A 54,644-nucleotide genomic window follows, 5' to 3' on the forward strand; every position below is an offset into this window, starting at 1 on the left:
ACCGACGAGTACGCCGATCTCTGGGCGAAGAAAGCCAACCTTGACCAGAATGTCTCACGCCATTGGTTGCGTCAGGCCCACATGACCGTCGGCCCGGTGGATGCGCAGGCTGCCAAGGATCTGCAAAGCACCGCGGACTTCCTGTTCAAGGTAAAAGCGCTGCCGGCTGCGTTGGCGACTGCGCCGATTATCGACAGCTCGTTTCAACAGGCGTTTGCCCAGTAACCCACGATGCCGGGGAGCACTGGAACCAAACACTGTGTACCCTTATCCAACCTCGGCCCGCAGCGACCTGCGGGCCGACGAAGGATAAATGGGCGAAGGATTTTTGCCCTTTGACGTGGTGACCGTAACGGTCTGGCCCAAGGCAAAACATGAAACGGCTGTTCAAGGTTCTCTCTGCACTCATCATCGCCACAGGGCTGGTTGGGTGCATCGCTTCTCCCATCGAAATGACGCCGCAGACCGAGCAGCGTCTGAGCGCGCAACCACCGATCCGTTTTCTGCTGACCTTCGACGACGGTCCCAGCGCATCGAGTTTCTGGAATCCGACGATGACGGTGCTCGACAGTCTGGCGAGGAACCCGGTGCAGCCGAACCTCAAGGCGGTGTTCTTTGTGCAGACGGGCGCGCCACGTGCCGGCGACAGCGATATCGGTCGCGAGGTCATGCGCCGCGAACACGCAGAAGGGCAGATTCTGGGTTTCCACACGGCCACCCATTCGCATACCAACCACCGCTCCCTGAGCCCGGAAGAACTGGACCAGGCGCTGAACAAAGGCAGCGCCGACATCGCCGCGATCACCGGCGCGCCACCGACGCTGGTGCGCCCGCCATTCTGGAGCTACGACAAACGCACTTTCGCGGCCTATCAGCAACACGGCATGCACATGCTGTTGACCGACCTGAGCGCCAATGACGGCAAGATCTGGGGCTTCAACGCCAGCCCCCGGCGGCGAGCCCACTTCTTGCGCACAATGTCCGAAGTACGCGAGCGCATCGCCCTTGGCGAGTTACCGGTGGTGGACGGGGTGATTCCGGTGGTGGTGACCTTCCACGACCTCAATCGCTACACCGCCCGGCATACTCGCGAATACCTGCAAATCCTTCTCGACAGCGCACAGGCGACCGGTGTGAAAATCGCCGAAAAGCCGTTTTACGACGACACGGCAGCGCTGCAACGGGCCGCCATGGCGCGTACCGTTCGCGACAGTTCACAGCCGGTTAAATTACCGGGGCTCTGGAACTGGATCTGGGGCACGGATTCTCACTGAAAGGGCTCCAAAGTGAGAAACAGCTAACATTTTTTTCAGCATTGGCGGGCGCAGGATGGGGAAAGCGCATCTATGCTGAGAAAGTTGGATCCGATTAATGGCCACGGAGGCGCCCGTCATGGTTTCAGTTCCTGAGCTTTGCCGCATTGTTGAATCCGGTTTTCAACCGCTTTCCTGTGCCTGCACGGTGAATCCCGACGGAACGTTACGGATCAAGGTCTACGACCCCGCCACCGGGCGAATGGATCTGTTGATTACCGGTGTATCACCCGAACGGCTGACCAGCGTTCGCGATATCTCCAATCTGATTGGCGAGTTGCGCATCGAGATGCGCGCCGGTCGTCGGGCGTTTGCCGGCTGAAGCGGATCTATGTAGCAGCTGGCATGCGGGTCAGGCCCGCGGTTGCAGTTCATCAATCATCTGCAAGCAATGATTCAATCCCGGCGATACGTCGCCCACGCGCCTGCTGAGAATGATCGGCGAGGTCGCGTTGTCTTCCAGCAATGGCGTGAAACCAATGTCGTCACGGTGCAGCAATTGCACCGAGGCCGGCACCAGGGTGACGCCGATTCCCGCTCCCACCAGACCAATGGCTGTTTGCAGCTCATTGGTCCATTGCGCCACATGAATGCTCACGCCATAGGATTCGAATAACGCGATCACATGGTCGGCGTAGCTCGGGCGCGGGTTGCCGGGGTACAGCACGAAGGGTTCTTTCGCCAATTCGCGAAGGCTGATCGGCCCGGCCAGTAAGGGGTGACCGGCGGGCAGGGCGGCGACCAACCGGTCTTCGGTCAACACCGTCTGGATGATCGCCGGGTCGTCGATGCGGATTCGGCCGAAACCGATATCGATACGCCCGGCCTTGAGCGCCTGTACTTGCTGCAATGTGGTCATTTCCGAGAGCCCCAGTTCAAGCTCCAGGGGCTCGCCGCTGCGCAAACGGCGAATCAGTTCCGGTAGCACGCCATAGAGCGTCGATGGGGCGAAACCGATGCCCAGCCAGGTCTTTTCGCCCAGACCGATCCGTCGGGTGTTGTCGCACACCTTGCCCAGTTGCTCGAGCAGGGCGGTGGAGTGTTCATGGAAAAACCGCCCGGCGTCGGTCAGCTTCAGCGGCCGCCCGCGTTCCAGCAGCAACACCCCGAGCTCATCCTCCAGTTGCTGCATCTGCCGGCTCAGGGGCGGTTGGGCGATGTGCAGCAGTTCGGCGGCCCGGGTGAAATTGAGGGTTTGAGCCAATACCTGAAAATACCGCAGGTGACGCAGTTCCATGAGGCCTCCAGACGTAAGTCGGTTGCATACCTTAAAGGTATCAAGTCAGACCAATTCTATATTGGCTTCCCGAAAAAAGCCGTACCAGAATCGGTTCCAGAACTTTAAGAACCTGACGGGTATCGACATGCTTGCAACAGCCATTGAATCGATCGAGACGATCATCGTCGATCTGCCGACCATCCGCCCGCACAAGCTGGCGATGCACACCATGCAGAACCAGACCCTGGTGATCATTCGCGTGCGCTGCGCCGACGGCATTGAAGGTATTGGCGAATCCACCACCATCGGTGGCCTGGCCTACGGCAACGAAAGCCCTGACAGCATCAAGACCAACATCGACAAACACTTCGCGCCGCTGCTGCTGGGCCAGGACAGCGCCAACGTGAACGCCGCGATGTTGCGCCTGGAGCGCAGCATCCGTGGCAACACCTTCGCTAAATCAGGTATCGAAACCGCCTTGCTCGACGCTCAGGGCAAACGCCTTGGGCTGCCGGTCAGCGAGTTGTTGGGCGGCCGCGTTCGCGATGCCCTGCCAGTGGCGTGGACCCTGGCCAGTGGCGACACCGGCCAGGACATCGGCGAAGCGGAAAAAATGCTCGACCTGCGCCGCCACCGGATTTTCAAACTGAAAATCGGTGCCGGTGAGGTCAACCGCGACCTGGCCCACGTCATTGCGATCAAGAAAGCCCTGGGCGACCGCGCCAGCGTGCGGGTCGATGTCAATCAGGCCTGGGATGAAGCGGTCGCACTGCGCGCCTGCCGGATTCTGGGAACCAACGGTATCGACCTGATCGAACAGCCGATCTCGCGCAATAACCGCGCCGGCATGGCGCGCCTGAACACCATGAGCCCGGCGCCGATCATGGCCGACGAATCCATCGAGTGCGTGGAAGATGCGTTCAACCTGGCCCGTGAAGGCGCGGCCTCGGTGTTCGCCCTGAAAATCGCCAAGAACGGCGGTCCGCGCGCCGTGCTGCGAACCGCTGCGATTGCCGAAGCGGCCGGTATCGGCCTGTATGGCGGCACCATGCTCGAAGGTGGCATCGGCACCCTGGCTTCGGCTCATGCTTTTGTCACGCTGAACAAACTGGCATGGGATACCGAGCTGTTTGGCCCGTTGCTGCTGACCGAAGACATTCTCAGCGAACCGCTGGTTTATCGCGATTTCGAGTTGCACGTGCCGAAAACACCGGGCCTGGGCCTGAGCCTCGATGAAGAACGTCTGGCGTTCTTCCGTCGTGACAAAACGTCTACTGCCATTCATCACGCCTGAGGAGAGCATTATGCTGTTCCACGTAAAAATGACCGTGAACCTGCCGGTCGACATGAATCCACAAGCCGCCGCCACATTGAAGGCTGACGAAAAAGCCCTGGCCCAGCGCCTGCAAGAGCAGGGCAAGTGGCGTCACCTGTGGCGCATCGCCGGTCACTATGCCAATTACAGCGTTTTTGACGTCGACAGCGTTCAGGAACTGCACGACCTGCTCATGCAATTGCCGTTGTTTCCGTACATGGCGATCGAGGTCGACGCGATGTGCCGGCATCCTTCTTCCATTCGCGAGGATGACCGCTGAACCCAGCCTGTTCAGTTCGCTACGCTAATAATTACAAGATGAGGAACCCACCAAAATGAACGTCAAGATTTCCCACACTGCCAGTGTCCAGAAGTTTCTCGAAGAGGCCAGCGGCCTGCACAACGACGCCGGCGACCCGCGGGTCAAGGCCCTGGTCTACCGCATCCTGCGTGATTCGGTGAACATCATCGAAGACCTGGCCGTGACCCCGGAAGAGTTCTGGAAAGCCGTCAACTACCTCAACGTGCTGGGTGCGCGTCAAGAGGCCGGGTTGGTGGTGGCCGGGCTCGGTCTGGAGCATTACCTCGACCTGCTGATGGACGCCGAAGACGAACAGGCCGGCAAGTCCGGCGGCACACCGCGGACCATCGAAGGCCCACTGTATGTGGCGGGTGCGCCGCTGTCGGAAGGCGAAGCGCGACTGGATGACGGCGTCGATCTGGGTGTGGTGCTGTTCATGCAGGGCCAGGTCAAGAACACCGCCGGCGAACCGTTGGCCGGTGCGGTGGTGGATGTCTGGCACGCCAACACCGGCGGCACTTACTCCTACTTCGATACCACTCAATCGGAGTTCAACCTGCGCCGTCGTATCGTCACCGATGCCGAGGGTCGTTATCGCTTCCGCAGCATCGTGCCGTCGGGCTATGGCTGCCCGCCGGACGGTCCGACCCAGCAACTGCTCGATCAACTGGGCCGTCATGGTCAACGGCCGGCGCACATTCACTTCTTCATCTCCGCGCCGGATCATCGTCACCTGACCACCCAGATCAACCTCGATGGCGATCAGTATTTGCACGACGATTTCGCCTATGCCACCCGTGACGAGCTGATTGCCAAAATCACTTTCAGCGACGATCCACAACGCGCAGCGGCCCATGGTGTGAGCGGTCGTTTTGCCGAAATCGACTTCGATTTCACCTTGCAAACCTCCGCGCAACCCGACGAGCAGCAACGCCACGAACGGGTCCGCGCACTCGAGGACTGATCGCACAACCCTGTAGGAGCGAGCAGGCTCGCTCCTACAGGTTTCATTGAGAAAGGCCCACAGGTCAGTCCACTGACACACCGCTGCAAGCACTGCCTTAGAATGGCCCGACGTTACCTATAACAACAACGAGAGTGACCCGATGATGCAAGCGCAACTGTTGAGTCAGCGCAGCACCGTATTCGACCACGCCGACCCTTACGCGGTGTCGGGGTACGTCAATCAGCATGTCGGTAACCATTGCATCCTGATGCCCCGGGCCGGGCGACCGCTGGCCAGTCTCAATCATCGCAAGTTTGCCAGCCTCGACCTGTGCCGCATCAGCTATGGCGGCAGCGTACGGGTTACCTCCGGCGCGCTGGAAAGCATCTATCACCTGCAAGTGTTGCTGCGCGGCAACTGCCTGTGGCGTGGCCACGGCCAGGAACACTACTTCGCGCCCGGCGAGTTGCTGCTGATCAATCCCGACGATCCGGTGGACCTGACGTATTCCGACGATTGCGAAAAATTCATCCTCAAAGTCCCCACCCCGTTGCTGGAATCCGTGTGCGATGAGCAGCGCTGGCGGTATCCGGGGCAGGGCGTGCGGTTTCTGGAGAACCGTTATCAGCTCAACGAACTGGAAGGCTTTGTCGGTCTGCTGGCGATGATTTGCCAGGAAGCCGAGGCCACCGAGCAGATTCCCAAGGTGCAGGAGCACTATGCACAGATCATCGTCAGCAAGATGCTCAGCCTGATGAAGACCAATGTCAGCCGGGTCAGTCTCGGTTCACAGACGGCCACGTTCGAGGTGATTGCCGACTACATCGCGGGCCACCTCAAACAAGACATCGACAGTGAAGAACTGGCACGCCAGGCGCGGATGAGTCTGCGCTCGTTGTACGGATTGTTTGAACGCAACGCCGGCACCACGCCGAAAAACTACATCCGGCAAAAACGCCTTGAGCGCATCAACGCCTGCCTGAGCGACCCGACCTGCAACGTGCGCAACGTCACGGAAGTGGCCATGGATTACGGCTTCCTGCACCTGGGACGATTCTCCGACAGCTACCGCAAACAGTTTGGCGAACTGCCGTCGGACACCCTCAAGCGCCGGCACTGACCACACAGTTAGACCGAACGATGAGCAACCTGTGGCGAGGGAGCTTGCTCCCGCTGGGCTGCGAAGCGGCCCCCTGCATTTTGCCTGGCGCACCGCATTGGCAGGATTTGCGACTGCTGCGCAGCCGAGCGGGAGCAAGCTCCCTCGCCACAGGTTCAGCGTCGTTCAAGCACCCATCGCGTTCTGCACAAAACGGATACAGGTCTGCACCCAGCGGATAGTCCGCCCCATCCCCCCCGTCCTAGCATGGCCCTGCCTGATAAAAACAATGGAGGCGGCGGCCATGTCCCTGCGACCCGAATACCTTCACTCCCTGCTCGAAGATGACAAAGAACAGGGCATCTATCGCTGCAAGCGCGAGATGTTCACCGACCCGCGGCTGTTCGATCTCGAGATGCAGCACATCTTCGAAGGGAACTGGCTGTACCTGGCCCACGAAAGCCAGATCCCCAACAAAAACGACTTCTACACCACCACCATGGGGCGCCAGTCGATCTTCATCGCACGCAACAAGGACGGTGAGCTCAATGCGTTCCTCAACGCCTGCAGTCATCGCGGCGCAACGCTGTGCCGACACAAGTCCGGCAACAAGAGTTCGTACACCTGCCCATTCCATGGCTGGACTTTCAACAACTCCGGCAAGTTGCTCAAGGTCAAGGATCCGGCCGAAGCGGGTTACCCGGCGAGCTTCAACTGCGAAGGCTCCCACGACCTGACCAAAGTCGCGCGTTTCGAGTCCTATCGCGGCTTCCTGTTTGGCAGCCTCAAGGCTGATGTCGTGCCGCTGGTTGAACACCTGGGCGAGTCAGCAAAGATCATCGACATGATCGTCGACCAGTCCGCCGATGGCCTGGAAGTGCTGCGCGGTTCCTCCAGCTACATCTACGAAGGCAACTGGAAACTCACCGCCGAAAACGGTGCCGACGGTTATCACGTCAGCTCCGTGCACTGGAACTACGCCGCCACCCAGAACCAGCGCAAACAGCGCGAAGCCGGTGACGAAAACCCGACCATGAGTGCCGGTAGCTGGGCCAAGCAGGGCGGTGGTTTCTATTCCTTCGACAAGGGCCACATGCTGCTCTGGACCCGTTGGGCCAACCCCGAAGACCGTCCGCTGTACGAGCGCCGCGATGAGCTGGCCCAGGACTTCGGCCAGGCCCGCGCCGACTGGATGATCGAGAACTCGCGCAACCTGTGCCTGTACCCGAACGTGTACCTGATGGACCAGTTCAGTTCGCAGATCCGCATCGCCCGGCCGATCTCGGTCGACCGCACGGAAATCACCATTTATTGCATCGCCCCCAAAGGTGAAAGCGACCACGCCCGTTCGAGCCGGATTCGTCAGTACGAGGATTTCTTCAACGTCAGCGGCATGGCCACCCCGGATGATCTGGAGGAGTTTCGTTCCTGCCAGACCAGTTATCAGGGCAGCGTGACCGCCTGGAACGACATGTCCCGTGGCGCCGAACACTGGGTCGAAGGCGCCGATGAGGCGGCCAAGGAAATCGACCTGCATCCGCTGCTCAGCGGTGTGCGCACCGAAGACGAAGGTCTGTTCGTGCTGCAACACAAGTATTGGCAGCAGACCATGCTCAAGGCCTTGGCCGCCGAGCAGTCCGACCTGATTCCTGTGGAGGCCGTGCAATGACCATCACCTATGACGCCGTACGCGATTTTCTCTTCCGCGAAGCGCGCTACCTCGATGACCGGCAATGGGACGAATGGCTGGAGTTGTACGCCCCGGACGCGACGTTCTGGATGCCGGCCTGGGACGACAACGACGAGCTGACCGAAGACCCGCAACGGGAAATCTCGCTGATCTGGTACGGCAACCGCACGGGCCTGGAAGACCGCGTTTTCCGCATCAAGACCGAACGCTCCAGCGCCACCATGCCGGACACCCGCACCTCGCACAACATCAGCAACATCGAGCTGCTCGAACAGGCCGACGGGTTCTGCAAAGTGCGCTTCAACTGGCACACCCTGAGCTTTCGCTACAAGACCGTCGACAGCTATTTCGGCAGCAGTTTCTACACCCTCGATGTGCGCGGTGAAAACCCGCTGATCAAGGCCAAGAAAGTGATCCTGAAGAACGATTACGTTCGCCAGGTCATCGATGTTTACCACCTGTGAGGCAGCCGTCATGACTCATTCCATCGCATTCAATTTTGAAGACGGCGTCACCCGGTTCATCGACGCCAATGTCGGCGAAACCGTGGCCGATGCCGCGTATCGCCAGGGCATCAATATTCCACTGGACTGCCGCGACGGTGCCTGCGGTACCTGCAAATGCTTCGCCGAGGCCGGCCGTTATGATTTGGGCGAGGAGTACATCGAAGATGCCCTCAGCGCGGAAGAGGCCGAGCAAGGTTTTGTGCTGACCTGCCAGATGCGCGCCCAGAGCGATTGCGTGGTGCGCGTGCCGACCTCATCCGAGGTGTGCCGCACCCGTCAGGCCAGTTATGACGCGACCATCAGCGCCGTGCGCCAGTTGTCCGACAGCACCATCGCGCTGTCGATCAAGGGCGAGGCGCTGAGCAAACTGGCGTTCCTGCCGGGGCAATACGTGAACCTGGGGATTCCCGGCAGCGAGCAGACCCGGGCCTATTCGTTCAGCTCGTTGCAGCGCGACGGCGAGGTCAGTTTCCTGATCCGCAACGTGCCCGGCGGCTTGATGAGCAGCTTCCTCACCGGCATGGCCAAGGCCGGCGACAGCATGAGCCTGGCCGGGCCTTTGGGCAGTTTCTACCTGCGCGACATTCGCCGTCCGTTGTTGCTGCTGGCCGGCGGTACGGGGCTGGCGCCGTTCACGGCGATGCTGGAAAAAATCGCCGAGCAGGGCAGTGAGCATCCGCTGCATTTGATCTACGGCGTGACCAACGATTTCGATCTGGTGGAAATGGATCGACTCGAAGCGTTTGCCGCGCGAATCCCCAACTTCAGCTTCAGTGCTTGCGTGGCCAACCCGGACAGCCAGCACCCGCTCAAGGGCTACGTGACCCAGCACATCGAGCCGCAGCATTTGAACGAAGGCGACGTCGATGTCTACCTGTGTGGCCCGCCGCCGATGGTCGAGGCCGTCAGCCAGTTCATCCGTGAAAAAGGCATCGCGCCGACAAACTTTTACTACGAGAAATTTGCCGCCAGCGCGGCGTAAGCAATTTCTTCGACGACGCACTTTTGTAGCCGCTGGCGAAGCCTGCGTTCGGCTGCGCAGCAGTCGTAGAACCTGACGGCACGGTGTTCCTGAAGCACCGCATTGTTTGATCTCACGACTGCTGCGCAGCCGAACGCAGCCTCGCAGGCTCGGCAGCTGCTACAGATAGCGGTTCTCCGCGAAATTGATTTTCGCATCGAGGTATTTATGAACAGATTCACAGATAAAGTCGCGCTGATCACCGGCGCTGCCCAAGGCATCGGTCGGCGCGTTGCCGAGCGCATGGCGGCGGAAGGGGCGCGGTTGATTCTGGTCGATCGCTCCGAGCGGGTGTTCGAGGTCCAGCAGCAATTGGGGCAGGGCAGCCAGGTGCTGGCGCTGACCGCCGATCTTGAGCAATACAGCGAATGCAGCCGCGTCATGCAAACCGCCGTCGAGCGTTTCGGGCGTCTGGATGTGCTGGTCAATAATGTGGGCGGGACGATCTGGACCAAGCCTTTTGAGCATTACGAAGCGTCGCAGATCGAGGCCGAAGTGCGCCGTTCGCTGTTCCCGACGCTGTGGTGCTGTCATGCCGCGCTGCCGTTCATGCTTGAGCAGGGGAGTGGCGCCATCGTCAACGTTTCGTCCATCGCCACGCGCAGTGTCAATCGCGTGCCGTACGGTGCGGCGAAGGGTGGGGTCAACGCGCTGACCGCTTGCCTGGCCTTCGAAACTGCCGGTCGCGGGATTCGGGTCAATGCCACCGCGCCCGGTGGCACCGAAGCGCCGCCGCGGGTGATTCCGCGCAACAGCGCCGATCAGAGCGAGCAAGAGAAGGTCTGGTATCAGCAGATTGTCGACCAGACACTCGACAGCAGTTTGATGAAGCGCTATGGCACGCTGGATGAACAGGCAAGCGCTATTCTGTTTCTGGCCAGCGACGAAGCGTCCTATATCACCGGCATGATCATGCCGGTCGGTGGCGGCGACCAGGGCTGACGCGACTCGCCAACAACCCATCCTCAATCGGAGTCATCGTGATGAGCGACAAACCCACGATCGTGTTGGTCCATGGTTTTTGGGGCGGTGCTGCCCACTGGAACAAGGTCATCGCCGAGTTGATTCACAAGGGCATTACCAACATCCGCGCGGTGGAGATGCCGCTGACTTCATTGGCCGACGATGCAGAGCGTACGCGCAAGATGGTCGCCCAAGTGTTGGGGCCTGTGTTGTTGGTGGGGCATTCCTATGGCGGTGCGGTGATTACCGAGGCCGGTGATCAACCGAACGTGGTGGGGCTGGTGTACATCGCTGCCTTCGCGCCAGACGCCGGTGAAAGTCCCGGCGGCATCACGCAACGGCATCCACCTGCCGCGGCGGCCAACCTGGCTCCCGACAGCGACGGGTATCTGTGGGTCAAACCTGAGCTCTATCACAAAAGCTTCTGCCAAGACCTGCCCGCGACCGAAGGGTTGGTGATGGGCATCACCCAGAAAGCGCCACTGGCCAGCACCTTCGGCGACACCATTACCACGGTGGCGTGGAAGAAGAAGCCGTCGTGGTATCAGGTTTCTACGGACGACAGGATGATCGCACCGCAAAATCAGCAATGGATGGCGGGGCGGCTGAATGCCAGGGAGATCCTGACCCTGAACGCCAGTCATGCGTCCCTGGCGTCGATGCCGGTCGAGATTGCTGCGTTCATCGATAGGGCCGCGACGGCGTTGGCCGCAGGATAGAGACTCTTACAGGCGACGCTGAAACGCTTTGATGATTCTGAGCGTGGCGTCGCTGGTGTTCAGGTTCTGGACTGCGTCCAGCGGATACCAGATGCAATCGAAAATTTCGTTTTGCGGGCGTGCCTCATCCGCGTTCGCCACTGAGGCCTCGTACACATGGTGTCGGGTGCTGCCCGTTTGCAACTCCATCAGGTACAGCATCCCGTCGACCCCAAGCCCGGTCTCTTCCTGAAGTTCTCGCGTGGCGGCGTCGGCAATGGCTTCACCACGCTCAACCTTTCCGCCGGGCAGCATCCAGCGACTCCTTGGCTTGCGCACCAGGAGAATGTGCCGGTCCTGCTCGCAAATGACGGTCGCGCGTACTTTCATGTGTTACCTGATTGCCGTTTGTCATAAATCATTCATAAAAATGCAATATTCGAGCCGGGGCGTCTGTCTCAATGGTTGGAGTGATGGACGAGGTTGAAAGTGCAACCGGATGTCGGAATCCTGGCGCGACGTCTGGTTGGCACTTCAGGGAAGGTCAGGTGTAAGGTATTCAAGTGAGTCCAGGATCATCACTGCCGAGATGGAGGTGACTATGAGCGTTCCGATGCTGACCAAAATGCACATGAACGGTTATGACGTACTTAGCGTGAACAACGGCCCATGGCGGGTGTGCACCAAAGGTGACCGGCTTGGAGCCTTTGGCAGCAGAGAGGAAGCACTGGCCTTTGCGGCCGCTCTTCCCGGCTACAAGGCCAAAGCAAGTCGGCCTGCACGAAGCCAGAAATCAGATAAATAGAGCGCTTGCAGCCCCGGTTCGCCGGGGCTTTTCTTTGCTGGGCGCTGATCCCGGGCTAATAACCGCCACCACCACCACTGCTGCGGGAGGGCTCGCGGGCTTTTTGCTGCGCGTTGCTCCATTCTGCGCAAGTCATGAAGCTTTTATGGTCGACCTTGCCTCTGCCATCGAAACTGACGTTGTACGTTTGCTGATGGCCGGCCTGCTTCAGCTTGTAGTCAAAGCAAGTGCCAGGCTCAACGGTGCGATCCGTGATGGATAAAGGCTGGCCGCCAATCTGCTGGACTTGATCCTTGCTCATGCCGGTCTCGACCTTTGCGACCAGCGGCTGATCCCGATAGACACGCGATTCGGAGCTGCAGCCACCCAACGCGGCCAATACAACGACCAGCGCGCATAGAGGCTTGTGCATGGCAGTACTCCTGCTATTGAGCTTTCGTTCGAGTGATGATCTTGGCTTTCACTTCCTCGGCATAACCCTTCAGTCGTTCTTCATCTCCCTGAAACAATTCGCACAGCTTCAGGGTTGCTTGCGCATCCACATCATTGCCGGCCAGGCGTAGCTGCTCTGCGATGCGCAAAAGCTCTACCGCTGACCACCTCAAGTCCGACGCAAGGCCTTGCAGGTCACGCCGAAGTTCGTTTTCAGATTCGTTAAGCCACATGATGACCTCCTGCCAATCCCCGCTACGAAATTTTAGTCCCATTTCCCGGGTCAGGTCGTTTTGTTCGTCTGGGCCGTGGGTGCAGCCTTTTGTCGGGAAAATGAACGCGAACCCGCAGATCTGATGTCGTAGTGAGGAACTGAATTTTTGCTAGGGCGAGGCAACTTCAAATGACGGCGACTGATGACTTTAGATTTCATGCCCATGAGCTGATGGTTGATCTGGACGCGGCCACCACGGAAATGATGAAACTGATTTCTGCACATGAGCTGAGCGGCCCGGAATGGGAGCGGGTCACTCAATGGCAGCATGAAGCGTATGAACGATGGATGAGTTATCTGAACGAGAGGTCGTATCCGGATCACAGCGCCCCTTGCTGAGTTCAGTGCCACGGATGGCTGTCTGGACTGTAAGGTTTAGTCGGTGATATCGGTCACCTGGATGATCGGCTCGTCGCTTGCCTGAGTGCTCGCACTGATTTTCTTTTCCCGACGATCGTTCATCCAGTTGTCCACCTGGGCATTGAATTGCTCCGGCGCTTTTCGCCCGACCTTCCTGGCGAGATCGAGAATGGTCTGCTGGGCGAGGGCGTCTTCCATGCGTTTCTGCGCGGTCATCATGGCGGCATGCACCGAGCACTGACCCGCCAGCGCCCACGCCGGCGCGGAACCTTCGAACAAGGCGCAACGCCCCCGAATCTCCCGGCAATCGAAGATGAGCTTTTGGCCGTCGATGGCATTGACGATATCCAGAATGCTGATTTCGTCAGAAGGCCGGGCCAGCTTGAACCCTCCGCGCACGCCTTCAGTGGCGACCACCAGTTTTGCCTTGGCCAGTTTGGTGAAAATTTTTGCCAGATAGTCCTGAGGTACGCCTTGCAGCTCGGCAAGGTCGCGCACGCTCGCCTCACGGGTGTCGCCGTAATTGCCCACCAGAAAAATCAGGCAATGAATGCCGTACTCAACACCTGCGCTGTAAAGCGACATATCAATCTCCGACCAAAGTTGTCGTAAATGTTAACAGTGGAAAGCGAGCCGAGCAACGCATCCGGTCGCGTAATCACTGCTCGTTATGCGTCAAGGTTGGCTGTTCATAGCCTTTTCTGGACAAATCAAAGTTTTCGATGCTAACCATCAGTAATTTCGTTTTGTGCCAAGTAACTTGGATCAATATAGTCGCCGTTGTCAGGTCAGCAGTGGTCAGCAGTCGCTACCGAAGAGCGTGACCTTTAACGAACTCATCACTTGGTCTTCTCCCCCGGAGTTAAAAAATGAAACAGCACATCCTGGTTATCGGCGCAGGTTTCGGTGGCATGTGGACGGCTTTGAGCGCCACGCGTCTGTTCGACATTCATGGTCACAACGACGTTGAAGTGACCGTTCTGGCCCCTCAGGCCGAGCTGCGAGTCCGTCCGCGATTCTACGAACCGAACGCTCACCAACTGGCCGCACCGATCGGCGAGCTGTTCGATGCGGTCGGCGTCAACTTCATCAAGGGCTCTGCCGAAACCATCGACGTTGAGCAAAAACGTGTCGGCTACCTCGATGCATCCGGCAACCAGCAGGTGTGCAGCTACGACAAACTCGTTCTGGCGACCGGCAGCCGTCTGGCACTGCCGAACACGCCAGGTGTGGCGGAACACGCCTTCGACGTGGACCAGATCGAACAGGCCGTACGCCTGGAAAATCATCTCAAGTCCCTGGTGAGCCTGCCAGAAAGCAAAGCCCGCAACACCGTAGTGGTGGCCGGCGGTGGCTTCACCGGGATTGAAACCGCGACTGAAATGCCTGCGCGGCTGCGTGCCATCCTGGGTGATCGTGCTGACATCGAAGTGATTATCGTTGATCGTGGCGAGAAAGTTGGCGGGTCCATGGGGGCCGAGATCGCCAAGTCGATCGCTGAAGCCAGTATTGAAACGGGGGTGGAATGGCGCTTGAAATCGTCGGTCGTCGCCGTCGATGAAAATGGCGTGACCCTGGCCGATGGTCAGCGCATCGATGCCAAAACCGTGGTCTGGACCACCGGTGTGCGCGCCAGCTCGTTGACCGAGCAGATCCCGGCCGAGCGCGATCACCTGGGCCGTCTGCACGTCGACGCGCACTTGAAAGTCATTGGCCAGGAAGACATCTTCGCCACCGGCGACGTCGCATACGCTGCCAGCGATGACATCGGCAACTTCGCACTGATGACCTGCCAGCACGCGATCTCGCTGGGTCGTCATGCCGGTAACAACGTGGCCGCGCAGATCCTGGGCGTGGACCCGACTCCGTACCGCCAACCTAAATACGTGACCTGCCTGGATCTGGGCGCCTGGGGCGCGGTCTACACCGAGGGTTGGGACCGCCAGGTGAAGTTGATCAAGGAGAAAGGCAAGGCGTTGAAGACCCAGATCAACACGATGTGGATCTACCCGCCTGCGGCTGATCGTGTCACTGCGCTGGCTTCAGCGGATCCGATGATTCCTGTCGCCTGAAACGTCGGCAGCGTTGCGTCGATAACGCTGTCTGTTTAGAAAAAATCCCGCCCGGGTTCTCTTGGGCGGGATTTTTTTTGCGCCTTGAACGGTTGCGGTCGTGAAATTTAACGTGTACTTTTTCATGAAAATATAAGTATAAAAATTCACGAGGCCTGCATGTTTCAGCAATCTACCCAGCACGTCGCCAGCTATTACGCCCACACCTGTGCCGATCGTCTGTTCGATCGAGCCGCGTTGGAGGGCGAGCAGGACACCGAAGTGTTGATCATCGGGGCTGGCTTCAGTGGATTGCATACGGCGTTGCGCCTGGCCCTGGCCGGCAAGCGCGTGACGTTGCTGGAAGCCAGTCGGGTGGCCTGGGCCGCCTCGGGGCGCAATGGCGGTCAGGCCATTCTGGGTTGGTCGTGTGACATGCCGCCGCTGGAGGCGGCGCTGGGTTATGAGCGCGCGCGCCGGTTATGGGACAGCATGCGTTGGGCTACCCGGGAGTTGCGAGACTTGCCCGCGTGCCATGGTTTTGATTGTGACTATCGGCCCGGCCACCTCTGGACGTCGGTGATGCCGCGTCGGGTGAGTCTGCTGACAGAATGGCAACACGAGGCCAGTCACAAGTGGGGCCACGATGGTTTGCAGTTCATTTCGCGCGAAGCGTTGCCTGATTGGGTCGCCAGTGAGCGTTACCAGGCAGGGCTATTCGATCCCGAAGGCGGGCATTTGAATCCGCTGAAACTGGCGCTCGGCCTGGCCGCTGCGATTGAACAGGCCGGTGGACGCATTCATGAACAGAGCAAGGCGTTGAGTTATCGCGAAGAGGGCGGTCAGTACGTAGTCACCACTGAGCGCGGTCGCATTCGCGCCGACGTGCTGGTGCTGGCGTGCAATGCCTACCTTGATCGGCTTGATCCGCAATTGGCGAGTTGCGTGTTACCGGTTGGCACTTATCAGGTAGCCACCGCGCCACTTTCAGTGCAACAGGCGACCGCGTTGCTACCCAGCAATGTGTGCGTCACGGACAACCAGTTTGTCCTCGATTATTTCCGCCGTACGCCGGACAACCGCCTGCTGTTCGGCGGTGGTTGCACTTACCTGGGTGGCATGCCAAAGGACATCGCTGCTGCGACACGGCCCTATCTGGAACGCGTGTTTCCTCAGCTCAAGGGTGTCGAACTGGACTTTGCCTGGGGAGGACACATCGATCTGACCCTCAAGCGCACGCCTGACATCGGTCGACGTGGCGATCTCTACTGGCTACAGGGTTACTCCGGGCATGGCGTGCTACCGACTTTGGCCGGGGCGCGTGCCGTGTCCGACGCGATACTTGGCCAGCCGGATGAGCTGGCGTTGTACCAGGGTTTGTTCAACGGCAGCTTTCCCGGTGGAAAGTATTTGGCAGCACCGCTGGAAGCCATCGGCAAGGCCTGGTATCGGCTGCGCGACAGCCTTTGAAGCATCAATTTCGGGAAGCCTTTAGATGGACATGCAAGAAGAAATCTCGGCGCTGGCGATCCTGATCCAGGACCTGCGCAAACACAAAAAATACACGCTGAAAGACCTGGCGGACAAAATCGGTCGTTCGGTCGGCTTTCTCTCGCAAGTCGAGCGGGGGTTGTCACGTCCCACGGTGGCGGACTTGACCGCCATCAGCGAAACCCTCGGCGTGCCGACTACCTATTTCTATAGCTTGCCCAAGCCCATGGCATTGCCTTGGGTGACCCGTCCGGATGAGCGACGCACGCTGTATTACGCCGACGGAATTACCGACATCCTCGTCTCTCCGAAGATGAGGGCGTCCTTTTCAATGCTTGAAAGCCAACTGGAGCCCGGCGCCAGCAGTGGTGATCGGCACATGAACGACAGCTCAGAGCAAGGTGGCTATGTCCTCGAAGGTGAGCTGACGCTGTGGCTGGATGACGATCAACCGGTGACATTACGTGCCGGCGACAGTTTTCAGCTGGCCAGTCACACGCACTGTCGCTACGGCAACCTTACGGATCAGCTCACCCGAGTGCTTTGGGTTTACACCTGATAAAAACAACAAGGAACACTAACGATGGATGCTGTCTGCTCTGATCTGGTTGCTGAGGTTCGCGCGTTTCGTCAGCGCTTCCCGCAGGTGCGTTACGTTGATCTGATTTCCCTGGACATTCCCGGGCATTTTTACGGTAAACGCTACCCGATAGAAATGCTCGAGAAGGTCGCTGCCGGCAGCGCGCTCAAGCTGCCGCAAAACTGTGTGTTGCTGGGTACGCAGGGCGGTCTGTTCAAAATCGGCGACTACTGTTTCAACGACGGCGACCCGGATGCGCCACGCCGCCTGGTACCCGGCACGCTCAAGCCCGTGAGCTGGGAAAAACAACTGCTGGGGCAAATGCTGATTACCTCAAGCGGTACTGAAAAGCCAATTGTCTTCGAGCCGCGCGAAGTGTTGGCGCAGGTGCTCGAGCGCCTTGGCCGAAAAGGGATTTTCCCTGTGGTCGCGTTCGAACTGGAGTTCTATCTGTTCGATCGCCAACTACGTGACGGCTTGCCACAGTTCCCTCGCGATCAGTTGACGGACGATGCCGATGATCAGCCGAATATGCACATCGAACGGCTGTCGAGATTTTCCCCGGTACTCGATGACATGGTCGAGACGGCGCGAGCGCAAGGCATCGATGCCACGGTGATCACCGCAGAGCTGGGCCCGGGCCAGTTCGAGATCAATTTCGGTCACCTTGACGACGGCTTGCGTGCGGCCGACTGGGCGGCGCTGTTCTGCCGCAGCACACGCGGGGTGGCCCTCAAGCACAACCACCGCGCCAGCTTCATGGCCAAACCTTACTTGCAGCACCCCGGTAGCGGCATGCATGTGCATGTGAGCCTTTACGACGAGGCGGGAACCAACCTGTTGGCGGCTGATGGTCAGCAGGCGCTGCGCCATGCAGTGGCCGGTTGCCTTGAAGTGTTGCCGCATTGCATGCCGATCTTTGCACCGAATCACAACGCAATGCGTCGCTTGAGCGGCACGGTGAATGTCGCGACGCGCGCCAGTTGGGGTTTTGAAGATCGTGACGCCTGCCTGCGGGTGCCTGAGTCGGACGCCAGGAATCTGCGCATCGAACATCGCCTGGCGGGCGCGGATGCCAATCCTTATCTGGTGTTGGCGGCGATTCTGGTCGGGCTGGAGCAAGGGCTGGAAGCGGGCCGCGAACCGATTGCACCCCTTAACGAAGATCGTGGCAGCGGAATCGACTTCCCGCTGGAGATGCTGGAGGCCGTGCGTTCGATGCAAAACAACGCGCAGCTACGCGAGGGTTTGGGGGCAGAGTTTGTAGATGTCTACTGTGAAAACAAGCGCCAGGACCATTTGGCATTCTTGCAGGACATCAGTGCGCGGGAGTATCGCTGGTACCTCTAAATCAGTCCTTGCCGCTGCTCGCCCATAAAAAATGTGTGGATATTTAATGAGTTAGACGATTTAGTAACTGGATGGTGAATCAAAATATATTGTTACAGGCAGAAATATTAAGTAATATTCGCCCCGCGTTCACCACCACGGTTTATGCATTTTGAGTCCCAGGCGTCCATCAGCTGCCTGGGATTTTTTTTGCCTGAAATTCGGCACTTGCTCAATTTCAGTGGGCCGCCGAGGATCTCGGAACAGGCATGCGCTCATACCCGGAAACCTCTTTGATCCAGAAACGCCGATACGTTGTTTTATCCGGAGCCAACGGCTTTTGGCTGGACCATACATGCTCGGCTTTCAAGCTGGCGCGATACGCCTCCCACTCCTTCTCCTCGGCGACTTCCTTAGCCCTGCGCTCATCATCGAAATAGCCCAGTACATACACTTCGCCCTGATCGATGCCGTGCGCGATCAGTAGATAGATATCTTTCATCAGCTTTAGCCCGCTGCTACACATACCTGGATCCCCAGACGATGGGGCATTGTCCTGACTATCGGCAAGCATTTTCGATAGTTGAGTTTTACCGATGAACGGCAAGGCACAGCACCGGCCTTGACCGGCGCTATGCCGTTGAATGCTCTACGGCAGCGCTTCGCCGGCCATCGGCGCACGCTTGGCGAGTTTCATCAGCCAGTAATAACTCAGGGCGGGCACCAGCAACCCGACAATCCAGGCCAGGTCTACGCCGTCCAGGGCGTTGGCCACCGGACCGACATACAACGTGGTGTTCATGAAGGGGATTTCCAGGGCGATTGCCAGCAGGAAGCTGCCGCAGGCAATCCAGTTGATACGCCCGTAGATCCCGTCCTTGTCGAAGATGTCATCGATCCGGTACTGCCCTTTGCGCAGGCAGTAGTAATCCACCAGATTGATCGCCGTCCAAGGGATCAGGAAATAGCTCATGAAGAAGATGAAGTTGAGGAAAAAGTTGATGAAGTCGTCCTGACTGATGGTGCACAAGGCGGTGGCCACCAGGCTGATCACCAGCATGAACAGGCCACGTACACGAGGTGTCACCTTGAGCCGGGCAAAGGGTTCGATCACGGTAATGGTCGACATGAAGGCGCCGTACAGGTTGAACACATTGATCGACACCTGGCCATAGACGATGAAGGCAAACAGCAGCAACGCGCCGCTTCCAAACAGCCCGGCGACATGGCTGCCGACGTTGCTGGAAAAGTCGCTGATGCCGACGCTGAGGATCGCCCCGAGAATCATCATCCAGGCACCGCCGCTGACTGTGCCGGCGTAGCTGTACCAGAACACTTTTGCGGTCGGCGTGCTGCTCGGCAGGTAACGCGAGTAGTCGGCCACATACGGCGCATAGGACAGTTGCCAGGTCACGGCAATGCTCACCGCCACCAGAAACTTCGACAGTGAGAAGCCCGTCGGCAACCATTGCTCCACCGGAATCGGCAACTGCAAGGCGAGCACCGTAGCGGCGATGAACACCAACAGCGAAAGCAGCGACAGCACTTTCTGCAGGCGATGGATCAGGCGATAACCATAGAGCGCGACGACAAAACACAGCGTCCCGATCAGGTAGATATTGCCGGTGGCCGGCAACGGGCTGACGGACTCCAATGCCTGGGCGGCGAGCAAGGTATTGCTGACGAAGAATCCCAGGTAGATCAGCATCACGAACAGCAGCGGCAACACCGCTCCCAGCACGCCGAACTGGGCCCGGCTCTGGATCATTTGCGGGATGCCGAGTTTCGGCCCCTGGGCAGAATGGGAGGCCATGAAAATCGCCCCCAGCAGCGAACCGATGATGATCGCCAATGCGCTCCAGAACAGATTCAGCCCCATCACCACCGGTAACACGCCGGACGCGATGGTCGTGATGTTCATGTTGGCGCCGAACCAAATGAAGAACAGCGAGCCGGGTTGGCCATGACGTTCGGTTTCAGGGATGAAATCGATGCTTCTTTTTTCGACTTGCATGGCGGTCACTCCTGAGTCCGGGCGAGGTGGGTTTGCAAACGGGCGATGGTGCTTTCCAGCTCATGCGGCTGGTGGGCGAACAGGTCCGGGTGCTCGGGAATCAGGCTTAGATACTCGCGGTTCTCCAGGGCTCGCAGGCATTCGGCGCAGGTCAGGATCTCCAGGGCGTAGACCCAGTTGGCCATGATCAGCAGCGCCGAGTAGTGTCCCGCCAGCGTGGTCGTGGTGCAGGCATCGCTGACCAGCCGAATGCGATAACCCAGGGCGAACGCATCAAACACCGTGCTGAGCACGCAGACATCGGTCAGCACGCCGCAGATGCTCAGGGTATCGACCCCGAGCGCCTTGAGTCGGGCATCCAGGTTGGTGCGGTGGAAGGCGCTGTAACGGCCCTTGTCGATAATGAGTTCATCAGGCTGCGGCGCCAGACGTTCGATGATTTCCACTTGCCGGGTGCCGGCACGGTAACTGCTGGGACCGCCGTCGGCCGCTCGCGGTTCGCCGCGTGGCAAATCACTGCCGTCGGCCTGATTGATGTGGCGGGTATAGATGACAGGCACCCGTTGATGGCGGGCGGTCTCGAGCAAAGCAGCGGTGTGGGTCACCACCGTGTCGAGGTTTTCCAGGACGAAACCGTCCTCCTGCTGCATGTCGATGATCAACAGCGCGTTTTTATTGTTCATTGAGCAAACCTGATCATGGGCCGAAGCACAAAGCACCGGGCACGCCTCAGCGATGACGAGACGTGGGTGCGTGAATTCCAGTTCGGGTGGGCTCAGTGAACGAGTTGCCAGAAGCCGTTCTGCTTGGCAGTAACGCTGGCGCGCAGGCGCTTGAAATGCAGATGCGAAGCGGTCCATTCGCCGCGCAGGTAAACCTGCTCGGCGCCGGAGGGAGGGGCGAGTGATGGGCGGCGATCATTGATCATTGGAATCGACCCTACACGTCATTCAGCCCCCCGGCTTCGCGTCCGAGGGGCAGGGCAGTGGACTCAGCGAAACGCTGGCACCACGTGTTTGATAAACAGCTCCAGGGATTTTTTCTTCTCCGCGTGGGGCAGGCTGTTATCGCACCAGAAGCTGAACTCGTCGACCCCCAGTTCCTGGTAATACTTGATGCGCGGGATGATTTCTTCCGGGGTGCCGATCATGGCGGTCTTGTGCAGGCTCTCCAGTTTGAACTCCGGACGCTCGGCGAACTTCTCTTCCGGGCTCGGCGCCAGGAAGCCGTTGACCGGCACTTCCTTATTGCCGAACCAGGCATCGAAGGTGCGATAGAACTTCGAGATCGCCTTGGCCCCGACTTTCCAGCCTTCGGGATCATCCGTCGCGTGGACGTGGGTGTGACGCAGCACCATCAGTTGCGGACGGGGTACGTCCGGGTTGTTGTCCAGGGCCGCCTGGAATTTGTTCTTCAGGTCGAGGACTTCTTCGTCGCCTTTCATCAGCGGCGTGACCATGACGTTGCAGCCGTTGGCCACGGCGAAGTTGTGCGAGTCCGGGTCGCGGGCGGCGATCCACATCGGCGGATTGGGCTTCTGGATCGGCTTCGGCACGCTGGTGGATGTCGGGAATTTCCAGATATCGCCATCGTGGGCGTAATCGCCTTGCCACAGGGCGCGCACCACCGGAACCATCTCGCGCAGCGCTTGACCGCCGGAGGAGGCGGGCATGCCGCCGGCCATACGGTCGAATTCAACTTGATACGCGCCACGGGCCAGACCGACTTCCATCCGACCATTGCTGATCACGTCCAGCAGCGCACATTCACCGGCGACCCGCAACGGGTGCCAGAACGGCGCAATGATGGTGCCGGCGCCGAGGTGAATCGTGGTGGTTTTGGCGGCCAGGTAGGCCAGCAGCGGCATCGGGCTCGGCGAGATGGTGTATTCCATGGCGTGGTGTTCGCCGATCCAGACGGTGCTGAAACCGCCGGCTTCGGCCATCAGGGTCAGTTCGGTCAAATCTTCGAACAGCTGACGGTGGCTGACGCTTTCGTCCCAACGTTCCATGTGCACGAACAGGGAAAACTTCATGACGCTTACCTCTAATCTTTGTTATTGGCTGTCGGTTCAGGCGAGGACGGGCAGGGCGCCCATCTTGCCGTGGCAGTACACCAGCGGACCGGCGGTGTGCTGCGGCACTATCAGGTTCTTCACGGCGCCGACCATGATCGCGTGGTCGCCGCCTTCATATTCGCGCCACAACTCGCATTCGATGACGGCCGTGGCGTTGGCCAGGATCGGGTTGCCCAGTTCGCTCAATGTCCATTCGATCCCTTGCGCCTTGTCCTTGCCTTTACGGGCGAAAGCATAGGCTTCGCTTTGCTGGCCGCCGGACAGGACGTGGATGGCAAAGCGTTTGTTCTTGATCAATACAGGATAGGAGTCGGAACTGTAGTTGGGGCAGAACAGCACCAGGGCCGGGTCCATGGACAGCGAGCTGAACGCGCTGGCGGTCAGGCCGACGATTTGGCCATCGTCATCCAGCGTAGTGATCACAGTCACCCCGGAAGGAAACGAACCCATCACTTGTTTGTAGATGGCGGCATCGATCATGGGACGGTCCTCTGGCGGTGTGGTGCGGGTTTTTATGTGTTTGTAGGTCTGATGGTATACCGTAATACATAGTTTGCAAGGGCTTTTTTTTTGACCCGATAAACGTACGTCTTCGGCCTTTTAGTCAACGTTTACGGGGCTTTAAGCCCGTCTTTGCCAGCGCTGAGACGCCAGGATTACGGGTCAGATGGGCGCTAAAAGACCGGATCAGTCTTGTTAAAAAGTTGGAATACCATAATATGGCCGGCATCTGAGGGGCAGCCAAAGAGCTCCCCCGGTTTGGCTTCGTACAACTATAAGATCAGACAAACTAGAGTTCATGCACATGTCCCAGATGTCCCGGCAAGACCCCCTGATCGAGAATCACACGGTCGATTACGTCCCCCTCGCGGAACGCCACGGGAAGGCCCGCGACCTTTTCACCTTGTGGTTCAGCACCAACATTGCGCCGCTGCCGATCGTGACCGGCGCCATGGTGGTTCAAGTGTTCCACCTTGACCTGTTCTGGGGGCTGTTGGCGATTGCGCTCGGGCATATGGTCGGCGGTCTGGTGATTGCCCTCGCGTCGGCTCAAGGCCCGCGCATGGGGATTCCGCAGATGGTGCAGAGCCGCGGCCAGTTCGGTCGTTATGGTGCGCTGCTGATCGTGTTCTTTGCCGCGCTGATCTACATCGGTTTCTTCATTTCCAACATCGTGCTGGCCGGCAAGTCGATCGTCGGTATCGCGCCCTCGGTTCCGGTGCCGGCGAGCATCCTGATCGGTGCCCTCAGCGCCACCGCGATCGGGGTGATTGGTTACCGCTTCATTCACACCCTCAATCGCATCGGCACCTGGGTCATGGGCAGCGCCTTGCTCGCCGGTTTCCTTTACATCTTCGCCCATGACCTGCCGGTGGACTTCTTCACACGCGGCGGTTTCAACCTGTCGGGCTGGCTGGCCACGGTGTCGTTGGGGATTATCTGGCAGATCAGTTTCTCGCCTTATGTGTCGGACTACTCGCGTTACCTGCCAGCAGATATCGGCATCGCCAAACCGTTCTGGGCTACTTATCTGGGCGCGACCCTGGGCACCATTCTGTCGTTCACTTTCGGCGCGGTGGCGGTGCTGGCGACCCCGGAAGGTACTGAAGCGATGGCCGCGGTGAAGCAATCCACCGGCTGGCTGGGACCGATTTTGATGGTGCTGTTTTTGCTCAATATCATCAGCCACAACGCCTTGAATCTGTATGGCGCGGTGCTGTCGATCATCACCTCGATCCAGACCTTCGCCAGCCAGTGGACGCCGAGCATCAAGGTGCGCGTGGTGTTGTCGAGTGTCGTACTGGCGGGCTGCTGTGTCGTCGCGTTGGGCGCTTCGGCGGACTTCATCTCGCAGTTCATCGGGTTGATCCTGGCGCTGTTGCTGGTACTGGTGCCGTGGGCGTCGATCAACCTGATCGACTTCTATGTGATCAAGCGTGGTCACTACGACATCGCGTCGATCTTCCGGGCTGACGGCGGGATTTATGGACGCTTCAATCTGCATGCGATCGTTGCGTACTTCATCGGGATTATCGTGCAGCTGCCGTTTGCCAATACGTCGTTGTATGTCGGGCCGTACGCCAATCTGGTCGAGGGCGCGGATCTTTCGTGGCTGGTGGGGTTGGTGGTGACGTGTCCGTTGTATTACTGCCTGGCTACACGCGGGCAAACCCGGCAGATCAGGGCCGCGCGGTTTGGCTATACCGACTGACCATGCCGTGCCTGTAGGAGCAGCCTGCGGCGGCTCCTACAGGGATCGCATTCGATCCTCCTTGCGGGTCATGATCAGGCTCAACAGCACCGACGTCAGAATGATCCCGCCGACAACGGCCAGCGACCATTCAACCGGCAGGTGAAGCCATGGCATCAGCGTCATCTTGGCGCCGATGAACACCAACACCGTCGCCAAACCGTATTTGAGCAGGTGAAAGCGCTCAGCCATGTCGGCCAGCAGGAAATACAACGCCCGCAAACCCATGATCGCGAAGATGTTCGACGTGAATACAATGAACGGATCGGTGGTGATGGCGAAGATCGCCGGGATGCTGTCGATCGCAAACACCAGGTCGCTGGCCTCGATCAGCACCAGCACCAGAAACATCGGCGTCGCCCAGCGCCGACCGTCTCGCAGCACAAAAAAATGCTCGCCATGAAGCCCGTTGGTGATGCGCAGATGGCCGCGTATCCAGTGCAATAAGGGGTTTTTATCGAGGTCAGGCCGCTGACCGGCGAACACCAGCATCTTGATCCCGGTGATGATCAGGAACACACCGAACACATACAGCAACCACGCGAACTGCGACACCAGCCAGACGCCGGCGAAAATCATCGCCGCACGCATCACTATGGCCCCGAGCACACCGTACAGCAGCACTCGGCGCTGCAACTCCGGCGGCACGGCGAAATAGCCGAAAATCATGACGAAGACGAACATGTTGTCGATCGACAGCGACTGCTCGATCAGATAGCCCGTGAGGAATTCCAGCATTTTGCGCTGGGCGATCTCGGGCCCGAATTCGCCATTCAAGTACCACCGGAGCAATCCCGCGAAGGCCAGCGCCAGCGCGCACCAGGCAACTACCCAGCACGTCGCCTCGCGCACCGATACCCGATGTGCCTTGCGTCCGCCGAAGACAAACAGATCCAACGCCAGCATGGCGACGACGAAGACGATGAAGGCGACCCACATCCAGGGTTCGCCGATGTTCATGGGCTGCATGTCGTTCTCCCTGTCTGGACGTGTTCCGCAACCGACAGGGTCATGCTAGCGGGGGGATGGGCGTGAAGAAAAATCGAATATTCTTTACCCATCATTCGTTATTGACGAAGTGTCGCTGGGGTTCTCGGTGAACTTCGTTTGACCACAAAGGCTTGGCAAAAAAAATGGCCACCACAGCCCGACGCTGTGGTGACCCGAGGGTGACACGCGAAAATCAGGCCCACCGCGGTGGGCCTTTGCATCAGTGAGCGCCAGCAGCCTTGTTCAGATCGCTTTCCGCCCACTCGGTATACACGCAAGCATCCGCAGTGGCCCAGCGCACGCGTACCGGGTCGCCGGTTTTGAGCGGCATGCCAGCGGCGGAGAGCGCCTTGACGGTCATCGAAGTGCCGCCCAAGGTTTTCACCGTGCACGTCTGGCTTTCACCGAGGAACAGCACTTCACCCACTGTCGCCGAGACTTCATTCCAGCCTGCCGCCAAGGGTTCTTGAGCGGATTGCTCGACACTCAAGGCAAGCGCTTTTTCCGGACGCACCATCAGCAGCACATCCTGATTGGTTTGCAAGCCTGCGGTCAGTCGAATCGACAACGATTGCCCTTCAAACGTAGCGACCGCATTGCCCTGAGCCTTGAGCTTGAGGAAGTTCGAGTTACCAAGGAACGAGGCGACAAACGCATTCGGCGGATTCTGGTACAGGTCGAAGCCGCTGCCCAACCCGACAATCTTGCCGTGGCTGAAAATCGCGATGCGTTGGGACAGACGCATGGCTTCTTCCTGGTCGTGGGTCACGTAAACAATGGTGATGCCCAGACGCCGATGCAGCTGACGCAGTTCGTCCTGCAAGTCTTCGCGCAGCTTTTTGTCCAGCGCACCGAGCGGTTCATCCATCAGCAGGATGCGTGGTTCATAAACCAGCGCCCGAGCAATCGCCACACGTTGTTGCTGGCCGCCGGACAGTTGCGAAGGGCGGCGATGGGCGAATTGCTCCAGTTGCACCAGTTTGAGCATGGCATCGACCCGGCGCTCGCGTTCGGCGCTGGCCAGTTTGCGGATGGCCAGCGGGAACGCGATGTTGTCGCGTACCGACAGGTGCGGGAACAGCGAATAACGCTGGAACACCATGCCGATGTCGCGCTTGTGCGGCGGCACGTTGACCAGCGATTGGCCATTGACCAGGATCTCGCCGCTGCTTGGGGTTTCGAAGCCGGCGAGCATCGACAGCGTTGTACTTTTACCAGAGCCGCTGGAGCCGAGGAACGTAAGGAATTCACCGTCCTTGATGTCCAGCGAGATGTCGTCCACGGCGGCAAAATCGCCGTAGTATTTGTTCAGGTTGCGCAGGCTTACCAGGGGTTGGTCACTGTGTTGCGCGGAATCTTTGATCACTGCACTCATGTCGTACTCCTGGGCGCTCAGGCGCTGATTTCATTGCGCCGGCGAACGGCGGCGGCGATCACCATGACCAGTACCGAGAGGCCGATCAGCAGCGTCGAGGCGACGGCGATCACGGGCGTCAGGTCCTGGCGCAGGGTGGTCCACATTTTCACGGGAAGGGTTTGCAGGGTCGGGCTGGCCATCATCACGCTCAGCACCACTTCATCCCAGGACACCAGGAACGCAAACAGGGCGCCGGCCACCATGCCCGGACGAATCGCCGGAAAGGTCACCTTGAACACCGCTTGCAGGCGTGAGGCGCCGCAGATCACCGCGGCATCCTCAATCGACTGATCGAACAGCTTCAGCGAGTTGATGATCGAGATGATGGTGAACGGCAACGCAACAATCACGTGGCTGACCACGAAAGCGAACATCGTCCCGGTGTAACCCAGTTTCAGGAACAGTGCGTACACCGCCACCGCAATGATCACCAACGGCACGATCATCGGCAGGGTGAACAGGCCGTAGAGCATTTCACGGCCCGGAAAGCGCCCGCGCACCAGTGCAAAAGCGGTCGGCAGGCCCAGCGCCACGGCGAAGAACGTGGTCAGTACCGCGACTTTGAGGCTGGCGACGGCCGCGTTCATCCAGTCGGCGTTGGAGAAGAACTGGCTGTACCATTTCAGCGTCCAGCCCGGTGGCGGGAACACCAGCCACTGGGAGGAACCGAAGGACAGCAGCACGATGAACACGATCGGCAACAGCAGGAACAGTGCGATCAATCCGGTCGTGAAGTACAGGCCGAAGCGCATGCGCCGGCTCATGGCATTGGGGGTCAGGAGCATGACGGCTTACCTCGCGTTGCTGGCGCCAACCGGAGATTCCGGCTGAAGCTTCAGGTAGAAGTAGAACAACACCAGCGTAATGACGATCAGCAACGCGGCGCCGGCGCTGGCCAGGCCCCAGTTGAGGAACGACTGCACCTGCTGAATGATGAACTCGGGCAGCATCATGTTCTGCGCACCGCCCAGCAGTGCCGGGGTGACGTAGTAACCGAGCGACATCACGAACACCATCAGGCCACCGGAGAACAACCCCGGCCGGCAGAGCGGCAGGAACACCCGGAAGAAGTTGGTCCAGGGGCCCGCGCCGCAGATCGAGCCGGCCTGCAGGATCATTGGGTCGATGGCCTGCATGGTCGCCTGCAACGGCAGCACGATGAACGGGATCATGATGTAGCTCATGCCGATCACCACGCCGGTGAGGTTATGCACCATCTCCAGCGGCTGATCGATGATGCCCATCGCCATCAGCGCCTTGTTGATCACCCCGGAGGCTTGCAGCAACACCAGCCAGGAATAGGTGCGGGCGAGGAGGCTGGTCCACATCGACAGCAACACGATGTTGAGGATCCAGCGACCCCAGCCTTTTGGCACCAGGGTGATGGCCCAGGCCAGTGGAAAGCCGAGCAGCAGGCTGAACAATGTCACCAGTCCGGCCACCGAGAAGGTGTTGAGCAAGACCCGTGCATACGCCGAGTTGGCGAACAGTTGCTCGTAGTTGCCCAGCCCCGGTACCGGCTCCAGCACGCCACGCAGCAGCAGCCCGATCAGCGGCGCCAGAAAGAACAGGCCGAGGAACAGCAGGGCGGGGATCAGGTTGCTTGAACCGCGCCAGCGCTGTGCCAGGGAAGGGGATTGGTTCATCGCAGCCGCCTTGCCGAGTGCCGAGCCGGCAGCGCCAGTGGCGCTCCCGACTTGGGTGGGTTGGCGGGACGCGGTTGCCGTCATTTTCATTTGACCAGCCATTCGTTCCACCGTGTCGCGATGGCCGGACCGTTTTTGGCCCAGTACGCGAAATCAAGAGTGATCTGATCCTTAGCGTAGGCAGTCGGCAGGTTAGGGGCCAGCACCGAATCCAGACGCGCCACGCTGTCGACGTTGACCGGCGCATAGGCGGTCAGGTTGGAGAAGTCAGCTTGTCCTTTGGCGCTGCTGGCGTTGGCCAGGAATTTCATGGCCGCGGCCTTGTTTTTTGTCCCTTTGGGCACGACCAGAATGTCGGCCATGACCAGGTTCTGTTTCCAGCTCACGCCCACCGGTGCGCCGTCTTCTTGCAGGGCGTGGATCCGGCCGTTCCAGAACTGGCCCATGCTGGCTTCGCCAGAGGCCAGCAACTGTTGCGACTGGGCGCCGCCGCCCCACCAGACGATGTCTTTCTTGATGGTGTCGAGTTTCTTGAAGGCGCGATCCAGGTCCAGCGGGTAGAGCTTGTCGGCGGTTACGCCATCGGCCAGCAGCGCCAGTTCAAGCACGCCCGGGCTTGGCCATTTGTAGAGGGCGCGTTTACCGGGGTAGGTCTTGGTGTCGAACAGCGCGGACCAGTCTTGAGGTTTGCTGGCGCCGAGCTTGCCTTCGTTGTAGCCGAGGACGAAGGAGAAGAAGAACGAGCCGACGCCGTGATCGGAGACAAATCGAGGGTCGATTTTGTCGCGCTGAATGACGGTGAAATCGAGGGGTTCGAGCAAGCCTTCGGCGGCGGCGCGCAGGGCGAAGTCGGCTTCGACGTCGACCACGTCCCACTGCACGTTGCCGCTTTCGACCATGGCTTTGAGTTTGCCGTAGTCGGTAGGGCCATCCTGGACCACGGTGATGCCGCTGGCTTTGCTGAACGGATCGGCCCAGGCCTGCTTCTGCGCATCCTGGGTGCTACCGCCCCAGCTGACGAAGTTGACGCTTTCGGCCGCCAGCAATGCCTGGCTGGTCACGCTCAGCAGTCCCGCAAAAAGTATTGCGGTTGCACGTTTGTTCAACACCATTTTCACGCCCTCATTGTTGTGTTTATGAGCGGGGCTTTTAGTGCCCGCCTATCGGGAGCAGTAGGTCCGTCGGGCCAGTGATGGTCGTCCGGTCTATGGAATATCATATTATGGTATTCCAAACTTTGTGCAAGCACTTTGCCTTACCGGCTATCAGCCAAAAGTGCTTTTTTACTGTCTGGCTGAACGCCTGTCTGTGGCGAGGGAGCTTGCTCCCGCTGGACTGCGCAGCTGTCCCCTTCTTTTCAGGTCGGGAGAGGGGCCGCTTCGCAACCCGGCGGGAGCAAGCTCCCTCGCCACAGGGAATGCCTCGGGATCACTGAGTGAAAGGGATGCTTTCCACCACTTCCAGGTCGTAACCGGTCAAACCCGCGTACTTCAGCGGAGGACCAAGATGACGCAGCTTGCCCACGCCAAGGTCCTGCAGAATCTGCGCCCCGGTACCGACTTCAGAATAGATGCGCGACTGCGAACGGCTGAACTGCCGTGGCGGCTGGGTCAGCTGCGGCACACGCTCTAGCAGCGCCTGTGATGACTCATGATTGGCCAGCACCACCACCACGCCACGACCTTCCTCGGCGACTCGCTGCAACGCCGCCCACAACGTCCAGTTGGACGGACCGCTGTATTCGGCGCCCACCAGGTCGCGCAGCGGATCGATCACATGCACGCGCACCAGCGTCGGTTCGTCCCGGTGCAACTTGCCCATGACCATTGCCATGTGGACGCCGCCTTCGATGCGGTCCTCAAAAGTGATCAGCCGGAACGTGCCATGCACGGTGGGCAGTTCACGTTCACCGATACGCACGACTGTGCTCTCGGTGCTGAGGCGATAGTGAATCAGGTCGGCGATGGTGCCGATCTTGATCCCGTGCTTGCGCGCGAACACTTCCAGGTCCGGGCGGCGGGCCATGGTGCCGTCATCGTTCATCACTTCGACGATCACCGAGGCCGGGGTGAAGCCGGCCAGGCGTGCCAGGTCGCAACCGGCCTCGGTATGACCGGCGCGAGTCAGTACGCCGCCTTCCTTGGCGCGCAGTGGGAAAATATGACCGGGTTGCACGAGGTCGGCGGCCCCGGCATTAACGGCGACGGCGGCTGCCACGGTACGCGCCCGGTCGGCGGCGGAGATGCCGGTGGTCACGCCGACTGCGGCCTCGATCGAGACGGTGAATGCGGTGCTGAACACGCTGCCATTGCTCGGCACCATCTGTTCCAGCCCGAGGCGTTGGCAGTGGTCGTCGGTCAAGGTCAGGCAGATCAGGCCGCGAGCTTCCCGAGCCATGAAGCTGATGGCCTCGGCCGTGCAGCAGTCGGCGGCCAGCAGCAGGTCACCTTCGTTTTCCCGATCCTCGTCATCGACCAGGAGCACCATTTTGCCTTGTCGATAGTCTTCGATAATTTCTTCGATGCTGTTGAAGGCCATGCTGGGATTCTCAGTGTTTGATGGAAATACTTTGTGGTATACCATAATACAAAATAAACCGAGAGGTCACTATGAAGGCGTACTGGATTGCTCATGTCGATGTCACCGACCCCGATCAATACAGCCAATACACCCAGCGGGCGCCGGCGGCCTTCGCGTTGTATGGCGGACGGATGTTGGCCCGTGGCGGGCGCAGCGAAGCGCTGGAAGGCGGGCCCACGCCGCAGCGCAACGTGGTGATTGAATTCGACTCGTACGAACAGGCGCTGGCCTGCTACCAGTCGGAGGAATATCAGGAAGCGAAACGGCACCGCGAGGGCGTGGCCCGGGCTCAGATCATTATTGTCGAGGGCGTGGCGCCCTGAGCCCCGCTTGTAGAAACAGGCTCAGCGAATGAAATGGATCTTGCCGCTATCGTCGTTGCCGATGTAGATGCCATAGACCCCGGCCTGGCGTTCCTCGATATAGCGTTCGAGGATCTGCCGGATCGCCGGGTAGTAGATGCTGTCCCAGGGAATGTCCTCGGGTGCGAAGAATTTGTAGTCGAGGGTTTCCGGCCCGTACTGGCCGGTGATCTCCAGCGCAATGGCGCGGAAGATGATGTACACCTCGCTGATCTTCGGCACGCTGAAGATCGAGTACGGCGAGAGAATTTCCGCGCGCACGCCGCTCTCTTCCCAGACTTCGCGCAGCGCTGCTTGTTCGGTGGTCTCGCCGCCTTCCATGAAGCCGGCCGGTAGCGTCCAGGTGCCAGGACGCGGCGGGATGGCGCGCTGACACAGCAAATACTTGCCGTCCTGCTCGATGATGCAGCCGGCAATGATTTTCGGATTGACGTAATGGATGTAGCCACAGCCGCGGCACATCAGGCGCTCGTGCGTATCGCCCGGTGGCAGCTGAGACCTGAGGTCATTGCCGCCGCACTTTGGACAAAAGCTCGGGCTGAACATCTTTAGCGACCTATGCGCGGTTCTTTAAGCGCGATCGGCAGGGTGATCTCAGGCATTTTCCCGGTCTCTTCCTGTTTGCGCTTGAGGTAATCGAGGGCGACGGTTGCGGCGGCGCGCACGTGGTCAACGCAAGCCTGGTGGGCGGCGAGGGGATCGCCACTCTTGATCGCCTCGACCATGCGTTCCATTTCCTGATTGCTCGCCCCGCGACGGTTTTCCTGGGACACCGACGTCGCCCGCAGGTAGCTGATCCGTGCCTGCAACTGACGCAGCTGAGTGGCCGCGACATGGTTGCCGGAACCTTCGAGCAGCACATCGTAGAAGCCCTGAACCGAATCGATCACCTGTTGCAGCTCGCCGTCCTTGAGGGCCTTGCGGTTTTCCTCGAGGGCTTTTTCCAGGGCCTTGATGTCCTTGGCCTTGGCGCGCAGGGTGAACAGCTGAACGATCAGGCCTTCGAGCACGCAACGCAGCTCGTAGATATCACCGGCATCGGAGAGGGTAATGATGGCGACCCGTGGGCCCTTGGCGTCGGCGAATTCCACCAGGCCTTCGGATTCCAGGTGACGCAAGGCTTCGCGCACGGACGTGCGGCTGACGCCCAGGCGATCGCACAGATCGCGCTCGACCAGACGGTCTCCCGGCAGGAGCTGGAAGTTCATGATGGCGCTTCGCAGTTTATCCAGCACGATTTCGCGCAGGGTAACGGGGTTGCGATTGACCTTGAAGCTGTCGTCGAGTGGCAGGCGTTTCATGGGGTCCGCTCTGAGTGTGGCTGTCCATGCAAAAAGAGCACTTCGATCGCAAGAATCTCCGTGCTCGGTCAGATCAAACAGCCAAGGGTTAACTGGAGGCCTCGGCATCGGCTTCGGCGAACGCTTCACGGGCGAGCCGGAAACTGTCTACGGCAGCGGGGACGCCGCAATAAATACCGACCTGAAGCAGAATTTCGCGTATTTGTTCACGAGTCAGTCCGTTACGCAAGGCGCCGCGTACATGCAGCTTGAGTTCGTGAGGCCGATTGAGGGCCGAAATCATGGCCAAGTTTATCATGCTGCGCTCTTTAAGCGACAAACCCTCACGGCCCCAGACGTGGCCCCAGCAGTACTCGGTGACCATTTCCTGCAGTGGCCGGGTGAAGTCGTCGGCGTTCTCGATGGAGCGTTTCACGTAGGCTTCGCCCAGCACCTGGGTGCGGATTTTCAGCCCCTGTTTATATTTCTCGTTGCTCATCATTGTTCTCCAGCGCAATCCCTGTGGGAGCGAGTAAACCCGTCAGGCCAGGGCGGGCAAAGGGCCCAGCTTGCCTTTGTGGTAGATCATCGGCGTCACCGGTTGCTCGGGCAGAATCAGGTTCTTCACCGCGCCGACGATGATCGCGTGGTCACCGCCGTCGTATTCGCGCCACAGTTCGCACTCGATGATCGCCGTGGCGTTGCCCAGCAGCGGATTGCCCAGCGCGCTCAAGTGCCAGTCGATGCCATTGGCCTTGTCTTTGCCTTTACCGGCAAATGCATAGGCTTCGGCGGTCTGGTCGGCGGACAGCAAATGGATCGCGAACTGCTTGCTGTCGCGCAGGATCGGGTACGTGTCGGAGGCATAGTTGGGGCAGAACAGCACCAGTGCCGGATCGATCGACAGCGCACTGAAAGCGCTGGCGGTAATGCCGACGATGCCGCCGTCCGGGTCCAGGGTGGTGACCACCGTGACCCCGGAGGGGAACGAGCTCATGACGTCTTTGTAAATGCCGGGTTCGATCATTTCGTCAATCTCCTAGCGCATCACGAAGGGGTCAGGCATTGGCGCCTGGGAGAGGTTGATCCACACCGTTTTCAGCTCGGTGTAGGCCAGTACCGAATCGATACCGCTCTCGCGTCCATAGCCGCTGTTCTTGAAACCGCCGATCGGCGCCATGGCCGACACGGCGCGGTAGGTGTTGACCCAGATGATCCCGGATCGCACATCCCGGGCCAGGCGATGAGCCCTGCCCAGATCGCGAGTCCAGATGCCGGCGGCGAGGCCGAACTGCGAGTCGTTGGCAATCGCCAACGCTTCGGCTTCATCCTTGAAACGGATGACCGAGGCCACCGGACCAAAGACTTCTTCCTGCATGATCTTCATCGAGTTGCGGTCGCATTCGAACAAGGTCGGCTCGTAGAACCAGCCATCGCCCAGATTCTGCGGACGCTTGCCGCCCAGGCGCAGGCGCGCACCTTCGGCGATGGCATCGGCGACCAGGCCTTCGACCACGGCCAGTTGCTGCGCGGTGGCCATGGGGCCCATTTCGCTGCTGTCTTCCTGCGGGTTGCCGATGCGGATGCGTTTGGCGCGTTCGACCAAACGATCGACGAACTCATCGTAGATTTCGTCCTGCACCAGCAACCGCGAACCGGAGACGCAACTCTGACCGGAGGCCGCGTAGATCCCGGCAATCGCGCCGTTGATCGCGCTGTCGAGGTCGGCGTCGGCGAAGATAATGTTCGGCGATTTGCCGCCCAGTTCCAGCGACAACTTGGCGAAGTTCTCGGCGCTGCTGCGCACCACATGCCGTGCCGTCGCGGCGCCGCCGGTGAAGGCGATTTTGCGGATCAGCGGATGGCGGGTCAGGGCTGCGCCAGTGCTTGGGCCATAACCGGTGACGACGTTGACCACACCCGGCGGGATGCCGGCCTCCAGCGCCAGACGCGCCAGTTCAAGAATGGTTGCGGAGGCGTGTTCCGACGGTTTGATCACGATGGTGTTGCCCGCCGCCAGGGCCGGGGCGAGTTTTATCGCAGTCAGGTACAGCGGACTGTTCCAGGGAATGATCGCGGCGACCACGCCCATGGCTTCGTGCACGGTGTAGGCAAACAGGTCGGGCTTGTCGAGGGGCAGGGTGCCGCCTTCAAGTTTGTCGGCCAGGCCTGCTGTGTAGTGGAAGAACTCCGGCAAGTAGCTGACCTGACCACGGGTTTCGCGGATCAGCTTGCCGTTGTCACGGCTTTCCAGCTGCGCCAGGTGTTCCTTGTTTTCAGCGATCAGATCGCCCAGGCGCCGCAGCAGTTTGCCGCGGGCGGTGGCGGTCAGGCCGCGCCAGGCCGGGCTGTCGAAAGCCGTCTGCGCAGCCTGAACGGCGCGCTCGACATCGGCTTCGTCGGCATCGGGCAGTTCGGCCCAGGCTTGGGCCAGGGCCGGGTTCAGGCTTTCAAAGGTCTTGCCGGACAGGGCATCGACCCATTCACCGCCGATGCACATCTGGAAGCGTGCGAGTGTCATGCAACGATCCCCTTTATTTGGTTTTGTCGGGAGTGCGCTGTGTCGAGAAATTCCAGCAGCAGCTGGTTGACCAGGCGCGGTGATTCTACGGGCATCATATGCCGCTGCTCGGCGAGCACGGCAACTGTCGCGCCGGGAATGCGTGCGGCCAATTGCTCGGCCATTTCCGGCGTGGAACCCGGATCCAGTTCACCGGTGGCGATCAGTGTCGGCACCTGAATGCTGCCCAAATCGTCGGCGCGGTACATGTCCTGGGTCGCGAACAGCTCATAGGTGGTCAGGTAACCCTGCGGGTCATTGTCCGCCAAGGTTTGGCGCAAGGCCGCAATCTGCGCCGGGTTGGCCGCCTGATACTCGCGGCTGAACCAGCGCGACAGGGCGGCTTCGGCGTTGGCATCCGGTCCGTGTTCGGCCGCTTGAGCGGTGCGGGCGATAACGCCGGCACGCTGTTCGGAGCTGCGATTGAACACGCTGTTGAGCACCACCAGGCCTTGCAGGCGTTGCGGGTAATGCAAGGCAAATGCCCGCGCGACCAGCCCGCCCATGGAAAAGCCGATCACCGTCGCCTGAGGCAATTGCAGGTGATCGAGCAGCTCCAGCAACTGGTCGGCATAGCCGAGCAGGGGGGTGCCGCTTTCCGGGCGCGGGCTGGCGCCGTGGCCGAGCATGTCGTAGGCAATCACGCGGTACTTCGTGGCCAGGCCAACGACCTGGCCGCCCCACATTTCTTTGTTCAGGCCCACGCCGTGGATCAAAACCACGGGCTGGCCTTGGCCGGTCGCCAGGTAACTGGTGCCAGCCGGGGTGAGTTCAGCGGTGAGCCGAATCATGGAGCGCTCCTGCATGCCTTTTTGTTGTTCTTACCGACCTTGATTACTGGGCGTTTTCAGCGGCCAGTTCTTCCAGGTCGATGTAACGGTTGCCGATGCGTGGGTGCAGGCGGCCGCCATCGGCGCAACCCAGTACCACCACGATTTCGTCGGCGCGCGGTGCATCTTCGATTTGCATTTCCAGGGTGATGTAGTGCGAACGCAGGCCTTCGTCGTCCTTGTGCATCATCGGAATCTGGATCGATGTGCCCGGGCCGCCACGCTTGTTGGTAAAGCTCAGGTAGCTCTTGGCTTTCACCGCTTCGCGGTAATGGTTGCCAAAGCGCAGGGTGTGGATCACGGCGGAGGCGTGTTCGATTTCACCGTCGGCGCCCACGACAGCAGCCTTGCCGTAAGCCTCGATCTTCTCGGCACCGCCGATGATGCCCACCAGGCGTTCAACCATCAGCGCGCCGAGGTCGGAGCAATTGGCACGGATTTCCGGTTTCAGGTCTTCGACAAAGCCGCGACCCAGCCAAGGGTTTTTCATCACGACGGCCAACCCGACCATGGTCACTGGCTTATCGGTGGCCTTGCCGCCTTCGATAAAGGTTTCTTCGACATAGCTGACGATCTTGCGGATTTCGAAACTCATGAGCTGCTCCGTGTAAGGTGAGAGTGTCTGTGCGTCTGATGGTATACCATAATACCGGTAGCGCAAGTCCCTGAAACGGGTTTCTGGTCGGACGGTGGCGAAAAGGGAGGAGGGGATGGCTGTTGCCAATAAAAAAGCGAAAAAAAACCCGGCTGGTGAGGCCGGGTTTTCCATTGAGCATTAATGCCTGCTACCGCGAGATGATCCCGTGATCGATCGCGTATTTGACCAGTGCCGCCGGTTTGTCGATGTTGAGTTTGCGACGGATGCTCAGGCGATGGGTTTCTACCGTGCGAACGCTGATGTCCAGTTCGCGGGCCATCTCCTTGTTGTTCAGCCCTTGAGCCATCTTGTACAACACCTGGCTCTCGCGCGGTGTCAGCTCGTTGTCGGTATTTTTATCGGCGATGAGCCGCTGGGCGATCTCGGCGCTGTAGAACGTGCCGCCACTGGCGATGGCTTCGATCGCCGCGATGATTTCCCGTGACGGTGAGTTCTTCAGTACATAGCCGCTGGCCCCCGCGCGCACGGATTCACTGACGTATTCATTGTTGTCGTACATGCTGAGCACCAGCACCTTGAGCGACGGGTACTGGCTGCGCAACACCCGGGTCAGCTCGAGCCCGTTCATGTCCCGCAGGCTGATGTCGACCAGCAACAGGTCCGGCTGGCAGCGTCCGACCATTTCAATGGCATCCGCGCCACTCTCGGCTTCGCCCACCACTTCCAGGGGGGCCATGACCGCCAGCAGTGCTTTGATCCCGTCGCGGACCAGAGCGTGATCGTCGACCAAAGCGACGCGGATCGGGTAGGGCAGGTTCATCGCGTGTATTCACTCTTGTTGTCAGGGGGCGAGTCAGCGTGTTGTACCGGGCATTTTCATTGGCAGCCAAACGTCCAGCTCACTTCGTCCCGGCATCGAGACCAGGTCGAATCGCCCACCAAAATGCTCGACACGTTCACGGATATTACGCAGGCCAATGCCCGCATGACGACGTTCGACCTGGGCGACATTGAAACCGATACCGTCATCGACCACCGTCAACCGCACGGAATCTTCGGACCCGTGCAGGGTAATGGCGACGTTTTTAGCCTGGGCGTGTCGTTCAATATTAGTCAGGCCTTCTTGCACGATGCGAAACAGCGAGACCGCTGCCCCATCGACTAGGTGACAGTCGAATTCATTGTCGTTGTAGGTCACCATCAGGCCGCTACGCTGCTCGAATTCTGCAGCGAGTTGACCGATCGCCGCCGGCAGGCCCAGGGTGTCGAGCAGCGAGGAACGAAGGTCGTGGGAGAGGCTGCGGACTTCGCCAATGGCTTCACCCAGGCGTTCCGTGGCGTCCCTGAGCGTACTCAAACCCTTGTCGTGTGCTTGTCCATTCTCGAGCAGATGGCTGGCCAGTTCGAACTGAAACTTGATCGAGACCAGCACCTGGCTGATGCCGTCGTGCAGTTCGCGGGAAACCCGTGAGCGCTCTTCCTCTTGCAAGCTGACGATTCGCTGAGTCAGGCGTTGAAGTTTTTTGTCGGCCAGACGATGCTCGCTGACGTTCAGTGTCATGCCGCTGGCGAAGACAAACAGCACCGCCACGAGGGCCACCGCGGCAATCGCCAGCATGGTTTTACGAATGCCCTGGGCCACTTCGTCACGCGCCTGCTGGGTCGCGCGCTCAACGTCTTCTAGGTAGATGCCGGTGCCGAGCATCCAGCCCCAACGATCCAGCATCACCACGTAGGCGAGCTTGTCGGTCACCTGGCCGGAAGAGGGTTTGTTCCAGGCATAGCGTTGAAAACCTTCGCCCGATTGCGCACTTTTGAGCAACGCCTGGATCACCGGCAAACCGTGAGGGTCCTTCATGTCCCACAGGTATTTGCCCACCAGTTCGGACTGGCGCGCGTGCATCAGGCTGCGACCTTCGTGGTCGTAGACGAAGAAGTAGCCATTGATGCCAAAGCTGAGTTTGCGCAGTTCTTCCAGCACTTTTTGCTGTGCGTGTTCGTCACCGTGGCCGTCGTCGTACAGCGGCTCGATCAGGCTTTGCGCCATTTCGACGTAGTTCTTAAGTTCGGCGCGTTTGCTGGCCAGAATGCTGTCTTCGATCAGTTGCGCCTGTTGTTCGCCCAGTTGCCGGTTCATGGAAATCACCAGCGCGCAGATGACGGCGATGGCCAACACCAGCGGCAGAATCCCGAGCGCGACGATTTTGTGTTTGAGCTGCATCTCTGCTCCTGTCCGGACCGAGGGAAGGCGAAGGCCCGGCATCATATGCCAAAGATACGCGCGTCCAGTAGCGGTGCTGGACGGAATGACCTGTGGCTGGGGCGCCGCGGATCAACGTTGGTAGAGGCGCCGATGGAGGTAGTCACAGGTTGACGGACAGGCTCAGGGCGTGAAGGGGGCGGGTGGATCAAGATCAAGAGCTGCAGGCGAGCTAACGCTCGGCCTGATGAGTGGTGAGAAGCGAAAGGCGAACACCGATCCCCTGTAGGAGCGAGCCTGCTCGCGAAGGCGGTCTATCAGACGACATCGATGCTGAATGACAGATTGCCTTCGCGAGCAGGCTCGCTCCCACATCGGGAGCAGCATCATCTACGTAGAACTACGTAGACGCCGCGTACGTAGTAACGCGGATTTATTTGTAGACGGCATGCGGGGATATTGGGCCAGCTCCGCACAGCGGACACAATTATAAAAATTACCGCCGCAGTCCACTGGCTGTCGGCAGGAGACACGCTATGCCCCGTCTGGCTAAACACCTCGCCTGGTTTGCCGTGGCTGTCCTGGGAGCGTTTGCGCTTAGTGTCGTGGCCCTGCGCCGCGGCGAAGCGATCAATGCCCTCTGGATCGTAGTCGCAGCAGTCGCTATTTATCTCGTTGCATACCGCTACTACAGCCTGTTCATCGCCACCAAGGTGATGCAACTCGACCCCAATCGTGCCACGCCCGCTGTCGTTAATAACGATGGTCTGGACTACGTGCCGACCAACAAACACGTGCTCTTCGGTCACCACTTCGCCGCCATTGCTGGCGCGGGGCCGTTGGTCGGTCCGGTCCTGGCGGCGCAGATGGGTTACCTGCCCGGGACGCTGTGGCTGATCGCCGGCGTGGTGCTGGCCGGTGCCGTTCAGGATTTCATGGTCCTGTTCATGTCCACCCGCCGCAACGGTCGTTCCCTGGGGGACATGGTCCGTGAAGAAATGGGCCGCATCCCCGGCACCATCGCGCTGTTTGGCTGCTTCCTGATCATGATCATCATCCTCGCGGTGCTGGCGCTGATCGTTGTGAAAGCCCTGGCCGAAAGCCCATGGGGTATTTTCACGGTGATGGCGACCATCCCGATCGCGATGTTCATGGGCATTTACATGCGCTACATCCGCCCGGGCCGTATCGGTGAAATCTCCGTGGTCGGCGTGCTGTTGCTGCTCGGTTCGATTTGGCTGGGCGGGCAGGTTGCCGCTGACCCGGTCTGGGCCAAGGCCTTTACCTTCACCGGGATCCAGATCACCTGGATGCTGATCGGCTACGGTTTCGTTGCCGCGGTATTGCCGGTGTGGCTGATTCTGGCGCCGCGTGACTACCTGTCGACCTTCCTGAAAATCGGCACCATCGTGGCCTTGGCGATCGGCATTCTGATCACCATGCCCGACCTGAAAATGCCGGCGCTGACCCAGTTCGTCGACGGTACCGGGCCGGTGTGGAAGGGCGGTCTGTTCCCGTTCCTGTTCATCACTATTGCCTGTGGCGCCGTTTCCGGTTTCCACGCGCTGATTGCTTCCGGCACTACGCCGAAGTTGTTGGCCAGCGAAGGGCATGCCCGTTACATCGGTTACGGCGGCATGCTGATGGAATCCTTCGTCGCCATCATGGCCATGGTTGCTGCGTCGGTGATTGAACCAGGCGTGTATTTCGCCATGAACAGCCCGGCGGCGCTTGTCGGCTCTGACGCTGTTACGGTGGCTCAGACCGTCAGCAGCTGGGGCTTTGCAATCACCCCGGAAGCGCTGCAAGCGGTGGCCAAGGACATCGGTGAAACCACCATCCTGGCCCGTGCCGGCGGTGCGCCGACCCTGGCGGTCGGTATCGCGCAGATCCTGCACCACCTTCTGCCGGGTGAAAACACCATGGCATTCTGGTACCACTTCGCGATCCTGTTCGAAGCGCTGTTCATCCTGACCGCAGTCGATGCCGGTACCCGAGCCGGACGCTTCATGCTGCAGGACTTGCTCGGTTCCTTCGTGCCAGCGCTGAAACGCACTGAATCCTGGACCGCCAACCTGATCGCCACCGCCGGTTGTGTGGCGATGTGGGGTTATCTGTTGTACCAGGGCGTGATCGATCCGTTGGGTGGCATCAACACCTTGTGGCCGTTGTTCGGTATCTCCAACCAGATGCTGGCCGGTATCGCATTGATGTTGGCGACCGTTGTGCTGATCAAAATGAAACGCCAGTGCTACGTCTGGGTCACCATGCTGCCTGCCGTGTGGCTGCTGATCTGCACCACCACCGCCGGTTTCATCAAGCTGTTCGATGCCAACCCGGCGATCGGTTTCCTGGCCTTGGCCAAGAAGTACAGCGATGCGCTGGCCAACGGGCAGATCCTCGCCCCGGCGAAGAGCATCGACCAGATGCAGCACGTGATCTACAACGCCTACACCAACGCAACGCTGACCGCGCTGTTCTTGCTGGTGGTCTTCAGCATCCTGTTCTTTGCACTCAAGGTCGGTATCGCCGCCTGGGGCACTAAAGAACGTACGGATAAAGAAGCGCCATTCCAGGCTCTGCCGGACGCTTGATCGAGGATTGCAGCATGTTCAATGACCTGAGTCGCCTCGGTAAATACCTCGGTCAGGCCGCGCGCCTGATGGTCGGCATGCCCGACTACGACACCTACGTCGAGCACATGCAGACCAAGCACCCGGACAAACCGGTGATGAGTTATGAGGTGTTCTTTCGGGAGCGCCAGGAAGCTCGCTACGGAAGCAAGGCTGGGCCGAAGTGCTGTTGATGGTGGGTGGCAGTGATGCCACCTGAATAGCTAAAAAAGAACCCGGCTGATGAGGCCGGGTTTTTTTTGAGTGAATGGCGTTGGCCGGTCCGTGTTGAGTCAGCTTGCGGGGATGGTTTGGAGCGTTTCGAGGTCCAGCAGGGTGAAATAACCACGGTCCGGCCTCCAGCCACCCGTATCGATGTGAATCACATTGCCCAGGCTGACGGGCATATAAAGCGGCGTATGCCCTACGACCAGTGCGCGCAGGCCTTCAATGCCATGTGTCTCCTGCTGATCGAGCCGCCGTCGTGACCACATGCAGTAGTGCTGCACCTCCTGCAGACGCCTGTTGTTTTCCGGCGACTCCAGTTCCATTCGCAGTTGCTGCCATGATGGATATGGACAATCGGCGTGCACGATGCCGATCAGGCCGTGTGCCGTTTCGACTTCGATTGCGATAGGGAGCTTGGCGAACTGCGCCGCGAATGCTTGCTTCTCGACCAACGACAGGTCTGTGAACCATGAGCCCCCGTTGAGTATCCAGCTGTCGATGTCGCAGGTATCGAAATACACCACGTAGTCGTCATGGTTGCCTCGCACCGGGTGGAACCATGGTTTGTCCAGCCAATCGAGCGCGTCACGGCACTCGGGCCCGCGGTCAATCAGATCACCAACACTGAACAGCCGATCTACCAAGCGGTTGAACCCGGCGGCATCCAGAGCAGCCTGCACCCCAGTGAAATGGCCATGAATATCACCGATCGCGAAATCTCGGCCGACAACATTGGCGGCGAAGTGCTTCACGCGCGACATCTCTACAGTTTCAAGCATGGGAATGCCACTCCGGCAGCTCCCCAACGGGCTAGTCAGTTGAGTTTAGGCCAGAAAGTGGTACTCGACCGTTAGCGCGCCGACAGGCTGTCCGGATCAGGCATCGTTAGAGCGAGTAGGCCGTCGCTTGTCCGAAATGGTTGTCCTGCACGCCGGCGATAAGGTGCAGAGGCATGTGTGGCGTATCCATGGATGGGACTTCGAAACTATCCACTATCTGGGTGGGGCGCTCACTCAGCACGGTCGACTCTTCGACAAGAGCCTTGGCCATTCTCGCGTGGTTCGCTGCGATTTCGTTGAGAGTTGACACGTTACGTCTCCCGGTGACTGACCAAGCGCATCGCTGGCGTCCTAAGCGTTAATTAAAATGCTGCCGCGTCAGAATTACGTCGTTCTGGGGCAGCTATGAGCGTCTTTTGCAAACCTTAAGCCAGATATAGTCAAAAAAATTGCGCAGCGCTTTTGATGCGACGAATGGTGGTGCGGTGATATTTCCTGAGCCTATAAGGCCGGGGAAAAAGGTGATTAGACGTGCCGAAGTTGTTTTGTTAAAAAAATAGGGCATGGCTGCTTTGACGCGCCAATGCATCTCCATTCGGTTAGATGGAAATCGCCCAACATTGAGCTGGGCTACGATCAATGAGTCTGATGCCGATACAGGGATAAGTACCTGCGACTTTGGCCAACTGCTCGCGCACAGAGGCACCGGGCTCATTGATCCCCTTTCTCTTTCCCTTCCGCAGGTTGATCCTTTCGAACGAACAACGTCGCACAGCGTTCTGCTGGTTGCGCGGGTGACGCCGCGCTACAGTCGGCCCTTTCAGGACAAGGAAGTATCATGTGGATTTTGAAAGCAGCGGTGACTCGGTCCATTTTCCGCCAATGGCTGGTCGCGGCTTCTATCGGCCTTTTTGCGGTGACGGGTGGTGCGCAGGCTCAAACCACGGCACAGGCAAATCAGGAGATAAAGGGTTTGCTGGATTTTGTGGAGCGCAGTGAGTGTCAGTTTGTGCGCAACGGCAGTGAATACCCTGGACCCCAGGCTCGGGCACATCTGGAAAAGAAGCTGAATTATCTCGAAGGCAAGAATCTGGTGAGCAGCGCAGAAGACTTCATCGATCTCGCGGCCACTAAAAGCAGCATGAGTGGCAAAGCCTATGAAGTGCGTTGCCCAACAGGCGTCCAGCCGGCGAGTACCTGGCTGAAGACAGAGCTACAAAGACAACGCCAGCACCATTGAGCCTACCTCCGAAACGAGAAGGCGCGGCCCACTTGCGGGATGCTGTTCGCTTAAGGTTGGGGTACATATCCGTTTCTGCGGTAACGGCCACTTATGGTTTCGCTCTTACAGCGACTCACTTTTCCAAACGCCGAAAAGTAAGCAAAAGGCTTTGCCCCTCCATTCGGTGCCTCGCCTAGGCTCGGCATGCCCTCACTCCGGCATTGCTCCGGGGGCCCGCCGCCATTGGCCATCCATGGCCGGGGGCGGCTACCGCGGCATCCTTGCCGCGGTGCCCCCTGCGCAACGCCTGCGTTCGGCCTCTGGGAAAGGGGCAGACAGATCAAGATCAAAAGCCAAAGCCAAGCGAGGCGGCCTGATAGCCGACCTGATGTCTGTCAAGTTCATCGGCGGTGGACACCTATGTCATGCCCGCCAAAAATCCAACTGTGTGCGAGCCTGCTCGCGAAGGCGGACTTACATTCAACATTGATGTCGACTGACAGGGCCTCATCGCGAGCAGGCTCGCTCCCACAGGGGAAATGCGTACGCTTTGAAGAGACAGGCCGGCCGGTAGGCCGCCTCGCTTTTGATTTTGATACACCGCCCCCTCGAGAGGCCCACGGAGCAGGACCGGAGCGAGGGCATGCCGAGCCTAGGCGAGGCACCGAACGTCAGGGGCAAGAGCCCTTGGTTACTTGGGGCTTTTCCAAGTGACTCGCTGTAAAAGCGAAACCGCCAGCAGCCATAACCGCAAAAACGGATATGTCCCCAACCTCAAGTGCACAGCATTACGGCAAGCAGGCCGGGCTTTTTCGTTTCCGGAATTCGTACACGCAGGTAGTTGTCATGAAATGAAAAGCCATTGTCGTCTGATGAGAAGCGACTCGTCAGACGGCGTCCTACAGTCCAATCAGCGCAATTCGACGCAGCACGCTCATCTTGCAGATTGGAGAATAAGAAAAAATGGCCAAAGCCGTACGCTTCTACGAAACCGGTGGTCCCGAAGTCCTTCGTTATGAGGAGGTCGAAGTTGGCGATCCCGGTCCCGGCCAGGTTCGTCTTCGTCATGTGGCGGTTGGCCTGAACTATGCCGACACTTACTTTCGCAATGGCACTTACCCGATCCCGATGCCCAATGGCATGGGGGTTGAAGCCTCCGGTGTGGTCCAGGCCATTGGTGAAGGGGTTACCAATGTCCGCGTGGGTGATCGCGTCACCTACACCGGTTTTCTCAATACCTTGGGGGCCTACAGCACCGAGCGCCTGATCCCGGCCGCACCGTTGATCAAGCTGCCGGAAACCATCAGTTTCGAGACCGCCGCTGCCATGACCATGCGCGGCTTGACGTCCTCGTACCTGATGCGGCGCATTTACGATTTCAAAGCCGGCGACAGCATTCTGTTGCACGCCGCTGCCGGTGGTGTGGGCCTGATCGTTTCGCAGTGGGCCAAGCTGCTTGGCCTGACCGTCATCGGCACCGTGTCCACCGAGGTCAAGGGCGAAATTGCCCGCGCCCATGGCTGCGACCATGTCATCAATTACAGCCACGAAGACGTTGCCCAGCGCGTGCGCGAGTTGACTGACGGCGTAGGGGTTAACGTGGTGTTCGACAGCGTCGGCAAGAACACCTTCATGGGTTCGCTGGATTCGCTCAAGCGCCGTGGCCTGCTGGTGTGCGTCGGCACGGCATCCGGTCCGATCCCGGCCTTCGACCCGGTGATGCTGGCGATGAAAGGCTCGCTGTTCATGACCCGTCCGGCCCTGGCCGACTACATCGCCGACCCGGCGGAAAAAGCAGCGTTGGCAGGTGAGTTGTTCGACCATGTCGGCAGTGGCCGGATCAAGATTGAGATCAACCAGCACTACGCCTTGCAGGATGCTGTCCAGGCCCATCGCGATCTGGAATCACGCAAGACCACGGGCTCGTCGATTTTCGTCATTTAAGGGAGTCGTCTGCCATGAAAGTCGAACAATTGACCTGCAGCATTGGCGCCGAACTGATTGGCGTCAACCTTGCCGACGCGGTGCATGACGATGGCCTGTTTGCCGAGATTCGTGCGCAATTGCTCAAGCATCGCGTGGTGTTCCTGCGTGACCAGGACATCACCCGCGCCGAGCACGTGGCCTTCGCCCGTCGCTTCGGCGAGCTGGAAGATCACCCGGTGGCGGGCAGCGACCCGGATCATCCGGGGCTGGTGCGCATCTACAAGAACCCGGACCAGCCGGCGGACCGCTATGAAAACTCCTGGCACAGCGATGCCACCTGGCGTGAGGCCCCGCCGATGGGCTGCGTGCTGCGCTGTGTAGAGTGCCCGCCGGTGGGCGGCGACACCATGTGGGCCAACATGGTCGAGGCGTATGCGCGCTTGCCGGAGGACGTGAAGGTGAAGATTGCCGACCTGCGTGCCCGCCACAGCATCGAAGCAAGCTTTGGCGCCGCCATGCCGATCGAAAAACGTCTGGCGCTCAAGGCAATGTACCCGGATGCCGAGCACCCGGTGGTGCGTACCCACCCGGAAACCGGGGAAAAGGTGCTGTTCGTCAACGCCTTCACGACGCACTTGAGCAACTACCACACCCCCGAGCGGGTGCGCTTCGGCCAGGACGCCAACCCTGGCGCGAGCGAGTTGCTGCGCTACCTGATCAGCCAGGCCTACATCCCCGAGTATCAGGTGCGCTGGCGCTGGAAACCCAACAGCATCGCCATCTGGGACAACCGCAGCACCCAGCACTACGCCGTCATGGATTACCCGCCGTGCCATCGCAAGATGGAGCGCGCCGGGATCATCGGCGACAAGACTTACTGATCGACCCCTTCTGCATTCGCACTCGTAAACACGTCTGCCCGGCACGATCCCGGGTGGGCGCGACAATCATAAGAACAGGAGTAACTCATGCAATTCTTCGACGATTCCCTGCACCCGGAAAACATGGAAAAGGTGGTCATCACCGTGGCCCCGTACGGCCCGGAATGGATGCCGGAAGACTTCCCCGAAGACATCCCGCTGACCATGGACGAACAGGTGCAAAAAGCGGTCGATTGTTATGAGGCCGGTGCCACCGTCTTGCACTTGCATGTGCGCGAGCTGGACGGCAAGGGTTCCAAGCGTCTGTCCAAATTCAACGAGTTGATCGCCGGCGTGCGTGAAGCCGTGCCGGACATGATCATCCAGGTCGGTGGTTCGATTTCCTTCGCGCCGGAAAGCGATGGCGAAGCGGCCAAGTGGCTGTCTGACGATACGCGACACATGCTGGCCGAGCTGACGCCAAAACCGGATCAGGTCACGGTGGCGATCAACACCACCCAGATGAACATCATGGAGTTGCTGTATCCGGAGTACCTGAAGGGCACTTCTCTGGATAACCCGTTGATCCACGCGGCCTACAGCGAAATGACCGTACCGGCAGGCCCGGCCTGGGTCGCCGAACACCTCAAGCGTCTGACGGACAACGGCATCCAGCCGCACTTCCAGCTGACTGGCATGCATGCCATGGAGACCCTTGAGCGTCTGGTGCGCAAGGGCGTCTACAAGGGGCCGTTGAACCTGACCTGGATCGGTATCGGTGGCGGTTTCGATGGCCCCAATCCGTTCAACTTCTTCAACTTCATCCACCGTGCGCCAGACGGTTGCACCCTGACTTCCGAGTCGCTGCTCAAGAACGTCATGCCGTTCAACACCATGTCGATGGCCATGGGTTTGCACCCGCGTGTGGGCAATGAAGACACTATCATTGATCACAAGGGCGACCGTTTCGGCTCAGTTGCGCAGATCAAGCAGACCGTGCGCATCGCTCATGAACTGGGTCGCGAAATCGCCACCGGCAAAGAAGCCCGTGAGATCTACCGCATCGGCGTGCAGTACCAAAGCATCGAAGAAACGCTGCTGGCCAACGGTATGGCCCCCAACCGCAAGGCTGGGCAGAAAGGTGTGCCGCAACGCGGCTGATCGGCAGACGAAGCGGGAGGTCAACGGCCTTCCGCTCGCTGCCCTGCAACACGCTTGATAACAACAATAAAACAAAGCTTTGAGGAGGCTGCATGGCCTTTCACCCAATCGCCGCAGACGATGACGACTGTGCTGTCGGTGTTGCGCGCCCGTATGCCTGGATCGTTTTTGCACTGACGTTCGGGCTGTTGATTTCCGATTACATGTCGCGCCAGGTGCTGAACGCGGTGTTCCCGATGCTCAAGGGCGAATGGGCCCTGAGCGACGGCCAGCTCGGTCTGCTCAGTGGCATTGTCGCGCTGATGGTGGGGCTGCTGACATTTCCCCTGTCATTGCTGGCGGATCGCTTTGGCCGGGTCAAGAGCCTGGCGCTCATGGCCTTGCTGTGGAGTCTGGCGACGCTGGGCTGCGCAGTGGCGCAGGACTACCCGCAGATGTTCATTGCTCGATTCATGGTCGGCGTCGGCGAAGCGGCGTACGGCAGCGTCGGCATCGCGGTGGTGATTTCGGTGTTTCCCAAACACCTGCGTGCAACGCTGGCCAGTGCTTTCATGGCGGGCGGTATGTTCGGTTCGGTATTAGGGATGGCGCTGGGCGGTGCAATCGCCGCCAAGCTGGGCTGGCGCTGGTCGTTTGCCGGCATGGCGCTGTTCGGCCTGCTGCTGGCTGTGCTTTACCCGGTCATCGTCAAGGAAGCGCGCATTGCGCCGCAACGTGCCTCCCTGGCGGCAAACAAGGCGGCTGCAGCGGTCAAGCGTCCGTTGCGTACGCTGTTTTCCAGCCGCTCGGTCATCGCGGCCTACATCGGCAGTGGCTTGCAACTGTTCGTCGGCGGCACCGTGATTGTGTGGATGCCCAGTTACCTCAATCGCTATTACGACATGGCCACGGACAAGGCGGGCGGTGTCGCGGCGATCATCGTGCTGTGCAGCGGTGCGGGGATGATCCTGTGCGGCATGCTCAGCGATCGACTGTCGCGCCATGCGCCGGAGCGCAAAGTCGCTTTGGCCATCGCCTATTGCCTGGGCAGTTGCCTGCTGTTGTCGGCGGCGTTCGCCCTGCCGGCAGGGCCAGTGCAATTAGCGCTGATCTGCCTCGGCATGTTGATTGCCGCCGGCACGACCGGCCCTTGCGGCGCGATGGTTGCCAACCTGACCCATTACTCGGTCCACGGCACGGCCTTCGCCACGCTGACCCTGGCCAACAACATGCTGGGGCTGGCGCCTGGGCCATTCATCACCGGCAAGGTGTCTGACCTCATTGGTTTGCAGGCTGCTTTTCAATTAGTGCCACTGGTCAGCCTCGCGGCAGCGGCCGTGTTCTTTTATGCCAAGTGTCATTACCACAAGGACATTGCCCGGCTTAAGGGTGAGCGGGTCATCGATCCGGTGGACGAATCCGTGTTAGAGGTGAAGTTGTGAGTGGTCGTTTACGTATTGATGTGTTCTTCGATTTCATCTGCCCCTGGTGCCTGATCGGCAAACGTCAACTGGAGCATGCGCAGGTGCAGTTTCGCAGTCGCCACCCGGATGTGCAGATCACCACGGTGTGGCATGGCGTGCAGTTGCTGCCTCAGTTGCCGGTACAAGGTGAACCCTTCGCCGACTTCTATCGCAAACGTCTGGGCAATGCCGCCGCTATGACCATGCGTCAAGCCCAGGTACAGCAGGCTGCCGCGGCGGTTGGACTGACCATCGACCTCAGCCACATCGAGACGATGCCCAACACCGCAGACGCCCACCGTCTGTTCGAACGAGTCAGCGTACTGGGCAATGCTACTCAGCGTGAAATGTTGCTCGAACGGCTGTTCGCCGCTTATTTCCGCAAACGTGAAAACCTGGGGTGCCGCGAGACCTTGCTCGCCATTGCCCGCTCCTGCGGCGTCGATACGGAAGTGGTGCTCGATTGCCTGAAGGGTGACGCCACGCCATTTGAAGGCTTGCCCGGCGCGACCAGTGGCGTGCCGAGCTTTCAGTTCGACCGCCGCATGACGGTGATCGGTGCACAACCTGCTCAGGCGCTGCTCGAGGCCATGAACGAATCGCTCAAGAAACGTGATCACGAGCGGCAACCGGCATGAACCTTCGTATCCCCGTGCCTGCCGGAAAACTCCCGCAGGCGGGCGGTCGTGCACTGTTCGAATTCGATGACAAAAGCCTGGCGCTGTTCAACGTCGACGGTGACGTGTTTGCCATCGACGACAGTTGCCCGCACCAGGGCGCCTCGCTGTGTGGCGGGCGCCTTGAGGGGCGGGTGATTCAGTGCTGCGCCCATGGCCTGCGCTTCGATTTGCGCAGCGGCTACTTGCTCAATTCCACCGCAGTCAAAGTCGCCAACTACCCGGTCGAGATCATCGACGGCCAGGCATTCATCGTCATCGTTCCCGAGGAGGCCGCGCCATGAGCGCCATCGCTCTCACCCGTATCCACAGCCGAACGCGCGAACTGGCGCCAGGTTTTGTCGTCAGCTTGATCGTTGCTGCCGCCGCGTCTTTTTTGTCCGAGCACTACGGCGCGCCGGTGATGCTGTTCGCTTTGTTGCTGGGCATGGCGCTGAACTTCCTGGCCAGTGACGGCGCCTGCAAGGCCGGCATCGAGTTCACCTCGCGCACCGTGTTGCGCATTGGTGTGGCGCTGCTGGGTATGCGCATCACCCTCGAACAGATGGCTGCGTTGGGCTGGAAGCCTGTGGCGCTGGTGGTGATTCTGGTGGTGGTGACCATCAGCGTCTCGGTGATCGCGGCCAAAGCGCTGGGCTTTCAGCGTTTGTTCGGCATGCTCACCGGTGGCGCCACCGCGATTTGTGGTGCGTCGGCTGCGTTGGCGCTGGCGGCGGCGTTGCCGAACCATCCGCAGAAAGAACGCGCGACGTTATTCACGGTGATCGGGGTGTCGGCGCTGTCGACCCTGGCGATGATCGTGTACCCGATGATTGCCAACTGGCTGTCGTTGTCGCCACAAGTGGCGGGCGTGTTCCTGGGCGCCACCATCCACGATGTCGCCCAGGTCGTCGGTGCCGGTTACAGCATGTCGACCGAGACCGGCGATACGGCCACGGTGGTCAAGTTGATGCGGGTTGCCATGCTGCTGCCGGTGATCGTGTGTGCGGCCATGATCACCCGCATGCAGGGCGCTGACACGACCGGCAAACGACCGCCGCTGCTGCCATGGTTCGCCGTCGGGTTTCTGATTCTGGCCTGTATCAACAGCACCGGCTGGGTGGCCCCGGTGGTGCAGGGCTCGGTCAATGAATTGTCGCGCTGGTGCCTGGTGGTTTCCATCAGCGCCCTGGGCATGAAAACCCAACTCAAGGAACTGGCGGCGGTGGGCATCAAGCCGATCCTGTTGATGGTGGGGGAGACGGTGTTCCTCGTCGTGCTGGTGCTGTTGTTGCTGCGTTGGGGAATGTAGGCACACAACACTGTGGCGAGGGAGCTTGCTCCCGCTGGGGTGCGAAGCGCCCCTCTTCCAGGACCACTGTGTTTTTTCAGAAAGTACGCGGCGACTGTTTTGGGGCCGCTTCGCACCCCAGCGGGAGCAAGCTCCCTCGCCACAGGACTCCTAGGCCGGTGTCATAGACACCGGTTTTTTTGCGGCGACTGTTCCAACAGTCGCCGTTTTTTTTGCGTCCCTTTCAGTCGTCCCAGGGTTCCATGGAGCCGGGCAGGGCGCTCGGTTCGCTGGGTGGCTTGGGTTGTTTTTGCGCGCTGCGCCAAGCGGCCGGCGGCATGCCGAACTGGGTGATGAACCAGCGAGTGAAGGAACTCGCCATGGAGTAGCCGAGCATGTCAGCGATCCGGCCCAACGAGTAATTCGGGTTTTCCAGGTAGCGCAACACCAGGTCACGGCGCACGTCGTTGATCAGGTCGTTGAAGGCGCAGCCGTCGTCTTTGAGGCGTCGTTGCAGGGTCCGAACGTTCATGCCCTGGGTCTGGGCGATCTGCTCGATAGTGGCACGTCCCATCGGCAACAACAGGTAGATGGCTTTGCGCACCTCGAACAGCATCGACTGGCCTTCGTGGTTCAGCAGCGAGTCGAGGTAACTCTGGGCGTAGCGCGCCATGGCCGGGTCGGCATGGGGGTTGGTCATGTCGAGGCTGGCATTGGGACAGACAATGCCATTGAACTCGCTGCCGAACTCCAGCTTGCAGCCGAACAGACGACGATGCAGTTGCAGGTTGTCGGGCGGCTGGTGCGTGAAGTTGACACTGTAGGGATGCCAATGTGCGCCGAGCAGGGCGGCGCACAGGCGGAACATCACCCCGATCGCCAGTTCATTGGCTTGTCGGCAGGGCATCGGCGATTCGGTGACCACCTCTTCGCGAATGATCACCATCTTGCCAGCCTCCTCGATGAAGAGGGCCAGCGAATCGTTCATCAGATGACGGTAGTGCACCAACACTTGCAACGTATCACGCAGCGTACGCTGGTGGCTGAGCAGCAGGCTGACCACGCCGAAGTCCGAGAGCTGGCGCGACTCGGCCATGCTCAGGCCGAAACTCTGGCAGCCACTGGCGGCAGCCGAATCCTCCAACAGACGCACGGCGGCGTCGATGGGAATGCGATGTTCAGGGGCTTGCAGCTGGGTTTTGCTCAAGCCGACGCCGGCCAGTACATCGCGCGGATTGAACCCCAGGTACTGAGTGACCTCCAGGTAGTTGGTCAAGACGGCGGCGCGAACAAGCTTGGGCATGCGAAGGTCTTTCCTGGGCCGGTTGCGATTCAAATTTGCGTGGCGACTATATCCAGCACATCAACACTTGAACAGTTGTTACGTTGTCGAGGGCGCTCGCCCAAAGCTGTCCAAAATCACACCGTTGTTGTGAGGCAATCGACGCTCACCCATTGATTACAGTGAGCTGTAGAGAACCTGCGGGGATATTCGACCAATGGTCGCCGTGCGCCAACACCTGGAAATTTGTCATGAAAAGAAAAGTGCCTGACGTCCAATGAAAAGCGCCTCGGGCGGGCGCTCTTTAATGTCAGTCCTACAAAAAGCCCCTGGCGAACAGAGCCAGTCGAGTTATCGAGAAAGCGAAGGTGTTGACGTGGACAAACTGCAAACTGCCGCAACCGTTCTGATCGTACCGGGTCTGCGCGAGCACGTTGCCGAGCATTGGCAAACGCTGCTTGAAGCCAGGCTGTGCAAGGTACGCAGTGTGCCGCCGCTGGAAACCGACAAGCTCGATTGCAGCAAGCGGGTCGAAGCGATTCAGCATGAATTGGAACAGATCGACGGGCCGGTGATTCTGGTTGCTCACAGCGCCGGCGTGTTGATGGTTGCGCACTGGGCTGCCCGACACAGTCGGCCGATCAAAGGCGCGCTGCTGGCCGCTCCGCCGGACCTTGATGCTCAATGGCCGCAAGGCTACCCCTCCGCTGAAACCCTGCGCACCCAGGGTTGGGACCCTCTACCCAAAGGCCGGTTGCCGTTCCGCAGTCTGGTGGCCGCCAGTACCAACGACCACCTCGCCAGCCTGGACGCCGCCACGCGCATGGCCGAAGGCTGGGGCAGCGAACTGCTCAATCTCGGCGACGTCGGTCATCTCAATCCTGCTGCCGGGTATGGGCGCTGGCCACACGCCGAAGCACTCATCCTCGAGCTGGATCGCTAGTTCAGGCGCCGGTTGGCCCGCGCCATCCGGCATTTGCCCTCACTCCTGAAAACGTAAACCCCTGGAACAAGGGGTTGCGCGAGGGCGGCTGCGCTTAAAACAAATACAAAAAGGCGGAGACAACGCAATGCACAACAATAAGAGTCACGGGTTCGCACCCTCGCGTTACACCTTGTTGGCCTCGGCCATTCTGGCCGCCGCCGTGCCGGTCACGCACGCGGTCGAGCTCGACACAGGTAACCCGGACTGGACCGTACGTCTTGATAACACCGTGAAGTACAACTACGGCGTACGAACCGAAAGCGCTGACAAACGCATGCTGGGAACGCCGAACAACAACGACGGCGACTACAACTTCCGCAAGGCCGGAACCAACATCACCAACCGTATCGACCTGTTGACCGAGATGGATGTGGTCTACCAGAACCACATGGGTTTCCGTGTCAGCGCCGCCAGTTGGTACGACAAGGCCTACGAGAACACCGGTTCCAATTCCAACCCGTTCGTCAACGGCAATGACGCAAGGTCGGGGCTGGTCGCCAACGACCCACGTCTGGCCGCGGTCACCGGTGACAACGTCGGCAATGGCAGCCCGCACCTGAGCAACTATGCCCAGCGTTACTACACCGGTCCGTCCGGCGAAATCCTCGATGCCTTCGTGTTCTACAGCACCGAAATGGGCGAGGAGTCGCTGCTGAGCGTCAAGGCCGGACAGCACAACGTGTTCTGGGGCGAGACCATTCTCAACCCGGTGCACTCGATCAGCTACGGCCAATCCGGCCTGGACCTGGCCAAACTGGCCGCCTCGCCGGGCACTGAGGCGAAGGAGCTGTTCGTTCCGCGTAATCAGCTGTCGATGTCGTTCACCGTCAACCCAGAGTTGACCCTGGCGGCCCAGTACTTTCTCGACTGGGACGCCGCTCGCCTGCCGGAAGCCGGCACTTACTACGGTGGTTCCGACCTGGTCGGTTTCGGCGCGCAGTCGTTCCTGCTGGGTAACACTAATGCTGTCGTGCCTGGCAGCCCTCTGGGTTGCGGCCTGGC

Annotated in this window: 62 protein-coding genes (2 of these 62 running past the window's edge); 32 read left to right on the top strand and 30 right to left on the bottom strand. The window is 59.7% G+C overall.

Translation table 11 applies throughout. The features are described from left to right. From ABH912_RS01065 to ABH912_RS01075, 3 genes are all read left to right on the top strand, one after another. A protein-coding gene (locus ABH912_RS01065) for an ABC transporter substrate-binding protein (protein ID WP_008157325.1) crosses the window boundary here: on the top strand, positions 1-225 show its final stretch. The gene continues 723 nt to the left of window position 1, outside the view; only the last 225 of its 948 coding nucleotides appear in the window; its start codon lies beyond the left edge, outside the window; the stop codon is at positions 223-225. A 149-nt stretch (positions 226-374) separates the two neighbouring features. Beyond that, the gene (locus ABH912_RS01070; protein ID WP_429509337.1) at positions 375-1,274 is read left to right on the top strand and encodes a polysaccharide deacetylase family protein; all 900 of its coding nucleotides are present in this window, start codon (positions 375-377) and stop codon (positions 1,272-1,274) included. A 118-nt stretch (positions 1,275-1,392) separates the two neighbouring features. Further along, complete coding sequence (locus tag ABH912_RS01075) at positions 1,393-1,635, top strand: DUF1652 domain-containing protein (RefSeq protein WP_429509338.1); 243 nt, start codon at positions 1,393-1,395, stop codon at positions 1,633-1,635. A 30-nt stretch (positions 1,636-1,665) separates the two neighbouring features. Here ABH912_RS01075 and ABH912_RS01080 read toward each other — a convergent pair whose 3' ends face one another. Next, positions 1,666-2,550, bottom strand: a complete 885-nt coding sequence (locus tag ABH912_RS01080) for a LysR family transcriptional regulator (protein ID WP_033057700.1) — start codon at positions 2,548-2,550, stop codon at positions 1,666-1,668. Between the two features lie 127 nt (positions 2,551-2,677). Here ABH912_RS01080 and ABH912_RS01085 point away from each other — a divergent pair, with 127 nt between their 5' ends. The 9 genes from ABH912_RS01085 to ABH912_RS01125 all read left to right on the top strand — a co-directional run bounded on the left by ABH912_RS01085 (position 2,678) and on the right by ABH912_RS01125 (position 11,092). Next, complete coding sequence (locus ABH912_RS01085) at positions 2,678-3,826, top strand: muconate cycloisomerase family protein (RefSeq protein WP_429509339.1); 1,149 nt, start codon at positions 2,678-2,680, stop codon at positions 3,824-3,826. 10 nt (positions 3,827-3,836) lie between these two features. Next, a complete protein-coding gene (gene catC, locus ABH912_RS01090) occupies positions 3,837-4,127 on the top strand; it encodes a muconolactone Delta-isomerase (RefSeq protein ID WP_348123022.1) in 291 nt (96 codons plus the stop codon). Positions 4,128-4,182: 55 nt separating this feature from the next. After that, positions 4,183-5,112 carry a catechol 1,2-dioxygenase gene (gene catA, locus ABH912_RS01095; RefSeq protein ID WP_429509340.1) on the top strand — a complete coding sequence of 310 codons (930 nt, stop codon included), beginning with the start codon at positions 4,183-4,185 and terminating at the stop codon, positions 5,110-5,112. A gap of 142 nt (positions 5,113-5,254) precedes the next feature. Continuing rightward, complete coding sequence (locus ABH912_RS01100; protein WP_033057708.1) at positions 5,255-6,214, top strand: AraC family transcriptional regulator; 960 nt, start codon at positions 5,255-5,257, stop codon at positions 6,212-6,214. A 283-nt stretch (positions 6,215-6,497) separates the two neighbouring features. Next, positions 6,498-7,862: a benzoate 1,2-dioxygenase large subunit gene (benA, locus tag ABH912_RS01105; RefSeq protein WP_033057709.1), complete on the top strand. Its 1,365-nt coding sequence runs from the start codon at positions 6,498-6,500 to the stop codon at positions 7,860-7,862. After that, positions 7,859-8,347, top strand: coding sequence for a benzoate 1,2-dioxygenase small subunit (benB, locus tag ABH912_RS01110; protein ID WP_429509341.1), 489 nt, complete (start codon positions 7,859-7,861; stop codon positions 8,345-8,347). Before benA ends, benB begins: the two co-directional genes overlap by 4 nt. A 10-nt stretch (positions 8,348-8,357) precedes the next feature. Then, the gene (gene benC / locus ABH912_RS01115) at positions 8,358-9,371 is read left to right on the top strand and encodes a benzoate 1,2-dioxygenase electron transfer component BenC (RefSeq protein WP_033057713.1); all 1,014 of its coding nucleotides are present in this window, start codon (positions 8,358-8,360) and stop codon (positions 9,369-9,371) included. A gap of 207 nt (positions 9,372-9,578) precedes the next feature. Beyond that, positions 9,579-10,352: a 1,6-dihydroxycyclohexa-2,4-diene-1-carboxylate dehydrogenase gene (locus ABH912_RS01120; RefSeq protein ID WP_429509342.1), complete on the top strand. Its 774-nt coding sequence runs from the start codon at positions 9,579-9,581 to the stop codon at positions 10,350-10,352. A gap of 41 nt (positions 10,353-10,393) precedes the next feature. Then, complete coding sequence (locus tag ABH912_RS01125) at positions 10,394-11,092, top strand: alpha/beta hydrolase (protein WP_429509343.1); 699 nt, start codon at positions 10,394-10,396, stop codon at positions 11,090-11,092. A gap of 6 nt (positions 11,093-11,098) precedes the next feature. Here ABH912_RS01125 and ABH912_RS01130 read toward each other — a convergent pair whose 3' ends face one another. After that, positions 11,099-11,461 (bottom strand): NUDIX hydrolase, encoded by a 363-nt coding sequence (locus tag ABH912_RS01130; protein WP_033057718.1) that lies wholly within the window; start codon positions 11,459-11,461, stop codon positions 11,099-11,101. Between the two features lie 211 nt (positions 11,462-11,672). Between ABH912_RS01130 and ABH912_RS01135 the strand changes: the two genes are divergently transcribed. Next, complete coding sequence (locus tag ABH912_RS01135) at positions 11,673-11,876, top strand: hypothetical protein (RefSeq protein ID WP_008154564.1); 204 nt, start codon at positions 11,673-11,675, stop codon at positions 11,874-11,876. Between the two features lie 55 nt (positions 11,877-11,931). On the opposite strand, the gene osmE is transcribed toward ABH912_RS01135, so the two are convergent. Next, positions 11,932-12,288, bottom strand: a complete 357-nt coding sequence (gene osmE / locus ABH912_RS01140) for an osmotically-inducible lipoprotein OsmE (protein WP_033057720.1) — start codon at positions 12,286-12,288, stop codon at positions 11,932-11,934. A gap of 13 nt (positions 12,289-12,301) precedes the next feature. After that, positions 12,302-12,541 carry a hypothetical protein gene (locus ABH912_RS01145; protein WP_033057722.1) on the bottom strand — a complete coding sequence of 80 codons (240 nt, stop codon included), beginning with the start codon at positions 12,539-12,541 and terminating at the stop codon, positions 12,302-12,304. Positions 12,542-12,711: 170 nt separating this feature from the next. Here ABH912_RS01145 and ABH912_RS01150 point away from each other — a divergent pair, with 170 nt between their 5' ends. Further along, positions 12,712-12,921 carry a hypothetical protein gene (locus ABH912_RS01150; protein WP_033057724.1) on the top strand — a complete coding sequence of 70 codons (210 nt, stop codon included), beginning with the start codon at positions 12,712-12,714 and terminating at the stop codon, positions 12,919-12,921. A gap of 36 nt (positions 12,922-12,957) precedes the next feature. On the opposite strand, the gene ABH912_RS01155 is transcribed toward ABH912_RS01150, so the two are convergent. Continuing rightward, positions 12,958-13,527, bottom strand: coding sequence for an RrF2 family transcriptional regulator (locus ABH912_RS01155; protein WP_033057725.1), 570 nt, complete (start codon positions 13,525-13,527; stop codon positions 12,958-12,960). A 284-nt stretch (positions 13,528-13,811) separates the two neighbouring features. Between ABH912_RS01155 and ABH912_RS01160 the strand changes: the two genes are divergently transcribed. Then, positions 13,812-15,014 carry an NAD(P)/FAD-dependent oxidoreductase gene (locus tag ABH912_RS01160; protein ID WP_429509344.1) on the top strand — a complete coding sequence of 401 codons (1,203 nt, stop codon included), beginning with the start codon at positions 13,812-13,814 and terminating at the stop codon, positions 15,012-15,014. On the opposite strand, the gene ABH912_RS01165 is transcribed toward ABH912_RS01160, so the two are convergent. After that, the gene (locus ABH912_RS01165) at positions 14,985-15,218 is read right to left on the bottom strand and encodes a hypothetical protein (protein ID WP_156363923.1); all 234 of its coding nucleotides are present in this window, start codon (positions 15,216-15,218) and stop codon (positions 14,985-14,987) included. The two genes, ABH912_RS01160 and ABH912_RS01165, sit on opposite strands and share 30 nt — an antisense overlap. On the opposite strand from ABH912_RS01165, the gene ABH912_RS01170 reads away from it, so the two are divergent. From ABH912_RS01170 to ABH912_RS01180, 3 genes are read left to right on the top strand one after another with little or no spacing between them, the layout of a single operon-like run. Beyond that, positions 15,174-16,463: an NAD(P)/FAD-dependent oxidoreductase gene (locus tag ABH912_RS01170; RefSeq protein ID WP_429509345.1), complete on the top strand. Its 1,290-nt coding sequence runs from the start codon at positions 15,174-15,176 to the stop codon at positions 16,461-16,463. The genes ABH912_RS01165 and ABH912_RS01170 overlap by 45 nt on opposite strands. 25 nt (positions 16,464-16,488) lie before the next feature. Continuing rightward, a complete protein-coding gene (locus ABH912_RS01175; protein WP_033057731.1) occupies positions 16,489-17,043 on the top strand; it encodes a helix-turn-helix domain-containing protein in 555 nt (184 codons plus the stop codon). 24 nt (positions 17,044-17,067) lie between these two features. Then, entirely contained in the window at positions 17,068-18,414 is a 1,347-nt protein-coding gene (locus ABH912_RS01180) for a glutamine synthetase family protein (protein WP_429509346.1), read from the top strand. Positions 18,415-18,631: 217 nt separating this feature from the next. Here the strand turns inward: ABH912_RS01180 and ABH912_RS01185 are convergent, their stop codons facing one another. From ABH912_RS01185 to ABH912_RS01210, 6 genes are all read right to left on the bottom strand, one after another. Next, positions 18,632-18,895 carry a hypothetical protein gene (locus ABH912_RS01185; RefSeq protein WP_429509347.1) on the bottom strand — a complete coding sequence of 88 codons (264 nt, stop codon included), beginning with the start codon at positions 18,893-18,895 and terminating at the stop codon, positions 18,632-18,634. Between the two features lie 147 nt (positions 18,896-19,042). Beyond that, a complete protein-coding gene (locus tag ABH912_RS01190) occupies positions 19,043-20,407 on the bottom strand; it encodes a purine-cytosine permease family protein (RefSeq protein WP_429509348.1) in 1,365 nt (454 codons plus the stop codon). A 5-nt stretch (positions 20,408-20,412) separates the two neighbouring features. Continuing rightward, the gene (locus tag ABH912_RS01195) at positions 20,413-21,090 is read right to left on the bottom strand and encodes an isochorismatase family cysteine hydrolase (protein WP_429509349.1); all 678 of its coding nucleotides are present in this window, start codon (positions 21,088-21,090) and stop codon (positions 20,413-20,415) included. Positions 21,091-21,182: 92 nt separating this feature from the next. After that, the gene (locus tag ABH912_RS01200; RefSeq protein ID WP_429509350.1) at positions 21,183-21,335 is read right to left on the bottom strand and encodes a hypothetical protein; all 153 of its coding nucleotides are present in this window, start codon (positions 21,333-21,335) and stop codon (positions 21,183-21,185) included. Positions 21,336-21,398: 63 nt separating this feature from the next. Then, on the bottom strand, positions 21,399-22,442 hold the full coding sequence (locus ABH912_RS01205) for an LLM class flavin-dependent oxidoreductase (protein ID WP_033057738.1): 1,044 nt from the start codon (positions 22,440-22,442) through the stop codon (positions 21,399-21,401). A 36-nt stretch (positions 22,443-22,478) separates the two neighbouring features. Then, positions 22,479-22,964 carry a flavin reductase family protein gene (locus tag ABH912_RS01210; RefSeq protein WP_018927703.1) on the bottom strand — a complete coding sequence of 162 codons (486 nt, stop codon included), beginning with the start codon at positions 22,962-22,964 and terminating at the stop codon, positions 22,479-22,481. A gap of 325 nt (positions 22,965-23,289) precedes the next feature. Between ABH912_RS01210 and ABH912_RS01215 the strand changes: the two genes are divergently transcribed. Further along, positions 23,290-24,696, top strand: a complete 1,407-nt coding sequence (locus tag ABH912_RS01215; RefSeq protein WP_033057740.1) for a purine-cytosine permease family protein — start codon at positions 23,290-23,292, stop codon at positions 24,694-24,696. A 36-nt stretch (positions 24,697-24,732) separates the two neighbouring features. On the opposite strand, the gene ABH912_RS01220 is transcribed toward ABH912_RS01215, so the two are convergent. From ABH912_RS01220 to ribBA, 6 genes are all read right to left on the bottom strand, one after another. Then, positions 24,733-25,704 carry a TerC family protein gene (locus tag ABH912_RS01220; protein ID WP_429509351.1) on the bottom strand — a complete coding sequence of 324 codons (972 nt, stop codon included), beginning with the start codon at positions 25,702-25,704 and terminating at the stop codon, positions 24,733-24,735. 241 nt (positions 25,705-25,945) lie between these two features. Then, complete coding sequence (locus tag ABH912_RS01225; RefSeq protein WP_033057744.1) at positions 25,946-27,100, bottom strand: ABC transporter ATP-binding protein; 1,155 nt, start codon at positions 27,098-27,100, stop codon at positions 25,946-25,948. Between the two features lie 17 nt (positions 27,101-27,117). After that, entirely contained in the window at positions 27,118-27,927 is an 810-nt protein-coding gene (locus ABH912_RS01230) for an ABC transporter permease (protein WP_033057745.1), read from the bottom strand. Positions 27,928-27,933: 6 nt separating this feature from the next. Beyond that, positions 27,934-28,878 (bottom strand): ABC transporter permease, encoded by a 945-nt coding sequence (locus tag ABH912_RS01235; protein ID WP_429509352.1) that lies wholly within the window; start codon positions 28,876-28,878, stop codon positions 27,934-27,936. After that, a complete protein-coding gene (locus tag ABH912_RS01240; protein WP_033057749.1) occupies positions 28,875-29,900 on the bottom strand; it encodes an ABC transporter substrate-binding protein in 1,026 nt (341 codons plus the stop codon). The genes ABH912_RS01235 and ABH912_RS01240 overlap by 4 nt, the downstream gene beginning before the upstream one ends. Positions 29,901-30,216: 316 nt before the next feature. Beyond that, positions 30,217-31,326, bottom strand: coding sequence for a bifunctional 3,4-dihydroxy-2-butanone-4-phosphate synthase/GTP cyclohydrolase II (gene ribBA / locus ABH912_RS01245; RefSeq protein ID WP_033057751.1), 1,110 nt, complete (start codon positions 31,324-31,326; stop codon positions 30,217-30,219). 71 nt (positions 31,327-31,397) lie between these two features. On the opposite strand from ribBA, the gene ABH912_RS01250 reads away from it, so the two are divergent. Continuing rightward, positions 31,398-31,691, top strand: a complete 294-nt coding sequence (locus ABH912_RS01250) for a DUF1330 domain-containing protein (protein ID WP_033057753.1) — start codon at positions 31,398-31,400, stop codon at positions 31,689-31,691. Between the two features lie 21 nt (positions 31,692-31,712). Here the strand turns inward: ABH912_RS01250 and ABH912_RS01255 are convergent, their stop codons facing one another. The 9 genes from ABH912_RS01255 to ABH912_RS01295 form a co-directional block, all read right to left on the bottom strand. Continuing rightward, complete coding sequence (locus ABH912_RS01255) at positions 31,713-32,276, bottom strand: NUDIX hydrolase (RefSeq protein WP_033057754.1); 564 nt, start codon at positions 32,274-32,276, stop codon at positions 31,713-31,715. 2 nt (positions 32,277-32,278) lie between these two features. Continuing rightward, positions 32,279-33,031: a GntR family transcriptional regulator gene (locus ABH912_RS01260; protein ID WP_033057756.1), complete on the bottom strand. Its 753-nt coding sequence runs from the start codon at positions 33,029-33,031 to the stop codon at positions 32,279-32,281. Between the two features lie 88 nt (positions 33,032-33,119). After that, positions 33,120-33,509, bottom strand: coding sequence for a carboxymuconolactone decarboxylase family protein (locus tag ABH912_RS01265; RefSeq protein WP_033057758.1), 390 nt, complete (start codon positions 33,507-33,509; stop codon positions 33,120-33,122). Between the two features lie 42 nt (positions 33,510-33,551). Then, positions 33,552-34,037: a flavin reductase family protein gene (locus tag ABH912_RS01270; RefSeq protein WP_033057760.1), complete on the bottom strand. Its 486-nt coding sequence runs from the start codon at positions 34,035-34,037 to the stop codon at positions 33,552-33,554. A gap of 12 nt (positions 34,038-34,049) precedes the next feature. Next, entirely contained in the window at positions 34,050-35,531 is a 1,482-nt protein-coding gene (locus tag ABH912_RS01275) for an aldehyde dehydrogenase (RefSeq protein WP_033057762.1), read from the bottom strand. Beyond that, positions 35,528-36,361: an alpha/beta fold hydrolase gene (locus ABH912_RS01280; protein WP_033057764.1), complete on the bottom strand. Its 834-nt coding sequence runs from the start codon at positions 36,359-36,361 to the stop codon at positions 35,528-35,530. The genes ABH912_RS01275 and ABH912_RS01280 overlap by 4 nt, the downstream gene beginning before the upstream one ends. A 43-nt stretch (positions 36,362-36,404) precedes the next feature. After that, entirely contained in the window at positions 36,405-36,995 is a 591-nt protein-coding gene (locus tag ABH912_RS01285) for an amino acid synthesis family protein (RefSeq protein WP_003182108.1), read from the bottom strand. Positions 36,996-37,185: 190 nt separating this feature from the next. Next, the gene (locus tag ABH912_RS01290) at positions 37,186-37,818 is read right to left on the bottom strand and encodes a response regulator (RefSeq protein WP_033057767.1); all 633 of its coding nucleotides are present in this window, start codon (positions 37,816-37,818) and stop codon (positions 37,186-37,188) included. Positions 37,819-37,851: 33 nt separating this feature from the next. Further along, positions 37,852-39,219 carry a cache domain-containing protein gene (locus tag ABH912_RS01295; protein ID WP_429509353.1) on the bottom strand — a complete coding sequence of 456 codons (1,368 nt, stop codon included), beginning with the start codon at positions 39,217-39,219 and terminating at the stop codon, positions 37,852-37,854. A gap of 515 nt (positions 39,220-39,734) precedes the next feature. On the opposite strand from ABH912_RS01295, the gene ABH912_RS01300 reads away from it, so the two are divergent. Both ABH912_RS01300 and ABH912_RS01305 read left to right on the top strand, forming a co-directional pair. After that, positions 39,735-41,792, top strand: coding sequence for a carbon starvation CstA family protein (locus ABH912_RS01300; protein WP_429509354.1), 2,058 nt, complete (start codon positions 39,735-39,737; stop codon positions 41,790-41,792). Positions 41,793-41,806: 14 nt separating this feature from the next. Further along, positions 41,807-42,004 (top strand): YbdD/YjiX family protein, encoded by a 198-nt coding sequence (locus ABH912_RS01305; protein ID WP_007900300.1) that lies wholly within the window; start codon positions 41,807-41,809, stop codon positions 42,002-42,004. A 99-nt stretch (positions 42,005-42,103) separates the two neighbouring features. On the opposite strand, the gene ABH912_RS01310 is transcribed toward ABH912_RS01305, so the two are convergent. Continuing rightward, positions 42,104-42,817 carry a metallophosphoesterase gene (locus ABH912_RS01310; protein WP_429509355.1) on the bottom strand — a complete coding sequence of 238 codons (714 nt, stop codon included), beginning with the start codon at positions 42,815-42,817 and terminating at the stop codon, positions 42,104-42,106. A gap of 106 nt (positions 42,818-42,923) precedes the next feature. After that, on the bottom strand, positions 42,924-43,127 hold the full coding sequence (locus ABH912_RS01315; RefSeq protein ID WP_033057777.1) for a hypothetical protein: 204 nt from the start codon (positions 43,125-43,127) through the stop codon (positions 42,924-42,926). A 528-nt stretch (positions 43,128-43,655) separates the two neighbouring features. On the opposite strand from ABH912_RS01315, the gene ABH912_RS01320 reads away from it, so the two are divergent. From ABH912_RS01320 to ABH912_RS01355, 8 genes are all read left to right on the top strand, one after another. Then, complete coding sequence (locus ABH912_RS01320) at positions 43,656-44,057, top strand: DUF5329 domain-containing protein (RefSeq protein ID WP_429509356.1); 402 nt, start codon at positions 43,656-43,658, stop codon at positions 44,055-44,057. Between the two features lie 945 nt (positions 44,058-45,002). Further along, positions 45,003-45,983, top strand: coding sequence for a quinone oxidoreductase family protein (locus tag ABH912_RS01325; RefSeq protein ID WP_033061524.1), 981 nt, complete (start codon positions 45,003-45,005; stop codon positions 45,981-45,983). Positions 45,984-45,997: 14 nt separating this feature from the next. Continuing rightward, positions 45,998-46,846 carry a TauD/TfdA dioxygenase family protein gene (locus tag ABH912_RS01330; RefSeq protein ID WP_033061525.1) on the top strand — a complete coding sequence of 283 codons (849 nt, stop codon included), beginning with the start codon at positions 45,998-46,000 and terminating at the stop codon, positions 46,844-46,846. A gap of 87 nt (positions 46,847-46,933) precedes the next feature. Beyond that, positions 46,934-47,986, top strand: a complete 1,053-nt coding sequence (locus ABH912_RS01335; RefSeq protein WP_046055197.1) for a 3-keto-5-aminohexanoate cleavage protein — start codon at positions 46,934-46,936, stop codon at positions 47,984-47,986. 92 nt (positions 47,987-48,078) lie between these two features. Further along, on the top strand, positions 48,079-49,407 hold the full coding sequence (locus ABH912_RS01340) for an MFS transporter (protein WP_429509357.1): 1,329 nt from the start codon (positions 48,079-48,081) through the stop codon (positions 49,405-49,407). After that, the gene (locus ABH912_RS01345) at positions 49,404-50,066 is read left to right on the top strand and encodes a DsbA family oxidoreductase (RefSeq protein WP_033061529.1); all 663 of its coding nucleotides are present in this window, start codon (positions 49,404-49,406) and stop codon (positions 50,064-50,066) included. The genes ABH912_RS01340 and ABH912_RS01345 overlap by 4 nt, the downstream gene beginning before the upstream one ends. Continuing rightward, on the top strand, positions 50,063-50,389 hold the full coding sequence (locus ABH912_RS01350; RefSeq protein WP_429509358.1) for a Rieske (2Fe-2S) protein: 327 nt from the start codon (positions 50,063-50,065) through the stop codon (positions 50,387-50,389). The genes ABH912_RS01345 and ABH912_RS01350 overlap by 4 nt, the downstream gene beginning before the upstream one ends. Then, positions 50,386-51,396 (top strand): YeiH family protein, encoded by a 1,011-nt coding sequence (locus ABH912_RS01355; protein ID WP_429509359.1) that lies wholly within the window; start codon positions 50,386-50,388, stop codon positions 51,394-51,396. Before ABH912_RS01350 ends, ABH912_RS01355 begins: the two co-directional genes overlap by 4 nt. 223 nt (positions 51,397-51,619) lie before the next feature. On the opposite strand, the gene ABH912_RS01360 is transcribed toward ABH912_RS01355, so the two are convergent. Continuing rightward, positions 51,620-52,678, bottom strand: coding sequence for an AraC family transcriptional regulator (locus ABH912_RS01360; RefSeq protein ID WP_033061533.1), 1,059 nt, complete (start codon positions 52,676-52,678; stop codon positions 51,620-51,622). A 355-nt stretch (positions 52,679-53,033) separates the two neighbouring features. On the opposite strand from ABH912_RS01360, the gene ABH912_RS01365 reads away from it, so the two are divergent. After that, positions 53,034-53,600 carry an RBBP9/YdeN family alpha/beta hydrolase gene (locus ABH912_RS01365; RefSeq protein ID WP_429512984.1) on the top strand — a complete coding sequence of 189 codons (567 nt, stop codon included), beginning with the start codon at positions 53,034-53,036 and terminating at the stop codon, positions 53,598-53,600. 127 nt (positions 53,601-53,727) lie between these two features. Then, positions 53,728-54,644 carry the 5' portion of a DUF1302 domain-containing protein gene (locus tag ABH912_RS01370; protein ID WP_429509360.1) on the top strand. 1,087 nt of this gene lie beyond the right edge of the window, so only the first 917 of its 2,004 coding nucleotides appear in the window; its start codon is at positions 53,728-53,730; its stop codon lies beyond the right edge, outside the window.

The sequence above is a fragment of the Pseudomonas sp. BT76 TE3572 genome, assembly GCF_050435365.1.
Classification (GTDB): domain Bacteria; phylum Pseudomonadota; class Gammaproteobacteria; order Pseudomonadales; family Pseudomonadaceae; genus Aquipseudomonas; species Aquipseudomonas fluorescens_W.

Coding starts and splice junctions, on each gene's coding strand:
- ABH912_RS01070 (WP_429509337.1), top strand. CDS start 375: ATGAAACGGCTGTTCAAGGTTCTCTCTGCACTCATCATCGCCACAGGG.
- ABH912_RS01075 (WP_429509338.1), top strand. CDS start 1,393: ATGGTTTCAGTTCCTGAGCTTTGCCGCATTGTTGAATCCGGTTTTCAA.
- ABH912_RS01080 (WP_033057700.1), bottom strand. CDS start 2,550: ATGGAACTGCGTCACCTGCGGTATTTTCAGGTATTGGCTCAAACCCTC.
- ABH912_RS01085 (WP_429509339.1), top strand. CDS start 2,678: ATGCTTGCAACAGCCATTGAATCGATCGAGACGATCATCGTCGATCTG.
- catC (WP_348123022.1), top strand. CDS start 3,837: ATGCTGTTCCACGTAAAAATGACCGTGAACCTGCCGGTCGACATGAAT.
- catA (WP_429509340.1), top strand. CDS start 4,183: ATGAACGTCAAGATTTCCCACACTGCCAGTGTCCAGAAGTTTCTCGAA.
- ABH912_RS01100 (WP_033057708.1), top strand. CDS start 5,255: ATGATGCAAGCGCAACTGTTGAGTCAGCGCAGCACCGTATTCGACCAC.
- benA (WP_033057709.1), top strand. CDS start 6,498: ATGTCCCTGCGACCCGAATACCTTCACTCCCTGCTCGAAGATGACAAA.
- benB (WP_429509341.1), top strand. CDS start 7,859: ATGACCATCACCTATGACGCCGTACGCGATTTTCTCTTCCGCGAAGCG.
- benC (WP_033057713.1), top strand. CDS start 8,358: ATGACTCATTCCATCGCATTCAATTTTGAAGACGGCGTCACCCGGTTC.
- ABH912_RS01120 (WP_429509342.1), top strand. CDS start 9,579: ATGAACAGATTCACAGATAAAGTCGCGCTGATCACCGGCGCTGCCCAA.
- ABH912_RS01125 (WP_429509343.1), top strand. CDS start 10,394: ATGAGCGACAAACCCACGATCGTGTTGGTCCATGGTTTTTGGGGCGGT.
- ABH912_RS01130 (WP_033057718.1), bottom strand. CDS start 11,461: ATGAAAGTACGCGCGACCGTCATTTGCGAGCAGGACCGGCACATTCTC.
- ABH912_RS01135 (WP_008154564.1), top strand. CDS start 11,673: ATGAGCGTTCCGATGCTGACCAAAATGCACATGAACGGTTATGACGTA.
- osmE (WP_033057720.1), bottom strand. CDS start 12,288: ATGCACAAGCCTCTATGCGCGCTGGTCGTTGTATTGGCCGCGTTGGGT.
- ABH912_RS01145 (WP_033057722.1), bottom strand. CDS start 12,541: ATGTGGCTTAACGAATCTGAAAACGAACTTCGGCGTGACCTGCAAGGC.
- ABH912_RS01150 (WP_033057724.1), top strand. CDS start 12,712: ATGACGGCGACTGATGACTTTAGATTTCATGCCCATGAGCTGATGGTT.
- ABH912_RS01155 (WP_033057725.1), bottom strand. CDS start 13,527: ATGTCGCTTTACAGCGCAGGTGTTGAGTACGGCATTCATTGCCTGATT.
- ABH912_RS01160 (WP_429509344.1), top strand. CDS start 13,812: ATGAAACAGCACATCCTGGTTATCGGCGCAGGTTTCGGTGGCATGTGG.
- ABH912_RS01170 (WP_429509345.1), top strand. CDS start 15,174: ATGTTTCAGCAATCTACCCAGCACGTCGCCAGCTATTACGCCCACACC.
- ABH912_RS01175 (WP_033057731.1), top strand. CDS start 16,489: ATGGACATGCAAGAAGAAATCTCGGCGCTGGCGATCCTGATCCAGGAC.
- ABH912_RS01180 (WP_429509346.1), top strand. CDS start 17,068: ATGGATGCTGTCTGCTCTGATCTGGTTGCTGAGGTTCGCGCGTTTCGT.
- ABH912_RS01185 (WP_429509347.1), bottom strand. CDS start 18,895: ATGAAAGATATCTATCTACTGATCGCGCACGGCATCGATCAGGGCGAA.
- ABH912_RS01190 (WP_429509348.1), bottom strand. CDS start 20,407: ATGCAAGTCGAAAAAAGAAGCATCGATTTCATCCCTGAAACCGAACGT.
- ABH912_RS01195 (WP_429509349.1), bottom strand. CDS start 21,090: ATGAACAATAAAAACGCGCTGTTGATCATCGACATGCAGCAGGAGGAC.
- ABH912_RS01200 (WP_429509350.1), bottom strand. CDS start 21,335: ATGATCAATGATCGCCGCCCATCACTCGCCCCTCCCTCCGGCGCCGAG.
- ABH912_RS01205 (WP_033057738.1), bottom strand. CDS start 22,442: ATGAAGTTTTCCCTGTTCGTGCACATGGAACGTTGGGACGAAAGCGTC.
- ABH912_RS01210 (WP_018927703.1), bottom strand. CDS start 22,964: ATGATCGATGCCGCCATCTACAAACAAGTGATGGGTTCGTTTCCTTCC.
- ABH912_RS01215 (WP_033057740.1), top strand. CDS start 23,290: ATGTCCCAGATGTCCCGGCAAGACCCCCTGATCGAGAATCACACGGTC.
- ABH912_RS01220 (WP_429509351.1), bottom strand. CDS start 25,704: ATGCAGCCCATGAACATCGGCGAACCCTGGATGTGGGTCGCCTTCATC.
- ABH912_RS01225 (WP_033057744.1), bottom strand. CDS start 27,100: ATGAGTGCAGTGATCAAAGATTCCGCGCAACACAGTGACCAACCCCTG.
- ABH912_RS01230 (WP_033057745.1), bottom strand. CDS start 27,927: ATGCTCCTGACCCCCAATGCCATGAGCCGGCGCATGCGCTTCGGCCTG.
- ABH912_RS01235 (WP_429509352.1), bottom strand. CDS start 28,878: ATGAAAATGACGGCAACCGCGTCCCGCCAACCCACCCAAGTCGGGAGC.
- ABH912_RS01240 (WP_033057749.1), bottom strand. CDS start 29,900: ATGGTGTTGAACAAACGTGCAACCGCAATACTTTTTGCGGGACTGCTG.
- ribBA (WP_033057751.1), bottom strand. CDS start 31,326: ATGGCCTTCAACAGCATCGAAGAAATTATCGAAGACTATCGACAAGGC.
- ABH912_RS01250 (WP_033057753.1), top strand. CDS start 31,398: ATGAAGGCGTACTGGATTGCTCATGTCGATGTCACCGACCCCGATCAA.
- ABH912_RS01255 (WP_033057754.1), bottom strand. CDS start 32,276: ATGTTCAGCCCGAGCTTTTGTCCAAAGTGCGGCGGCAATGACCTCAGG.
- ABH912_RS01260 (WP_033057756.1), bottom strand. CDS start 33,031: ATGAAACGCCTGCCACTCGACGACAGCTTCAAGGTCAATCGCAACCCC.
- ABH912_RS01265 (WP_033057758.1), bottom strand. CDS start 33,509: ATGAGCAACGAGAAATATAAACAGGGGCTGAAAATCCGCACCCAGGTG.
- ABH912_RS01270 (WP_033057760.1), bottom strand. CDS start 34,037: ATGATCGAACCCGGCATTTACAAAGACGTCATGAGCTCGTTCCCCTCC.
- ABH912_RS01275 (WP_033057762.1), bottom strand. CDS start 35,531: ATGACACTCGCACGCTTCCAGATGTGCATCGGCGGTGAATGGGTCGAT.
- ABH912_RS01280 (WP_033057764.1), bottom strand. CDS start 36,361: ATGATTCGGCTCACCGCTGAACTCACCCCGGCTGGCACCAGTTACCTG.
- ABH912_RS01285 (WP_003182108.1), bottom strand. CDS start 36,995: ATGAGTTTCGAAATCCGCAAGATCGTCAGCTATGTCGAAGAAACCTTT.
- ABH912_RS01290 (WP_033057767.1), bottom strand. CDS start 37,818: ATGAACCTGCCCTACCCGATCCGCGTCGCTTTGGTCGACGATCACGCT.
- ABH912_RS01295 (WP_429509353.1), bottom strand. CDS start 39,219: ATGCAGCTCAAACACAAAATCGTCGCGCTCGGGATTCTGCCGCTGGTG.
- ABH912_RS01300 (WP_429509354.1), top strand. CDS start 39,735: ATGCCCCGTCTGGCTAAACACCTCGCCTGGTTTGCCGTGGCTGTCCTG.
- ABH912_RS01305 (WP_007900300.1), top strand. CDS start 41,807: ATGTTCAATGACCTGAGTCGCCTCGGTAAATACCTCGGTCAGGCCGCG.
- ABH912_RS01310 (WP_429509355.1), bottom strand. CDS start 42,817: ATGCTTGAAACTGTAGAGATGTCGCGCGTGAAGCACTTCGCCGCCAAT.
- ABH912_RS01320 (WP_429509356.1), top strand. CDS start 43,656: ATGTGGATTTTGAAAGCAGCGGTGACTCGGTCCATTTTCCGCCAATGG.
- ABH912_RS01325 (WP_033061524.1), top strand. CDS start 45,003: ATGGCCAAAGCCGTACGCTTCTACGAAACCGGTGGTCCCGAAGTCCTT.
- ABH912_RS01330 (WP_033061525.1), top strand. CDS start 45,998: ATGAAAGTCGAACAATTGACCTGCAGCATTGGCGCCGAACTGATTGGC.
- ABH912_RS01335 (WP_046055197.1), top strand. CDS start 46,934: ATGCAATTCTTCGACGATTCCCTGCACCCGGAAAACATGGAAAAGGTG.
- ABH912_RS01340 (WP_429509357.1), top strand. CDS start 48,079: ATGGCCTTTCACCCAATCGCCGCAGACGATGACGACTGTGCTGTCGGT.
- ABH912_RS01350 (WP_429509358.1), top strand. CDS start 50,063: ATGAACCTTCGTATCCCCGTGCCTGCCGGAAAACTCCCGCAGGCGGGC.
- ABH912_RS01355 (WP_429509359.1), top strand. CDS start 50,386: ATGAGCGCCATCGCTCTCACCCGTATCCACAGCCGAACGCGCGAACTG.
- ABH912_RS01360 (WP_033061533.1), bottom strand. CDS start 52,678: ATGCCCAAGCTTGTTCGCGCCGCCGTCTTGACCAACTACCTGGAGGTC.